The sequence below is a fragment of the Dehalococcoidia bacterium genome (assembly GCA_035310145.1).
Lineage (GTDB): Bacteria > Chloroflexota > Dehalococcoidia > CAUJGQ01 > CAUJGQ01 > CALFMN01.
Genome location: DATGEL010000094.1, coordinates 1 through 56,203, shown reverse-complemented (window position 1 = coordinate 56,203; position 56,203 = coordinate 1). Strand labels below are relative to the sequence as shown.

Below are 56,203 nucleotides of genomic sequence, written 5' to 3'. Positions count from 1 at the left end.
TGTGAACCGTCCGTTAACCGCGAACGCCTGATCGCAGTGGTTCGCGCGGAGTACCAGATTCCGGCCGAGAAGCTGGATTTCGTGCCGGTTGGTTTCGATGCGGCCTGCTACGTGCTGCACTGCGCCGGCGGCCAGCGATACTTCCTCAAGCTCTGGCCGGAACTGCGCCTCGGGCAGGCGGCAGCACATCGCCGGTACGGTTCGCTCACATTGGCACGCGCGCTGTGCGATCGCGGGCTCTTGCGACGAGTGCCCTCTCCCATCCCTGCACAAACGGGTGCGTTGTGGGCCGACCTCTCGGAAGGGCCGTTCGCCCTGTTTCCGCTCCTGCCCGGCACCGCGGCGCCACGCCGGATGCCCGTGGCGTTGCGCGACGAGTTCGCCCGCACGATCGCGGTCATTCATCGCGCCACCCCGGCGTTAGCGGACGTGCTGCCGCCGCGCGAAACGTTCGCCATCCCGGACGAAGCTGGCCTCAATCACCGCCTGGCCGTGGTGGCGCGCATCGGTTCGGAGCGGCGGCCGGGCCTGCGCGCCCTGCGGCGCCTGCTGCTGCCGCGCGAGGCCGAGATCCGCGCGCAGTACGCGCGGCTTCGCGAATTACAGACAACCGTGCGCCGATCGGGCGGCCCGTTCGTGCTCTGCCACTCCGACCTCGGCGGCGACAACATGCTCGTCGACGAAGACGGCAGCCTCAGTGTGCTCGACTGGGATTTCGCGAGCGTTGCGCCGCCCGAGTTCGACCTCTGGTCGCTGCTCCCCCACGGCTTCGCCCAGGCGCTTGCCGTCTACCGCGAGGCCGGCGGCGCCGGGCCGCTGCAGCTCGACCGCTTCGCCTTCTGTATGCTGCGTCGCTACCTGGGCGACATGCTGGCGCGGCTCGAAAGGTTGCTCGATGGAGGCACAGCGGCTGCGAGCGAAGAGAAGGACGAAGAGCTGCTCCGGGGCATGGAAGCCTACGGCTTCGTGCTCTGGGCCACCCTCGACGCCACCCTGTCGGAGATCGCCGCTGCGCTCTGACGCCAAACTCCGCACAACAAAGGCCCCCTCTCCAGGAACTGGAGAGGGGGTTGGGGGTGAGGCCACGCGCCCCTATGCCGCGCCGACGACGAAGGCACAGCTCGTGGTGCCGCTGCCGCCGATGTTGAGCGTGGCGACCTGCTTCGCGCCCTCCACCTGGTAGCCGCCGGCCGTGCCGGTGAGCTGGCGGTAGGCGTCGAGCAACTGGCGCACGCCCGTGCCGCCCACGGGGTGGCCGCAGCCGATCAGGCCGCCGCTGGGGTTGATCGGCAGCCGGCCGTCCAGCTCGATCACGCCTTCTTCGATCGCCTGCCATGACTTGCCCGGCGCCGTCAGGCCGAAGTGGTCGATCGCCATGTACTCGGACGTGGTGAAGCAGTCGTGCGTCTCGATGGCGTCCAGCGCCCAGACCTCGGGCAGCTGCGCCCGCTGGAAGGCGTCGAGGATCGCCTGGCGCGTGTGCGGCAGCACATACTCGTTGCCCTGGCTCTCGGCGATCTTGTCGTCGAAGCCGATCGGCGCCGTGTGATGGCCCCAGCCGAGGATGCGCGGCAGGCTGTTGAGGTCGAGGCCGTGCCGCTTCGCGTACTCCGCCGCGTAGCGCTCGGAGGCGAGGAACATCGTGATCGCGCCGTCCGTGACCTGCGAGCAGTCGGAGACCTTGATGCGGCCGGCGATCGGCATGTTGAACTTGTCGGAGGTCTTCGCCTGGTCCTCGTTCATGAACCAGCCGCGCGTCTGCGCCAGCGGGTTCTTCTTGGCGTTGTCGTAGTTGATCGCCGAGATGCGGGCCAGGTGCTCGTCCTTGAGGCCGTAGCGCTCTTCGTAGACATCGCCCAGGCGGCCGAACAGCTTGGGGAAGGGGTAGCTGACGCCGGCGGCCTCGCGCTCGTACCAGGCGGCGGTGCCGAGGAAGTCGCCGCCGCGGGCGGAATCGACCGTCTTCATCTGCTCGACGCCGAGCACCATCGCCAGGTCGTAGCGGCCGGCCTCGATCTCGGCGGAGGCGGCGAGCACGGCGATCGAGCCGGAGGCGCAGGCGGCCTCGTGCCGCGACGTGGGCAGACCGCGGAAGCCGGGATCGGCCTCCAGCAGGAAGGCGCCCAGATGGCCCTGCATGGCGTACAGCTCGGCCGCGAAGTTGCCGACGTGGCCCACCTGCACCTCTTTGGCCTCGATGCGGGCGGCCTCAAGCCCGCCGTTCACCGCCTCCACAAACATGGCGGCAATGTGCTTGCCTTCTTTGGCCCAGTTGCGGGCGAAGTCCGTCTGATAGCCGCCGAGGATGTACACCGGCTCGGTCATTGCTCTGCTCTCCTGCGCTGCGGCGCCCCCGCTCGTCGTACGGCGAGGCGCCTGCGTCTATTGTAGCCCGCCCGTGGCCCCATCCCCGGCCCCTTCCCCAATTCTAGGGGAAGGGGAGATCTACCGCGGGGGACTGAGGCTGAAGGCGGGGCTGGGTCGGCCACTGGTTGGGTGTACCACCATGCGCCGCTGCGCCGAGGCAACCGCGACGCCAACGGCACGCGGTAGGGGCGCATTCTCGTGGCCGTGGAACGGCCATCTTCAATCACCTGCGCCCGTCGCGGCGCCAGTCGCGAGCCACCCGGCCCGACTAGGGTCTGTCTGATAAACGGTCACGTACTGGTAGCCTGTCAGGAGAGACGCCTTTCTGGTGTGCAGGCATGGTTGGACGTGGGGAACTCACGGAGGCAGCGTGGGCGCAGCGTGGGCCGCAGTTGCCGGGGAAGGGCCGGCGGGGACGGCCCTGGCAGGCCCACCGCCGGGTGATCAACGGGATGCTGTGGAAGCTGCGCACGGGGGCGCCGTGGCGGGATCGGCCCGAGCGGTACGGACCGTGGCAGACGGCGTACGACCGCTTCGTGCGCTGGCGGCGGGACGGGACGTGGGAGCGTTTGCTGCAGCAGGCACAGACCAAGTCCGATGCGGTGGGGGAGATCGTCTGGGAGGTGAGCGTGGACAGCACCAGCCTCCGCGCCCACCAGCATGCCGCGGGCGCCCGCACGCGGCGAGCGGCAGCGGACGAAAAAACGGGGCGCCCGCGCCGAGACCGCAAGAGGGGCTCGGGCGCAGCCGGGGCGGGCTGACGACGAAGGTCCATCTCGCCTGCGACGGGAAGGGGCGGCCGTTGGCGATCGTGGTGCCACCCGGCCAGTGGGGTGACAACCCGCAGCTCGGGCCTGTGCTGGACGGCATCGCGGTGCCGAAGCCCGACGGGAAGGGGCGCACCCGCCGCCGACCGGCACGGCTCCTGGCGGACAAGGGCTACAGTCACCCCAGCACCCGTCGGCTCCTGCGCAAGCGCGGCATCCCGGCGTGCATCCCCGAGCGGCGGGATCAGCGCGAGTGGCGAGCCCACCACCCGGGACGCAACCCGGCCTTCGATCCCGCGGCGTACCGGCGGCACAACGTGGTGGAGCGCTGCTTCAATCGGCTCAAGCAGTTCCGGGCGCTGGCTACCCGCGACGACAAGCGCGCCCTCAATGACCGCGCCTTCGTCGTGCTCGCGAGCCTGCTCCTCTGGCTCCCGCATGATTTACCAGACACTCCCTAACCCGACCCACTCCCGGCACTTCCTCCGCCCGATCGCCCTTCCCCTAGTATTGGGGGAAGGGAAGGGGATGAGGGCCGCCCGCTACTGCCCGCCGAAGTAGCGCCCGGCCGACATGTGCGGCTGGCGGAAGAGCGGCGTGGGCAGCTCGCCGCGCCGGGCCGCGCGCAGCACTTCCGGCACCGCAAGCTGGCAGCGCTCCAGCGCCGCGATCGTGCGGTCGAGGCCGATCAGGTCCACCAGCGCGCTCGGCGGCGCCCAGTTGAAGCCCGTGGCCATGATGCGGTCCACGTCCTGGTAGCCGGCCACGACCTCACCCGGCCCCACGCGGTTCAGCGCGTAGCTCACGTAGCCCAGGATTACCCGCCGCGCCAGCTCGGCCTCGGGCCCCGCGGCGTCCATGAAGCGCTGCATGCCTTCGGCGTAGCGGCCGCGCCGGTGCAGATCGGCGACTTCCTGCGCGAAGGGGATCCTCGGCGGCGGGGCCTCGGGCTGATAGCGCCCCGTGGCCGGCTCCAGCACCTCACGCACGACGCGGCCGTCGTCGTTGACGCTGCGCCGGCGGAAACCGCCCAGCAGCGGCGTCTTGTCGCCCAGATGGCCACGTTGCAGCAGGCGCTCCATGTAGCGCGGCAGGACGAAGGCGGCGGCGGCCTCGTCCTGCACGTTGTCGCGCAGGTTGTCGACGACCGCCTGGTGCACATCCCAACCGACGAGGTCGATGGTGGCCAGCGGCGCCAGCGCGCGGCCGGTGTAGGGGCCGATCAGCGTATCCATGAACTGGACGCCGTGCTCCAGCGCAAGCTGGGCGACTTCGTTCAGCAGCCTGAAGCCGATGCGGTTGCCGGCGAAGGCCGGTGTGTCGCTGCAGAAGACCACCTGCCGGCCGAAGCGCGTGCTGAGTTGCTCGGCGAGCGTGTGCCGCCGCGCGGCGGGCATCGCCGGGTGGGGAATCAGCTCGACGCCGGTCATCATATGCGGCGGGTTGTAGAGATGCACACCGGCGAAGTGCGAGCGGAAGCCGGCGCTGCGGCCTTCGGCCAGGGCGCGGATCGAAAGGCCGGAGGAGACGGTGGCCACCAGCGCATCTGCCGGCCGCGCAGCGTCCACGGCGGCAAGGATCTCGCGCTTGAGCGCCATGTCCTCCGCCAGACATTCGAACACCAGGTCGCAGTCGGCGAGCACCGTGGCCATGCCGTCGGCGTAGGTCATCGCCTCGATCGCGTCGGCGATGCGCTCCGATCGCGCGATGCCCTGAATCGCCGCCAGTGCTCCCTCGACCTTGCCGATGTCGCGGGCCACGAGCGTGACCTCGCAGCCGCCGGCCGCAAACAGCGCGGCCGAACCGGCGCCCATCGCCCCGTTCGCGCCCAGAATCACGACGCGGCGCAGCGCCCGTTCTGGAGTCGTTTGTGTGGCCATCGATCGTCCTCCGCTCGGATCTTCCCGCGATGCCTCGCATTGTACCGGGCCACGCCGATAGATGGGGATATTTTCCATAGGCGAAGTGAATGGCAGGGATTGAAGTTGATCCGCCGAGGGCTGCCCGGCCGCCGCCATCTGCCGCCGGCTGCCGGGCACGGAGCCTTGCTGCAGCGCATCACCTATACTTGAGAGAGGCGGCGGACGAGGCCGCGGCGGTCGCCCGCGCGAGACGACGAACGAAGGCGGCGAGATGCCAGAGCCAAAACCCACGCCCGACGCCAACGAGGAGCAGCGCCCACGCACGCGCCGCCGTCGTGCCGTCGCACCGAGCGCCGCCGCGCTGCAGATCGAGCGCGTGCCGGCGCTGCGTGAGCCGGTGATCGTCTGCGCCTTCGCCGGCTGGAACGACGCGGCCGAGTCGGCCACCGGCGCGGTTAAGCACCTGATCGAGCGCTTTCACGCGCCGCGTTTCGCCGGCATCGACCCGGAGGAGTTCTACGTCTTCACCGAGACCCGCCCGACGATCAAGCTGGTCGAGGGCACGCAGCGCGAGCTCTCCTGGCCGGCGAACGACTTCCACTACTTCCGCAACAGCCGCTCTTCGCGCGACCTGGTGCTGATGGCCGGGCGCGAGCCGGCGCTCAACTGGCACAGCTTCACCGCCGCGATCCTGGAGCTGGCCGGCAAGGTCAATGCCCGCGCGCTCGTGCTGCTGGGCGGGCTTTTGGCCGACGTGCCGCACTCGCGGCCGGTGCGCGTGACGGGCACCACGACCAACCCCGAGATCTTCGCGCAGTGGCCCGACCTCGGCGTGCGCCGCTCGCGCTACGAAGGGCCGACGGGCATCGTCGGCGTGCTCTCGGACGCCTGCCGCGGCGCCGGCATGCCCACGGCCAGCATCTGGGCGAACGTGCCGCACTACATCAACGTCTCGCCCAACCCCAAGACGCTCGTCGCGCTCGTCCGTTACGTGGATCAACTCTTCGACCTCGATCTCGACCTGGTGGAGCTGGACAACGCCAGCGCCCGCTTCGAGCGCCAGGTGGCGGAGGCGGTGGACCAGAATCCCGACGTGCGCCGCTACGTGCGCATGTTGGAAGAGCAGGGCGAACAGGCCGACGACGAGCCGGTCGAGCGCCCGTCCGGCGACCTGCCCAGCGGCGCCGCGATCGTCGAGGAGCTGGAGGAGTTTCTGCGCCAGCGTCACCAGCAGGACGACGACGACGACGAGGACGATGACGACGAGTAGCGCCGGCCGCTTGCCCGGCGGCGCCCTGCTGCTGCTCGTGCGCGACGACGGCGCCGTGCTCCTGCAGCACCGTGACGAGACACCCGGCATCGACTATCCCGGCCTGTGGGCGATCCCCGGCGGTGCGATCGAGCCGGGCGAGGAGCCCCTGTCCGCCGCCGTGCGCGAGATCGAAGAGGAAACCGGCTACCGAATCGTACCCGAAGCCCTGAAACTGATCGTGGCCCGCACCGATGCTAAGAACGGTGTTCCCGTGCCGCGGCACTACTTCTGGGCCGCGTACGACGGCCGGCAGCCGGTGTTCTGCCTGGAGGGCCAGGAGATGCGCTGGGTGACGGAGGCCGAGGCGGCGAGCCTGGCCTTCTGCCCCGGCCACGGCGAAGCGCTGCGCAGCTATTTCGATGGGGAGGCAGCGCGGTAGGACGGGCCTTCATCGGCGCGGCCGCAAGCGGAACACCACGTTGGGCAGCGGGCATGATGCCCCAGTTCACGACGCGGTGCAGCATGGCAGTACGGTTTCCAGGTGAACGCTCTCGGGTGCTCGTGGCCGCGGCGCGGCCGAGCGGCAGCAATCTGCGGCGCATGGCGCTGCTGTTCGGCGTGCTCGTCGTCTGCTGCTGGTTCTCGCTGGCGCGGGTGGCGCACGCCGGCGGCAACGCCACGGTGGCGCCGGACGGCGGCAACATGACGACGCAGTACGTCTTCAGCGTCACCGGCCTCACCCCCGGCCACGGCGTGGACATCGTGCTCTTCGATGACGCCGAGCAGCGCTACACCTATCAGAAGGACGGCGTCGACCAGGCGATCATCGTGGACGACACCGGCGCGGCGGCGATCGTAATGGTGCCGGGCCGCGACCTGCCCGGCTCGAAGCCCGGCCAGTGGCGCGCCGTCTTCTACGAAGAGGAGACGGGCAACACGGTGACGATCCCCTTCGCGGTGGCCGCGTCGGGCGGTTAAGGCCACCCCCCCTGCACAGGAAGCACCGGCCTCCGCACTGCCTGAGGCCGGTGCTTGTGTTTTCCGCGCGGCGACCGCGGCCACGCGGGGCGCAACCGTGGCTCGATGAATAGTCCTCGGCGGCGAAGCTGGCGACACAACCGCCAGGGCTACAGGACCGAGCGCACGGCCCGCACGATGTCCTCGGTGCTGGGATAGGCCAGCTCTTCCAGCTCGCGGCTGTAGGGCGCGGGCACGTCGGCGCCGTTGACGCGCTGCACCGGCGCGTCCAAGAAGTCGAAGGCCCGCTCCTGCACCTGGCAGGAGATCTCGCTGGAGAAGCCGCCGGTCAGCCAGGCGTCCTCGGAAACGACGACGCGGTTGGTGCGCTGCACCGAGGCGATCACTGGCTCCAGGTCGACCGGGCGCAGGCTGCGCAGGTCGATCACCTCGGCCTCGATGCCGTCCTTCGCCAGGATCTCGGCCGCCTCCAGGTTGAGGTGCGCCGAACGCAGGTAGCCGACCAGCGTCACGTCCTTGCCGCGCCGCCGCACGATCGATTTGCCCGCCGGCACGGTGTAGTACGCCTTCGGCACCAGCCCCTTGTTGCGGTAGAGCAGGCTGTGCTCGACGAAGATGTAGGGGTTCGCCTCTTGAATCGCGTTGCGCATCATGCCCAGCGCGTCGTAGGGCGTGGCCGGGCAGACAACTTTGAGGCCGGGCACGCGCGCGTACCAGGCTTCGAGGTTCTGCGAGTGCTGGGCGCCGAGCTGGCTGCCGCCGCCCGTGACCATGCGCAGAACGATCGGCACGTTCACCTGGCCGCCGGACATGTAGAGGATCTTGGCGGCGTGGTTCACGATCTGGTCGAGCGCCAGCAGGCTGAAGTTGATCGTCATCAGTTCGACGATCGGCTTGAGGCCGCCCATCGCCGCGCCGATGGCGGAGCCGACGATCACGGACTCGGCGATCGGCGTGTCGCGCACGCGCTGGTCGCCGAACTCGTCGAAGAAGCCCTTGGTGACGACGTAGGAGCCGCCGTAGGCGCCGATATCCTCGCCCATCAGGAAGACGTGCTCGTCGGCGATCAGTTCCTCGCGCAGGGCGAGCGCGATCGCGTCGCGCACGGTCATCTCAACCGCGTCTTCGGGCGCGAACGGCTCGTCGGCCGCGGCTTCGGCGCCGGCGGGCTCCGCGGCTTCGCGGGTCAGCAGGTTCATGGTCATCGTGCTTGATTCCTGTCGGTGTTCGTGGCGCTAGGCGGTCGCTTCGGCGTGCGTGGTCTCGCCCACGGCGCTGCGCAGATGGCGGGCGACGTGGCTGCGGCTGCTCTCGGCGTAGATGTCGGTGAACAGCTCGCGCGGGTCCGGGTTGGGGCTGTGCTCGGCGAACTCGACCGCGGCCTCGACTTCATCCTCGACGCGCTGCTCGATCTGCTGCGCTTGCTGTTCACTGAGCACGCCGCGGGCGACCAGATCGTCACGCAGGGTCACGATCGGGTCCTTCTGGCGCCACTGCGCGACCTCTTCCTTGGAGCGGTACAGCTCCGGGTCGGCCATCGAGTGGCCGCGGAAGCGATACGTCATCGCCTCCAGGAAGTACGGCCCGGCGCCGGAGCGAACGTGATCGAGCGCGTCGCCCATGGCGCGGTAGCAGTCCTTCACGTCCATGCCGTCGCAGCGGGCGCCGGGGATGTGATAGGCCTCGGCGAACTTGTACAGCTCGCTCGTGGCCGAGGCCGCGGCCAGCGCCGTGCCCATGCCGTAGAGGTTGTTTTCGCAGAGGAAGATCACCGGCAGCTTCCAGAGCGAGGCGAGGTTCAGCGCCTCGTGGAACTCGCCCTCGTTCACGGCGCCGTCGCCGAAGATGCAGAGGCAGATGCGGCCGTTCCGCTCCGCCTGGCAGGCCATGCCCAGGCCGCAGGCGATCGGCAGGTGCCCGGCGACGATCGCGTAGCCGCCGAGGAAATGGCGGTCGGCGTCGTAGAGGTGCATCGAGCCGCCCTTGCCGCGGCTCACGCCGGTGGAGCGGCCGAACAGCTCGGCCATCACCGCGTTCGGGTCGAGGCCGCGGGCCAGGGCGTGGCCGTGGTCGCGGTAGTGCGTGACGATGTAGTCGTCGGGGCGCAGGCGGATGATCGTGCCCGCCGCGACGGCCTCTTCACCGACGTACAGGTGCAGGAAGCCGCCGATGCGCCGCCGCGTATACTGCTCGGCCGCGCGTTCTTCGAAGCGGCGGATGAGCTGCATCTGGTGGAAGAAGTCGACGAGCTGGCTGTCGGACGGCCGCGCCTCGGCCACCGTGCTCTGCGGAAGCGCCGTCATGGTGTTCACCATGTTTGTGGAAGTCGTGGACGCCGGGGGAGTGCTTCCCCTCGCTGCGCCGTTGCCGTTCTGTTCAATGTGTGCGATCGCCGTCATTGCCACCGTCCTTCTGCCGCCCCGATCCACCGTTCAGCGGGAGCGCGTTGCCGCGCCGTGAATCCCTCGTTCGGCCGCGTCTAGCCCTGCCAGGCATGAATCACTTCGCCCCGCGCGGAGAGGGCGGCCTCCTTCACAGCTTCGGACAGCGTGGGGTGCGCGTGCACCGCGTAGCCCAGCGTGGCCGGCGTCGCCTCCAGCGAGCGTGCCAGCGACAGCTCGCCCAACAGCTCGGTGACGCCGGGGCCGATCAGGTGCACGCCCAGCAGGTCGCCGCTGCCCTGCTCGGCCAACAGCTTGACCAGGCCCTCCGGCTCGGCCAGCGCCAGGGCGCGGCCGTTGGCGCGGAAGGGGAAGCGCCCGATAGAGAACTTCAGCCCGCGCTCGCGCGCCTGCGCCTCGGTAAGGCCGATGCTGGCAACTTCGGGCTGGCAGTAGGTCGCACGGGGCATCTGCTCGTAGTCCAGCGCCGGCGGCTGCAGACCGGCGATGATCTCCACGCAGTTGACGCCCTGCGCCGAGGCGACGTGCGCCAAAAGCGGCGGCCCGGTGAGGTCGCCGATCGCGTAGATGCCCGGCACGTTGGTCGCCATCGTCGCATCGACGGGCACGAAGGAGCGCTCGACGCGCACGCCCAGCGCCTCAAGCCCGAGGCCGTCGCTGTTGCCCTGCACGCCGATGCCGACCAGCGCCAGCTCGGCCTGCAGCTTCTGCGGACCCTGCGCCGTCTCGACTTCGACCTCGGCGCCGCCCTCGTTGGCGTGCGCCCGCGCGGAGACGACCTTCGCGCCGGTGAGGATGGTCATGCCCTGCTTCGCGAACTCTTTTTCGGCGATGGCGGAGATCTCCTCGTCTTCCTGGGGCAGCAGGTGCGGCAGCGCCTCGACGATCGTGATCTCCGTGCCGTAGCTGCGCCAGACGTAGGCGAACTCCATGCCCACCGGCCCGGCGCCGATGATCACGGCGGAGGCGGGGAGTTGCTTGCGCGCCAGCGCCTCGCGGCTGGTGATCACGCGCTCGCTGTCGATGGCGATGCCGGGCAGCTCACGGGCACGGGCGCCCGTGGCGAGGATGATCTGCTTCGCCTTGAGGGTCTGCCCGTCGCCGAGCTCGACCTCGCCGGGCGAGCGCAGCGTGCCGGTGCTCTTGAAGGTCTGCACGCCGTGCTTGCGCAGCAGGAACTGCACGCCCTTGACCATGCGATCCACGACGCCGCGGCTGCGGTCGATGGCGGCGCCGAAATCGGCCTGCACGCCGTCGGCGCGAATGCCGTACTCCGTGGCATGATGGACGAGCGAGAGAATCTCGGCGTTGCGCAGCAGCGCCTTTGAGGGGATGCAGCCCCAGTTCAGGCAGATGCCGCCGACCTCGTCGCGCTCGATCAGCGCGGTCTTGAGCTTGAGTTGGGCGGCGCGAATCGCGGCCACGTAGCCGCCGGGGCCGCCGCCGAGGATCGCTACGTCGAACTCGTCCATACCACAATCCGGCGGACACCATAGACCGCTTCAATTCCTAGTATAGCCGTTGCTTATAACACTTCCAAGCCCTTTGGCCGTCACGTTGCCGAAAACTTGCAGATCGCGCGGCCAAAACTGTGATCGGCGTTGCAGAGCCGCACGCCGCGGCGCGCCGCGTCACGCCTTCCCGGCCGCGGGCCATTACCTGCCGCGTAATCGCCGCGCTTCGCCAGCTTCGCGGCCTATGGCGGCTTTCTTTTTGCCTTCAGCTTCTACCTGCAGTCGGGCCTGGGGCAGAGTCCGCCCCTCTCCGGGCTAACCTATGCGCCGCTGGCGATCCCCTTCGCCGTCGCCAGCCTGGGACACTCGCGCCCGCCGGCCCGGCTGCAAAGCTGGCTCGCGCCGGCGGGCCTGGCCTACCTCGCCAGCGGCTACGGCGTCCTCGGCGCCCTTAACCACGCCGGCCGGTGGCACATCGCGCTCTCGGCGCTGCTGCTGTGCATCATCGGCGCCAGCTTCGCGCGGGCTTCAGCCCGGTGATCGCGCTGACGGTTGCCCGCCTCGGCCCGCGCCAGGCGCCGGACGCCAGCGGCCCAGTGAACACCACGATCCAGCTCGGCTACGTCACGGGCGTCGCGGGCCTGGGCAGCGACGTCCTCGGCGTGGCCCGGCCGGGCCATGCCGCCTCTTCCGGCCACGCCTACGCCCGCGGTGAGTGCCGACCTGGTCGTGCTGGCGCTGCTGTCCGGGGCGCCGGCGGCCGGCATCCGCGGCGTGCGAGCCGTCTCGCCGGACGCCGCGAGCAACACGGACACGCTCGCGGCGGCCTCGTGAACGACGGCCCTTCGGCTCTCCCCCCGGTCATCGAAGGTCTCCGACGGTTGCGCTGTGCTCTGGTCCCAGGCCTAGGCGAGGGGCGATCCCGGGTTGGAGCGATCCTGTTGGCGTCGGGGTAGCCGGGTCGCCGTGGCTCGCGGCTTTGGCCGCGACGGGCGGTTCACGAACCACCCCTACCGGAGCCTGGAAGCCGGACGCCTTTTGGAACTTCCTCCCAGGGATCGCCTCTCTCCTTCTCTCCAGGATTGGGAGAAGGAGAGGGGTAGGGGGTGAGGATGAGGGCCGAGCGGCCGCTACAGCAGCCCGACCGCCCGTTTCGCTGCCGCCAGCGTCGGGTTGGCGACGCTGGCGGCGTGCTCGGCCCCCGTCTTGAGCACGCGGTCGAGCAGGCCCGGCTCGTCGGTCAGCTCGCGGAAACGCTTCTGCAGGGGCGAGAGCGCCTCGACCACGACCTCGGCGACCTCCTGCTTGAGCGTGCCGTAGCCCTGGCCGGCGAAGTGCTGTTCGATCTCCTCCTCGGGCTTGCCGGTGATCGCGCGGTAGATCGTCAGCAGGTTGAAGACGCCCGGCCGCTCCGGGTCGAAGCGGATCTCGCGACCGGAGTCGGTCGTCGCCCGCCGGAACTTCTTGACGATCGTGTCCGGCGTGTCGAGCAGATAGATCGCGTGGTTCGGCGCACTGATACTCTTGCTCATCTTCACCGTGGGGTCGTCCAGGCCCATCAGGCGGGCGCCGCGGCTGAAGTCGCGGATCCACGGCTCCGGCACCTTGAACGTCTCGCCGAAGAGCTGGTTGAAGCGCTGAGCGATGTCGCGCATCAGCTCGACGTGCTGGCGCTGGTCGTCGCCCACGGGCACGCCGTCCGCCTGGTAGAGCAGCACGTCGGCGGCCATCAGCACGGGGTAGTCGAGCAGGCCGGTGCTGACGCTCTCGCGCTCGCCGCCCTTGGTCTTGAACTGCGTCATGCGGTAGAGCCAGCCGAGCGGCGTGATGCAGTTCAAGATCCAGGCCAGTTCGGCGTGCGCGGGGACGTGCGACTGTACGAAGATCGTGCAGCGCTCCGGGTCCAGGCCCGCCGCGAGATAGACCGCGGCCAGCTCGCGCGTCTGGCGGCGCAGAACGGCCGGGTCCCAGGGCAGCGTCATCGAGTGCAGATCGACGATGCAGTAGAAGTTGTCGCGCTGGTCCTGCTCTTCAACCCAGGGCAGGATGGCGCCCAGGTAGTTGCCCAGGTGCAGGTTGCCCGAGGGCTGAATGCCGGAGAGGACGCGCTTGCGGGTGGAAACGGCGGTCATGGCGTTGGCTCGCTCCTGCGCGGTTCGGGCATCGGACCGGTTTCAGCATAGGCTCCGGGCACGGTGCGGGCGAATCCTCGCGCCGTGCACGTCGAGCAAGCCGCGCGCCGCGGGCCGTTACGCCCGTTGCGTGCGGCTTCCATGACGCCGGCGAGCGGGGAATCCGCTGGCGAACTGGAGGACCGGGGCCGGGATCAGTCGCCGGCCGGGGCGCCGCTGATCTCCGGCGCCGGCTCTTTGTGCGTAAGCGCGAAGGCGTAGCCGATGCCGGAGGCCGTCTTGATCAGGTTCTGGTCCACGCCGGCCGCCATCAGCTTCTTGCGCACGCGGCTCATCCAGACGCGCAGGTAATCGCTGTCGTGCGCGAACTCCGGCCCCCAGGCGCGGGTGAGCAGCTCCTCGTGCGTGAGCACGCGGCCCGGATTGCGGGCGAGCTGCTCGAGCAGGCGCCACTCGTTGCGCGTGAGCGAAACGGGCTGGTCGTTTACGTCCACGCGCCGGCGCACAAAGTCGATCACCAGGTTGTCGAAGACGAGGCGGCCGAGTCCGTCGCCGGTGTCGGGCTTGCTGCGGCGCAGCACGGCGCGCACGCGCGCGGCCAGCTCGTTCAGGTTGAACGGCTTTTGCAGGTAGTCGTCCGCGCCGGCGTCGAGGCCGGAGATGATGTCGCGGTCGCTGCCCTTGGCGGTGAGGATGATCACCGGCACGGCGGAGAACTGGCGGACACGCCGCAGCACCTCCATGCCGTCCATCTCCGGCATCATCAGGTCGAGCAGCACCAGCGAGGGGCGCCGTTCGCGCACCAGCGGCACGGCCTCGGGGCTGCGCTGCACGCGCAGCACGTCGAAGCCCTCGTCGCCCAGCGCCAGCTCGAGCACGCGCAGAATGTCCGGCTCGTCGTCGACTGCAAGAATCAGCGCTTTCTTGGTCACGTCGTTGTCCTCCTCCCGGCCCGCGAAGGCCGCTCCCCGGAGAGAGGGGCTTCACCGCTGACGATACAGATCCAGTCTAACAATTTTCCTTACTCTTTCGGGCGATCTGACGCAAGATTTGCTAAATGGATGTCGCAGGTGCCGCATCTGCCGTAACGTCCGTCGGGCAGTGTGCGGGAAGCGGTAGCTGCGCCCCGCCTCGGCACGTTGCAGCCGCGCCCGCAATTATCCCGCCACCGTGGCCGCATACTCCTCGGCGTCGAAGCCGGCGACCTGAAGCGCCAGCACGGCCCGCGTCTGCCGGGCGAGGTCTTCGGCAATCTCGTTGGGGAGTTCGCGCATCCGGCGCCGGCAGCGTCAGTCGGCCGCGGCCGGGCTGCCCGCTGCCGGCGCCGGCAGCGGCGCCTGCCAGGCCAGCGGCTCGCCGTCGCGGGCGGCGGACTGGTAGGCGCGGCTGATGTAGGCGGCGACGGCGACCGCCTCGTCCAGCGCTTCGAGGCCGCAGTCCAGCGCGGCGATGTGATCGGCGAAGTCGGCCAGCAGCGGCGCGAACCAGTCGCTGTGCGCCGAGCCCTGCGAGAGGCCGCTGGCGAAGGCGATGCGCCGCTCGCCGCGCGCACCGCGCAGGAGGATCGTGTCGTCGTCGCAGACGATCTCGCCGCGCTCGCCGCGGTAGCGATGTGTCGAGCGGCGGGCGGCCGCCGCCCAGGTCAGGCGCAGGCGCGCCACGCCCCCTGCATAGTGCAGATCGAGCTCGGCGGTGTCGTCCACGCAGTATGCGGGCAGGCGGCACGCCGTGCGGCAGGTGAGGCGCAGCGGCGGGCCGAACAGCGCGTGCAACTGATAGAAGAGATGGGCGCCGTGATCGACCAGGATGCCGCCGCCGGCCAGCTCCTGCCGCGTACGCCAGAGCGGCCGCCAGCCTGCCGCACCGGCGTTGGCGCCGGTGCGCTCCACTACCAGCTCCGCCTCGTGCACGGCGCCGATCTCGCCCGCCGCGATCAGCGCCCGCAGCGTCAGCCACTGCGGGGCGTAATGGTACTGGTGGCAGGGCATCAGCACGACGCCGCGTCCGGCGACGATCGTGCGAATCGCCAGCGCCTCCTCCAGGTCGGTCGCCAGCGGCTTTTCGCAGAGCGTGTGGCAGCCCGCCGCCACGGCCTGGGCGATCAGGTCGCGGTGCGCATAGGGCGGCGTGCAGATGTCCACGAAATCGGGGCGTTCTTCCTGCAAGAGCGTGGCCGTGCTGGCATAGGTGCGCAGGCCGGGCAGCAGCGCGGCCAGCGCGGCGAGATTTTCCGGGCAGACGTCCGTGGCCGCGACGATGCCCAGCCGATCGCGCAGCTCCGGGCACAGGTAGGCGGGTAGGTGGCCGCCTCTGGCGATGTTGCCGGCGCCGATCAGCGCGCCCCTCAGCACGAGCAGGCGTCCGCGAGTTCGCCGGCCAGCTCGGCGAAGGCGTCCTCCAGCAGCTCAACGCCCTCAAGCGCCGTCTCCAGGTCGATCACCAGCGGCGGGTTGATACGGATGCGCGGCCCGTAGCACATGCAGAGCAGGCCGCGGCGCAGCGCCGCGTCGAACAGCTTGCGCGTCAGCGCCGAGGGCATCGGCGTGTGCCCGGCGGCGTCGGTGACGACGTCGATGCCGATCATCAGCCCCTTGCCGCGCACGGCGCCGATGAAGGGATACCGTTCGGCCAGCCGCGCGAGACGATCGAGCATCGCCGCGCCCACGCGCTGCGCGTTTTGCACCAGCCCTTCATCCACGATCGCGCGCAGGGTGGCGCGGGCGGCGGCGGCGGCCAGCGGGTTGCCGCCGTACGACGACGAGCTGCCGGAGGGCAGGCCGAAGGGCGCGGCGCGCATCAGCTCCTCACGCGCGATCAGCCCGGCGATCGGGTAGCCGTTGCCCATGCCTTTGCCGATAGTCATCGCGTCGGGTAGCACGCCGAAGTGCTCGCAGCCGAACATGCGTCCGGTGCGTCCGAAGCCGGTGATCATCTCGTCGGCGATGAACAGGGCGCCGTGCTCGCGTGCGATCTGCGCCACGGCGCTCAGAAAGCCGGCCGGCGGAACGACGTTGCCGGCGGTGCCCTGGATCGGCTCGACGATGATCGCGGCGAGGCTGCCGGCGGTGGAATTTCTTATGTACGCGCGCAGGAACTCCGCGCACTTCCGCCCCAGATCTTCGGGGTCGGCGGCCTCGAACGGCGGCCGCGCCCAGTCGGGATAGGGCACGTTGTGCACCCCCGGGTACAGCGGGCCGAGCCCCTGCTTCACGTCCGGGCCGCAGAGGGCCAGTGTGCTGCCGGTCTTGCCGTGGAAGCCGCCCCAGAACGAGATCGCCTCGAAACGGCCGGTGTACGAGCGCGCCATGCGCAGCGCCGCCTCGACCGCCTCGGCGCCGCCGGAGTAGAACTGCATGCGGTCCAGCCCCGCCGGCAGGTGCGGCATCAGCTCTTCCAGGAATTCCGCGCGTGCCGGCGAGCTGTAGCTGCCCACGGAGAGGCGCTCAAGCTGCTCCGAAAGCGCACGCACGTAGCCGGGATGCGCGTGGCCGAGCGAGGCGACGCCCACGCCGGCGGTGAAATCGATGAAGCTGTTGCCGTCCAGATCGGTGAGCTGGGCGCCGCGGCCGCCGGCGAAGGCGAGGCCGCTGAACAGCCCGATCGACTGCAGGCCGGGGGCGAGGCGACCGCTTTCCCGCTGCACCAGGGCGCGCGAGGCGGGGCCGGGAATCGCGGTGCGGACGCGGCCGGCGAGCGGGGAACCCGCTCGTGAGCTGGCACGGGTTTGCATGGCGCTCCTTGCAGGTGCGGGGCTGTGACCAGGCTTATGAACCGCCGCACCGCAGTATACAAGGTAGCGTTCGTCGGTACATAAGAAAATAGGAGCAGCAGGCATAAGCGGCGTGGCCGCCTGGGAGGCTTCGTTGCGGAGGAGGGAGTGGAACGTCAGACGTGGGCCAGGGCCGAGGCGCGCAGCAGCGCGTCGTAGCGGCCGTCGGCGCGGAGTTCTGCCAGGCCGCGGTTGAACTGCCGAAGCAGCGTGTCCTGCTCACCGCGGCCGACGGCCAGCGTCAGGCCGGCCGGCGCGAAGGTCGGACCGACGGCGCGAAACCGCTCTGGGCCGTGTTCCCGCACCAGCTCGAGACCGGTGGCGGCCGAGGTGATGAAGGCGGCCGCGCGCCCCGCTTCGACCACGGCCAGCAGGCGCTCGGCGTCGTCCACCGGCAGCAGGATCTGGCGTGGAAAACGGCGGCGCAGCCATTCCTCGGCGTAGCTGTTGGACTTGACGGCAAGCGGCGCGGTCACGCGCTCCAGGCCAGGCCAGAGGGGGCCGTCGCGCAGGGCGAAGGCGGCCAGCTCGTCGACGTAGTAGGCGGCGCTGAACTCGAACCACTGGGCGCGGCGCAGGCTGGCGGTCATATCCAGCACCGCGTCGACGTGGCCCGCGGCCAGCCAGATGCTTTGCATCAACGGCCCGTCGGCGGCGACGAACTCCATTTCGTCGCCGCCCTCGGCCAGGCAGGCGCGGCAGAGATCGACGCTGAAGCCGGCCGGCTCGCCCGTCAGGTCATTGAGCGAGGTGAAGGGCGGGTTTTCCCGGTCGATGGCGATGCGCAGCAACTCAGACATCGGCAAGCCAGGCGACAGGTGACAAGTTACTGGTTACAGGTTACAGGGGAGGGGTGGCGGGGACTGTCACTTGTCACCTGTAACCTGCTCCCTGCTCGGCAGTTCGAAGAAAACGCTGCGATCGCGGGCCAGCCGGGCGTTGATGCCGAGCTTCGGCGTTGTCGGGCAGACGGCGAGCAGGTGGTCGCGCTCGATCAGGGCGATGAGCGCCTTGAGCTGCGGATTCTCCAGCCCGATCACGAGATCTACGGCGGCGGGAACGCAGAGGTGAATCATGAGCGTCGCTTCGCCGGGCAGCCACTCGGCGTGCGCCTGCCAGCCCGGCCGCGCGGCCTGTGCCGGCAGCTCCAGCAGCTCCGGGTGATCCTCGACATCCACGAACACGTAGGGCGTCGCCTCGTGCTCGCGGCCGCGCTTCTCGTACCACTCGCCCAGGCCGCCGCCCACGACCTCCAGCCGGATCGGCGCCGGTTCCGTCGCGGCCATCTCAGCGAGTCGTGGCCGGTTCGGCGGGCGTGCCGGGCGGATCGACCCAGCGGCCGTCGGCCTTGATCAGCGCCACCAGCTCGGCAACGCCCTCTTCCTGCGGAATGCTCGTCTTCACCAGCTCGCGGCCGCGGTAGAGGGCGATCTGTCCGCCGGCGCGGCCGACGTAGCCGTAGTCGGCGTCGGCCATCTCGCCGGGGCCGTTGACGATGCAGCCCATCACGGCGATGTTCAGGCCGACGAGATGGCTGGTCGCCCCTTTCACCTGGTTGAAGACGGTGGGCAGGTCGAACTTGGTGCGGCCACAACTCGGGCAGGCGATGAACTCGACCTTCGTGCGGCGCAGGCCGAGCGCCTGCAGGATGTCATAGCAGACGGGTAACTCGTTGATCGGGTCTTCGGCCAGCGAGACGCGGATCGTGTCGCCGATGCCCTCGGCCAGCAGCGTGCCGATGCCGGCGGTCGATTTAACGCGAGCGTACTCGCCGTCGCCAGCCTCGGTTACGCCGAGGTGCAGCGGGTAGTCCATGCCCTGCTCGGCCATGCGCTGCGCCGCGAGCCGGTTCGCCTGGATCATGATCGGTACGCGCGAGGCCTTCAGCGAGATCACGATGTTGCGGAAGTCGTGCGACTCGCAGATGCGTACGTACTCGAGCGCCGATTCGACCATGCCTTCGGGCGTGTCGCCGTAGGTGACGAGCAGCCGCTCGGCCAGCGAGCCGTGGTTGACGCCAATGCGCATCGCCACGCCGCGCGCCTTGCAGATCTCGATCACGGGCAGCAGGCTGCGCTCGATCGCCTCCAGCTCTTCACGGATCTCGCCGGCAGAATACTCCTCGGCGCGCTGGCGCGGCTTGCGGTAGACGAAGAGGCCGGGGTTGACGCGCACCTTGTCCACGTACTTCGCCACTTCCACGGCGATGTCGGTGCCCTGGTGGTGCACGTCGGCCACCAGCGGAATGCGGTAGCCACGCCGATCCAGCTCGGCGCGGATCTCGCCCAGGCACTTCGCGTCGGCCATCGTCGGCGTGGTGACGCGCACCAGCTCGCAGCCGGCCCGGTAGAGGCGAACGATCGACTCCACGCAGGCGGGCACGTTGCGCGTGTCTTCGGTGATCATCGACTGCACGAGGATCGGCGCCGAGCCGCCGATCGCGGCTTCGCCGACGCGCACCTCGCGCGTGGGCCTGCGGGCGGAGACGACGTCCACGACACACTCCGAACACGGATTCACATCGTAGGGAGCAGGGGTTAGGGGCGGGGATCGGATCCCGCTCCGGCAGGCCGATCGTAGCACGGGCTTCGCGGGCGGCAAAGAATGGATCGGCACGATGGCGCGTATCTATAGGTGAAGGAATGGCGGCGGAATCCGGCCGGCCTTGCGGAGTAGCAACGGTCGATCGCCGCGGGATGATGCTCGAAAGCAGGCGCCATGCTACAAGCATCTTGACGGATAATGGATACACACGTAATAGCAGCCGAAGTTGCCGCCGAGCTGGGCTCGCTTCCCGAGCGACGCCTGCCGCTCAGCGATCTGTGCGCGCGCCTGGAGCGGCCGTTGAGCGAAGTCGCCGCCGCGTGCGAAGTGCTCCGCAGCTGCGGCATCGTCGCCTCCTGCGACGGCGGCGTGCCCGCGCTGGCCGCGCGGGGTGAGCGCCGCGGCTCGCGCCTGGTGCTGATCGCCGAGAACAGCGCCGCGGTGGCACACGTGCTCGCCGCGCTGCTGGAAGGCGAGGGCTACGGCGTGCTGATCGCCCGCACGCTGGGCCTTGCCGAGGGCGTGCTGCGCGCCACAAGCGTCGATCTGGTGATCGCCGACAGCTTCGCGGCGACCGCGGCCGCGGCGCTCACGCGGCTGGCCGCGCTGCGCGACCTTGCCCGGCCGGCGCCGGTGCTGCTGTTCACCGGCCACCGCGACGTGCCCGAACTCGCCGCGCGCGCCGCCGGCTACGCGGGTATGCTGCCGAAGCCGTTCGACATCGACGAGCTGCTGGCGCGCGTCGGCGCCGCGATCAACGGCCGCGCCCCGGCCTGAGCCGCGGCGGCTGAGCTACTGCTGCACCAGCGTCAGGCGATTGCCCTCCGGGTCGGCGATGCCGGCGATCGTCGGCCCCTGCGGCAGGTCGAAGGGTTGCGAAAGCACCGAGCCGCCCAGCTCCTCCGCCTTCTTCAAGGACCCGCGCAGGTCGCGCACCTGGACGTAGAGCGAGACGCCGGGGTGGTCGCCCTGGCGGATGTGGCCGGCCGGCCCCGGCTCCGGCCCGCCGACGCCAGCCGGGATGCGCATCACCGGCCCCTCGCCGATCTCCCAGTTGAAGAGCCGGCTGTAGAAGGCGCGCTGTTTCTCCGCGTCGCGCGCCTGGATCTCCCAGTGGACAACGGGCCGTGCCCAATCGTCCGCCATCGTACGCCTCCTGGAAGGTGACAGGTTACTGGTGACAGGTGACAGGGGCGTCATCACCCGATCCGGACCTGACACCGACTGTCCTGCCCGACTGTGGGTTACGCCGTGGCGAGCTGCAGCGTCCCGAGGAAGTTATAGCCGGTGTGCGCCGAGCTGCGCGCCGCCTTCTGCATGAACGCCTCTTCGACCTTGCCCGCCTTGTAGCCGCGCAGCAGTTGCTTGAACGCCATCTTGATCGTGGCCTCGTCGATCATCTCGCCGTTGTCCGGGTCGGCGATCGCGCCAAGCCCCTTCGCGTCGGCCTCCTCGTAGAGCACGACGACCTTCTGCGCGTGTTCGATCTGCGCGTCGCTGGGCGTGTAGACCTCGTTGATGATCGGGATGTGCGAGGGGTGGATCGCCCAGCGGCCGTCGAAACCGTAGCCGGCGGACTCGATCGACATCTCGCGCAGCGCGTCCAGCTCGCGCACCTTGAGATGCACGTTGTCGATCGCGTCGATGCCGGCGGCGCGGGCGGCGTTGACGACGCGCTGCTTGGCGTACAAGAAGCGGATGTTCTGGTTCTCGTAGGCGTCGGCGATGCCCATCTCGGCGGCGTAGTCGGCGATGCCGAAGATGATGCCGGCCATGCGCGGCGAGGCCGTGGCGATGCGATACGCGTTCTCCACGCCCATCGCCGTCTCGATCAGCGCCTCGATCTGGATCGTGCGCGTCCAGCCGGCCTGCTGCTCGTACTTCGTCAGCAGCTCGTCCACGCGCTCGATCTGCGAGGGCTCGAAGCTCTTGGGGATGATCACGCCGTGGAACTTGTCCACCGCGTGCGTCACGACGTATTCGATATCGCCCTCGAAGAAGGGCGACTGCGTGTTGTTGGGGCGGAAGGTGACGAACTTCGTGCCCCAGTCGAGCGTGTTGAACGCCTCGGAGATGACGCGCCGCACCTCCTCGCCCTTCGCCGAGAGCGGGCAGGCGTCCTCGCAGTCCGCCATGATCTCGTCGGCGTCGGACGCGGCGGCCTTCTCCAGCATGCGCCTCTGGTGGCCGGGTAACGTCAGCTCTGAGCGCCGGATGGTGACTCCGCCAGCCATGGTTCGCCTCCGCAGGTTTCAGCGTACTGGTGACAGGTGATCGGTGGGCAAAAACGTCCCGTGCGCCTGGAGCTTATCCAGCCAGCAGGTTCCGCGCGATCACCTTCAGCTCCAAAATCGGCTTCGCGCCTTCGAAGATCGGCAGCACCTGCGCGTCGGCCACGTAGCGCGAGATCGGCGTCTCCTCGGCGTAGCCCCAGCCGCCGTGCAGCAGCTGCCCTTCCTGCGTGAGCCACACGGCCACGTCGCAGGCGAAAAGCTTGGCCATCGCCGCGTCGAGGGCGCCGCGTTCGTTCCCCTGCATCGCCCGCGCGGCGGCGTAGGTCAGTTGCCGGGCGGCCGCGAGCTGCGTGGCCATGCGGCCGAGCTTGTACTGGGTGAGCTGGTACTCGCCGATCGGCTTGCCGAACTGCCTGCGGTCGCTGCAGTAGGTCGCGGTCTGCTCCAGCGCCGCCTGGGCGACACCGCAGGCGCGGCCGCCGGTCTGCAGGCGGCCCATCTCGAAGCCGGCCATCTGCAAATAGAAGCCGCGGTTCAGCCCGGCATCCATGCCCACGAGGTTTTCTGCCGGCACGAAGTAGCCGTCGAAGTTGAGCATGAACGAGTGCATGCCGCGGTAGCCCGGTGTGGCGATCGCCTTGCCGGAGATGGCGCCTCCTCCGGGCTGGCGCTGCTCGAAGGCGTGACCGGACTCGGGCTGCTTCTCGACGATGAACAGCGAGAGGCCGCGGGCGCCGGAGGCCGGGTCGGGGTTCGTGCGCGCCAGCAGCGCCAGCACGTCGGCGCGGCCGGAAAAGGTGCTCCAGGCCTTGTTGCCGTTGATCAGCCAGCCGGCCTTGCCGTCCAGCGTCGCCCGCTCGGCTTTGCATGCGACGCCGGCCACGTCGGAGCCGATGTCCGGCTCGGTGACGGCGATGGCGACGAGCTTCTCGCCGCAGGCGATCCGCGGCAGCCAGGTCTGCCGCTGCTCCTCCGTGCCGCCGGCGAGCAGCGCCTTGATCAGGATCTCCGGGCGCGTGTTGAGGCTGCCCGCGGCGCCCAGCGAGGCAGCCGACAGCTCCTCGGTGGTGATCACCATCACCGGGTAGCCCATCTCGGTGCCGCCGTACTGCTCGGGAATCGAGGCGGCGAAGAGGCCCATCTCCGCGATCTTCTTGATCAGGTCTTCCGGCACGAGCAGGTCTTCACGGTGGATCTGCTCGGCCAGCGGCGCGACCTCGCTTTTGGCGAAGGCGCGCACGTGATCGCGCGTCATCTCGGCCGTCTCGTCGTCCAGCCAGATGCGGTTGCCGCCGCGCGTCGCCAGCACCTGCCGGCCGATGGCGCGGTGCCGCGCTTCAGCCATGCCGGCACGAATGATCGCCAGCAGCTCCGGCGTGCCAAGCTCCGCGCGCAGCGTCGCGTCGTCCACGCCGAAGTCGTCGGGCGCGGTCTCGATCTGCGTGCGCAGCCGCTGCGCCGTCTCCGCGGCGAAGGCGATCGCCATCGACTCCAGCTCGGGGCCGGCTTCGCCCGCGGCCGCCGCGGCCTCGGCGTAGCGCAGCAGCTCGCTTGCGGCGCGCAGCTCGGTGGCGGCGTAGGCGATGCGCTCGGCCTGCACCTGGTGCTCGTCGATCGCCTTGCCCGCGTTGGTCACGGCTCTGGCGTGCGCCAGGGCGCGGTCCAGCACACCCTGCGCCGCGGCCGTGAGGCGCCGCGCGCCGCCGAGCGAGATCCCCTGCTGCACTGTCGTATTCGTGCTCATCGGTTTGCGCTCCAGTATGAGGCGGGATCAGGACACCGGCGTGCGGCGCGGCATCGTCAGCCAGTAGTCGAGGTCGAGCACGACGGCCGGGTTGTAGGTCTCGCGGCCCGTTTTCTCGTCGCTGAGGCGCAGCGGCACGTCCTCGTGCGCCGGGTTGGCGTTCTTCACGGCGACGAGGCGCAGCCGCAGGGCGCCGGCGTGGGCGGCGCCGGGCAGATCGGCCTTCTCCAGCACGTCCGACCAGGCGTAGATCGTGTCGCCGGCGAAGCTCGGATTGGCGTGCGTGCCGCCGTTCCAGGCGAGCATGCCCAGCGCGTTCTCCAGCCCATTGAAGGAGAGCGAGCGGGCGATCGAGATGATGTGCCCGCCGTAGATCAGCCGCCGGCCGAAGCGCGTATCTTTGGTCAAATGCGCGTCGAAGTGGATGCGCGCCGTGTTCTGGTAGAGCCGCGTGGCGAGCTGCGCCTCGGCCTCTTCGATCGTCATGCCGTCGTTGTGGTGAATGCGCTCGCCGGCCTGGTAGTCCTCGAAGAAGAAGCGGCCGCCCGTGGCGCCGGCGTCGAAGCCCTGCGCCCGCAGCGCCGGCATCGCGCGCAGCGAGGCGGCGGGCACGCTGGCCGGCAGCTCGGGCACGGAGTCGGCGCCGGTCGGTGTCTTCGGGTCGCGCTTATTGACCATCACCCAGCGGTAGAACTCGATAACCTTCTGCTGCTTCTGATTGAAGCCGCGCGTCTGCACGTAGACGATGCCCGTCGCGCCGCTCGACGTTTCTTTGAGGCCGAGCACGGTCGACTCGGCACGCAGCGTGTCGCCGGCGTAGACCGGCAGCAGGAAGCGCACGTCGGCGTAGCCCAGGTTGGCGACGGCATTGAGCGAGACGTCCGGCACGGACTTGCCGAAGACGGTGTGAAAGACGAGCAGGTCGTTGATCGGCTCGCGACGGAAGCCGAGGGCGCGGGCGAACTCGGCGTCGCAGTAGAGCGGGCAGCGGTCGCCGAAGAGGGCGATGTACAGCGCGGCGTCACCCTCGCGCAGCGTGCGCGGCGCGGCGTGGCGCAGCGACTCGCCCTGCGCAAAATCCTCGAAGAAGCGGCCGACGTTGGTCTTGCTGGAACGAGCCGTCTGGCTTGCCATGGGCGCTGCGCTCCGGTGCGGCGGAGAGTGGCGCCGCGCTCGACGTAATGCGATCGAGCGCGGTGCGCTGAGTATACGTCCCGCCGCGGACGAGCGATAGTGCACATTTGCACAATCTATAGACAGGATAGGCTCACCGCCGGGATCCTGGAGCGGCCCGCGGTCGATTACGTTGCCGGCAGGCTAGACGCTGCGCTCAGCTTCGCGAGGGTGCTTCGCTCGGCGGGGCCGCGGAGCGAGGGACTCAGCCCGCGCATCGGTAGGCTGCCGACCAGGCTTCTGCAAATGCTCGGGCAGCCGGTTCGTCGGGAGCACGTGCACCGGCAGTTCGTCGATGTGCATGTCAACGAGTCGATCAAGGACCAAATCGTGCACGTCACTCGGATCATCGAGATCAACCGCGACCCACAGCCATGTTTCGCTCGGGTCATCCCAGCCATGCGTCACGGCAAACTCCGCGTCGGGATAGGCGTGTCGGATCGTATCTTCAAGTTCCTGCACGGCGTGCTGGATGCGCTGCTTGCGCGTTGTTACAGCGGTCATTGTCTCGATCCCCGTCGCTGTACCGCCTCGACGAAGCGGATTGCGGCCCGCACCGCCGACTCGGCACGACTCTTGCTCACGCTTCGGCTGGCATAATCGGCGATGTGGCGGTTGTGGATGAGGTCGCTCAGTACGCCGCGCAACTCGCGGTCGTACAAATGCCGCTGGCCGATCAGCACTCCGACAAATCGGCTTGCGACGAAGTCGTGCCTCCAACCGCTCGTTGCCCGCAAGTCTGCGCGAATCAGCGCCACGATCGCGGCGAGAAAGCAGGCATAGTAGGCGCGGCTCGCACAGGTATTGTAGCGCCCCGCCGTCTGATCGCTTTGCGCCGCCGCCAGGTTTTCGAGTGCCTTGGCGAGGTAGTCTTCGGCGTCGCTGATCGTGCACCTCCACTCGCCCCATTCTGCGACGACTTCCACACTCAGCGCTGTTCGATGCCAGCCCAGCGCAGTGAGAGCGCCATGATCTCCGGCGTGAGCTGGTGGCCGCCCTCGAACTCGTGGTAGGTCAGGTCGTAGCCGTTGAACTGCAACTGCGGCGCCAGCATGCGGCTGGTGGCGTTGATCGGCAGCACCTGGTCCTGCGTGCCGTGCGTAATCAGGATCCGCGGCAGGCCCACCAGGCTCGGTGGCCAGCAGAAGCCGGGCGAGTTCGCCAGGATGTGCGTAAACAGGTCGCCGTTGGCGAGCCCGAGACCCAGCGCATACGAGGCGCCATCGGAGAAGCCCTCGATAAGGCAGTGCGCCGGGTCGACGTTCACACGGGCGAACAGCTCGCGCAGCGCCGTGTCGATGCGGGCCACATCGCTGCCGTAGCCGCCGATCAGCACGTCCCAGGTGCGCGTCTCCGAGCTGGGACAGAGCACGACCATGCCGAACGCCTCGGCCGTCTCGCGCCAGCGGCCAAGCATCCGCTCGCCGGTACCCGTGGCTCCATGCAGCGCCAGCATGAAGGGGGCCGGCCGCGCATGGACGTACGAGGCCGGCACGAGCAGCACACCGTCCCAGCCGGCACTCGGTGGCGCAACGTGCTCGCCGGGCGGATACGGCTGCGCGTTCGCGGCGGAGCGGCGCGGCCTCGCGGTAAAGCGCCCCGCCCCGTAGCCTTCGGGCAGCCGTTCGCTCGCCTGCGCCATCACGCACACTCCCGGCCAATCGCGGCGGCGCCAGCGTACCATTTTGCCGTGGCCCGCTTCGGTGGTTGGCTGGGTTGGTTAACAGCCGTCTGATTTGTGATTTGCAAGGACAGGCGATGGATAGCATCCAGCTTGCTGAGCGCGGCTTCGGCAATTGGCACGGTTTTGCTCCGAATCATGAGGACGCGTTGGTGTCGATGCTGCCATCTCAGCCAGGCGTGTACGCCATCCGGCGCAGGACACCGATCTGTCGCTTCATCGGTTCCTCAGATCTCGCCTACATCGGCTCCGCGTCCAATCTGCGGGGGCTCAAGGGCCGGATCAGGCAGTACTTCCACCCTGGGCCGACGCAATACACAAACCAGCGGATACGGGCGCTGATCGCCGCATCGCCGGACTACGAAATTGGCTACGTCAGGACAGATACGGCGATGGCCGCCGTGATGTTGGAGTCCACCCTGCTCGAACGTTACGAGGCTGAGCACGGCGAACTGCCGCCCCTGAACCACCGCCACTAAGCTGCGGGCAATCCTTAGCTCGCGTGCTTTGACGGGCTGCCGGCGCGCTCCTACGATGAAGCGGAGCGAGCGCCGGGCGGCGCTTTGCGCTGGCGCGATGGCCCTCCCGACCTGGGTGTGGGCGCGGACCGGCGCTGCACGAAGGAGAGAACGCCATGCGTGAGGCCGTGATCTGCACCCCGCTGCGAACTCCGGTAGGCCGCTTCGGCGGCGCCCTGCGCGACGTGCAAGCAGAGGACCTGGCGGCGCTGGTGGTCGAGAAGGTGCTGGAGCGCTCCGGCCTCAAGGGCGAGCAGGTGGACGACGTGATCTTCGGCCACTGCTACCCCAACGGCGAGACGCCGGCGATGGGCCGCCTGGCGCCGCTGCACGCCGGCCTGCCGGTCGAAGTCCCCGGATTCCAGCTCGACCGCCGCTGCGGCTCCGGCCTGCAGGCGATCTGCCTCGCGGCGATGGAGGTGCAGACCGGCGTGGCCGACGTGGTGCTGGCCGGCGGTGTGGAGAGCATGAGCAACGCCGAGTTCTACAGCACGCAGACGCGCTGGGGGCCGAACCGCGGTGAGATCAAGCTGATGGACCGGCTCGACCGTGGCCGCGTCACCGCCGGCACCTACCGCTATCCGGTGGATGGCGGCATGCTGGAGACGGCCGAGAACCTGCGCAAGCAGTACAACATCCCGCGGCAGGAACAGGACGAGTACGCGCTGCGCAGCCACCAGCGCGCCGTCGCCGCGATCGAGAACGGCAAGTTCGACAACGAGATCGTGGCCGTGCCGGTGCCGGCGAAGAAGGGCGAGGGCACGCTCTTCGGCCGCGACGAGCATCCCCGCGCCGACACCACGCTGGAGAAGCTCGCCGCGCTGCGCCCCGTGCGGCTGCGCCAGGATCCCGACGCGACCGTGACCGCCGGCAACGCCAGCGGCGAGAACGACGCCGCGGCCTGCTGCATCGTCACCTCGCCTGAGAAGGCCGCCGAGCTGGGCCTCCAGCCGCTGGGCAAGCTGCGCTCCTGGGGCGTGGCCGGCGTGCATCCGGCCTACATGGGCATCGGCCCCGTGCCGGCGACGAAGAAGGCGCTGGAACGGGCCGGCCTCTCGCTGGCCGATATGGAGCTGATCGAGCTGAACGAGGCGTTCGCCGCGCAGGTACTCGCGGTCACGCGCGAATGGAACTTCGGCGAGCGTGACTTCGACCGCACCAACGTCAACGGCTCCGGCATCTCGATCGGCCATCCCGTGGGCTGCACCGGCGTGCGCGTCATGGCGACGCTGCTGAACGAGATGGAGCGGCGCAACGCGCAGTTCGCGCTGGAGACGATGTGCATCGGCGGCGGCCAGGGGATCGCCGCCGTCATCGAGCGCGTCGCGTAGGGAACAGGTGACGGGTTACAGGTGACAGTGAGGGGCGGCTCGCGGGCCGCCTCTTCACATTCCTGCATGGGGAGCACAGGTATGAGCGAGGGAGCGGCGCACCCGATCTGGAACCTGATGGGGCTGCTGTTCAAGGCGCACCCGTGGCACGGCGTGGCGATCGGCTCGGAGGCGCCGCGCCGCGTCACGGCCTACATCGAGATCGTGCCGGCCGACACGGTGAAGTTCGAGATCGACAAGGTCAACGGCTACCTGCGCATCGACCGGCCGCAGCAGTTCTCCAACATCTGCCCCTCGCTCTACGGCCTGATTCCGCAGACGCTCTGCGCCGAGCGCGTGGCCGAGCTGTGCATGGCGAAGACCGGCCGTGAAGGGATCGTCGGCGACGGCGACCCGCTCGACATCTGCGTGCTCACGGAGAAGACGCTCAGCCACGGCGATGTGCTGGTCGAGGCGATCCCGATCGGCGGCCTGCGCCTGATCGACGGCGACGAGGCCGACGACAAGGTCGTGGCGGTGCTCAAGGGCGATGCCGTTTACGGCCGCGCACAGGACATCTCCGAGTGCCCGGAGAGCGTGCTGGAGCGGCTGAAGCACTACTTTTTGACCTACAAGCAGGACCCGGAGTCGCCGCAGCGCAAAGTCGAGATCGACGGCGTCTACGGCGCGGCCGAGGCGCACGAGGTCATCGTCCGCAGCCAGCAGGACTACCAGGCGCGCTTCGCCGGCATCTATTCATTGCTCAAAGGCTGAAGGGCTGAAGGGCCGAGCGTCGGCCCTCGGCCCTCACCCCCGTCCCCCTCTCCCAATCCTGGGCGAGGGGCGATCGTGCGCAGCACGACTCGACCGGCGTCGGGTTAACCGTGTTGATCATGGAACGCTCCGGGCTGGATCGTCTCCTTCCCCCAGGATTGGGAGAAGGAGAGACGAGAGGATGAGGGCCGACCGCCGCGCATCGATCGCTGCGATCCCCTGTGCTAGAGTGCGCAACGGGACCGCCGTCAACCACTCAAGCGCGCGGACCGTTCGGAGTCTTCAAGCCTCAGCGTTCGATCCCTCTCGCCGTGAAATCTACACGGCAGTCACCATGCTGGGGGTGAGCGCCATGGGCGAGTAAGCGCCCATCCAATACCAAAGCTTGCCCCATACGACCATCGGAGATCTCTCATGAAGATCCACGAGTACCAGGCGAAGTCGATTCTCGACGAGTTCGGCGTGCCGATCCCGAAGGGGCGCGTCGCCACCACGGCGGCCGAGGCCCGCGCCGTCGCCGAGGAGCTGGGCGGCAAGGTCGTGGTCAAGGCGCAGATCCACGCCGGCGGGCGCGGCAAGGGCGGCGGCGTCAAGCTCGCCAACAGCGCCGACGAGGCCGAGCGCGTCGCCGGCCAGATCCTCGGCATGCAGCTCGTCACGCACCAGACCGGGCCGGAGGGCCAGATGGTCAAGAGCGTGCTGGTCGAGGAGCAGATGCAGGTGCAGCGCGAGCTGTACGTCGCCGTGTTGGTGGACGGCGCGATCGGCGAGCCGGTGATGATGGCCAGCGCCGCCGGCGGCATGGAGATCGAAGAAGTCGCCGCGGCGACACCGGAAAAGATCTTCCGCGTCGCCATCGACCCGGCCACCGGCTTTCAGCCCTACATGGCGCGCGAGCTGGCCTTCAACATCGGCCTCACCGGCGATGCCCTGCGCCCGGCCACCCAGCTCATGACGGGCCTCTACAACGCCTTCGCCGCCAAAGACGCCTCGCTGGCCGAGATCAACCCGCTCGTCGTCACGGCGGATGGCCGCGTGCTGGCGCTGGACGCCAAGTTCAACATCGACGACAACGCGCTCTTCCGCCACAAGGAGATCGCCGAGCTGCGCGACGTGGACGAGGAAGACCCGCTGGAAGTGCAGGCCAAGGCGCACGGCATCGACAACTACATCAAGCTCGACGGCAACATCGGTTGTATCGTCAACGGCGCCGGCCTGGCGATGGCGACGATGGACACGATCAAGCTGGCGGGCGGCGAGCCGGCCAACTTTTTGGACATCGGCACGGTGAACAACCCGGAGCGCGTGGCCAGCGCCCTGCAGGTGATCATCGAAGACCCCTCGGTGAAGGCGATCCTGGTCAACATCTTCGGCGGCATGGCGCGCGTGGACGTGATCGCGCAGGGCGTGATCGAGGGCTTCCACCGGCTCGATCTGAAGATCCCCGTCGTCGCGCGCCTGGAGGGCACGAACCTCGAAGAAGGCGAGCGGCTGCTGAACGAATCCGGCCTGCCCGTGATCCGCGGCAAGGACCTGGGTGAGGCGGCGAAACTGGCCGTGCAGGCGGCGGGCAAAGCCTGAGGTCGCGGCGTAGCGCACGCGAAGGCGTAGTCCGCGCGGCCGCGTCCGTCGCGGGTAGAGGGAGAGATCGGCGTGAGCGTTCTGGTCGACGAGAACACGCGGCTGCTGGTGCAGGGCATCACCGGCGGCGAGGGCAGCCAGCACGCCCGGCGCAGCATCGCCTACGGCACGAAGGTCGTCGCGGGCGTGACGCCGGGGCGCGGCGGGCAGAAGTTCGACGAGACGGTGCCCGTCTTCAACACCGTGCGCGAGGCCGTGGCGGAGACCGGCGCCAACGTCAGCATCATTTACGTGCCGGCGCCCTTCGCCGCCGACGCAATCCTCGAGTCCGCCGAGGCCGGCATGCCGCTCGTCGTCTGCATCACCGAGGGCATCCCGGTGATGGACATGGTGATGGTGCGCCGGGCACTGCAGGGCGGCAAGACGACGCTGATCGGCCCCAACTGCCCCGGCGTGATCACGCCCGGCGCCCAGTGCCGCGTCGGCATCATGCCGGGCCAGGTCTTTGCGCCGGGCAGCGTGGGCGTGATCTCGCGCTCCGGCACGCTCGTCTACGAGGCGGTAGCGCAGCTCACCAACCTGGGCATCGGCCAGTCGAGCTGCGTGGGCGTGGGCGGCGACCCGGTGATCGGCACGCGGCAACGCGAGGTGCTGGAGCTGTTCAACGACGACTCGGAGACGGCGGCGCTGGTGCTGATCGGCGAGATCGGCGGCAGCGCCGAGCAGGAGGCGGCCGAGTACATCAAGGCGAACGTGAAGAAGCCGGTCGTCGCCTTCATCGCTGGCGCCACGGCGCCGCCCGGCCGGCGCATGGGCCACGCCGGCGCGATCATCTCCGGCAACTCCGGCACCGCCGAGGCGAAGAAGCAAGCGCTGCGCGAGGCCGGCGCCGTGATCGTGGACAGCCCCGCCGAGATCGGCGCCACCACGCGGCGCGTGCTGAAGGAGCACGGGCTGGCGTAGCCATCGGCCCTCACCCTCACCTCATCTGTGTGGCCCCTCTCCCTCTCCCAATCCTGGGAGAGGGAGAGGGGCGATCCTGGGGAGGAAGTTCCGCTGCGGCGTCGTGGTAGCGATCTGCTGTAGGGGCGCACGGCGTGCGCCCGTCGCGGCAGCGACGCGACGGTCAACCTGACAACGCTCCGGCTTGATCTGCGCGCCATCGCCCCTGCTCTCCCATGCGCGCTTGTACAGCCGCGGATCTCCTGCAGCCGTGCGCGTGGGGAGCGGGGACGGGGGTGTGAGGGCCGCCCCCTCACGCCGGCATGGGCAGCAGGCCAAGCACCGCGGCCCGCGCCTCGGCGGCGACGAACAGGCTGCCCGTGGCCAGCACCAGGTCGCCGCCGCCGGCTTCGCTCAGCGCGGCGTCCATCGCCGCCGGCACGTCCGGGGCGAGGCGCACCATCATGCCGGCATCCTGAAACGCCTGGCCGACGTTCGCGGCCGCCGCCGCGCGCGGGTGCTGCGCCGCCGTGGCGATCACCGTCGGGTCGAGCGGCGTGAAGGCGGCGGCGATCGTGGCGAGATCCTTGTCGCTCGAGGCGCCGACGACCAGGTAGAAGCCGCGGTGCGGCAGGTCCTCGCGGACCGTTTGCGCCAGGCGGCGGGCCGAATCCGGGCTGTGGGCGCCGTCGACCACGACGAGCGGGCTGCGCTTCAGCACCTCGACCCGCGCCGGCCAGCGCACCTCCGCCAGACCCGCCGCCGCGCTCTGCGGCGCGAACGGCACACCGGCGTCGATCAGCTGCTCCATGCCGAGGATCGCCGTGGCCGCGTTCTCCGCCTGGAAGCGGCCGACCAGCGGCAATTTGAGCCGGTATTCGTCGCGCGGCGTGCGCAGGCGCAGCTCCTGCCCATCGAGGCTTGAGCGCCCGCGCGAAAGCTGGCAGGCGGATGCGACTTCGAACAGCGTGGCGCCGCGTTCGGCGCAGGCCGCGCGCAGCACCTCGGCGGCGCTCTCGCGTTGCAGGCCCATCACCGCGCGCACGCCGGGCCGCAGGATGCCGGCCTTGTCCGCGGCGATCTGCTGCACCGTGTCGCCAAGAATCTCGGTGTGCTCCAGGCCGATCGGCGTGAAGACGCAGAGTTGCTTCTCGTCCAGCACGTTGGTCGCATCCAGCGTGCCGCCCAGCCCGACCTCGACCACCTGCCAGGCGGCGTCCTGTTCGCGAAAGTGCAGGAAGCCGAGCGCGGTGAGCAGCTCGAACGTCGTCAGCTTCGCGCCGGCGCCGGTCAGCTCTTCGACGTGCGGCCGCATCAGGTCGCAGAGCCGTGCGAAATCGGGCTCGGCGATCGGCTCGCCGTCCACCTGCATGCGCTCGCGGATCGTGTGCAGGTGCGGGCTGGTGAAGAGGCCCGTGCGCAGGCCGCAGGCGCGCAGCAGCACCGCGATCATCGCCGCCACGCTGCCCTTGCCCTTGCTGCCGGTGATGTGCACCGTGCCGCGCCCGCGCTGCGGCTCGCCAAGGCGCGTCAGCAGCTCCCGCAGCGGCCGCAGCTCGCGCCGCGCGGCCGTGGCTCGGTCAAGCGGCGTCATCTCGTAGTTGGCGAAGGAGAGCAGCCAGTCCGCCGCCTCGACAAACTCCATGGTGCGCCCCATGCCCGTCTCGCCGTTCATTGTACGGCTGTACGGCTGTACGGCTGTACGGACGCGCCGGCTTCAAAAGTGCTCCATGCCTTCCGGGTCTTTCCAGGCCGAGGCGAGCCAGTCGTCTTTGGCCGCGGGCGGGGGGATCCAGGGCGGCAGCGGCATCAGCAGCCGATCGGACAGCGCGAACACGTACGGCTCATAGGAGCGGCGCAGGCGGGTGAGCTTTTTGGCGCCGTCGCTGTCCGGCGTGAGCGGCACGCCGGCGGCGGTCAGCGCCGAGCAGACGTTGGCGAGCTGTTCGGAGGGCAGGCGCTCCGGGTGATCCAGCCGCGGCTCCAGCACCATCACCTGGCAGAGATCCACCGCCGCGTGGCGGGCGATGGCGAACGTCAGGCGGGCCGGCCGCGCGGGAACGCCTTCGATGCCGGAGAGCACCAGCGCGCAGGCGTCGAGCACGGCCGTGATCGCGGCCAGCCACGACTGGTTGTCGTGCTGGGAGCGGAAGAAGGTGAGCAGCGGATAGGAGAGATGGCTCTCAAGCAGCTCCGCCGCCCAGCGCTCCCAGTCGGCCAGCAGCCTTGCCAGGCCGTCGATGTCGTTTTCGCGGGCGTAGCGCACGATCAGCTCAAGGCCGCCGGGCGGCGAGCCGGCGCGTGCGTCCAACAGGGTGATCGCCGTCTCGCGGCGCGAGAGCGACTGGTAGAAGGCGGGAAGATAGCCGACGACGAGACCGAGCAGGCCGAAGCCGGTGCCGGCCTCGATCACGGTCACAATGCGTCCGGCCTCGCCCAGCGGCGCCACGTCGCCGAGGCCGAGCGTGAAGAACGTCGTGCCGCTGAAATAGAGATAAGCGATCAGGCCGCTCGTTCCCTTCGGCGCCACCAGCTGGGTTTCGACGCCGCGCTGCAGCAGCGCGTAGCCGACGATCAGCGCGATCGCCCAGCTCACCAGCAGCAGCAGCAACGAGAGCGGGCCGAAATAGCTGAGAAAGCTCTCGCGCCGGCCGCCGCGCAGGCGCCGGGCGATCAGGGTCCACACCGCCCAGATGCTCAGGTAGAACAGCCGCGTCAGCCGGAAGCGGCGCGAGACGCGGCGCGGCAGCACGATCGTCTCGAACACGTCCCAGAGCACGATCGCCACGAGCGCCACGCCGCCGGCCACCGCGAGCGCATCGAGCCACACCATCGAGCCGCATCGCCTCCCACGTCCGCTGACAGGTTACTGGTTACAGGCAACAAGGCGGCCCGGGGCAAACCCGCCGGTCATCCGTCACCTCGCCGGCCCGGCCGGTTCGGCCGTCTCAAAGCTCTCGGCAGCCCTCGGAAAGGCCTGCGCCGCCGTGATCGTGTCCAGCCGGCCGCGCTTCGCCGCCTGGTCGTCGGTGACCAGCACCAGTAAGGGAATTTGCCTCTGGCCTCGGCCGTCCACGGCGCCCGCGCCTGACTGAAGCAGCCGGCCGGCAGGCGCGGCGAGCAGCGGGTCGCCGTGTTTGAGCAGCACGTACTGTTCGACGACCTCGGCGCCCATCAGGATCAGCGTGCCGATCAGGTAGGCATAGAACAAGAAGGCGATCACGGCGCCGAGCGTGCCGTAGACCTTGTCGAAGTGGCCGAAGTAGCGGGCGTAGAGGCTGAAGCCGAAGCTGAGCACGACGAAGCCGGCCGCGGCGAACAGGGCCCCCGGCCAGACGTCACGCCAGTGCATGTGCGGCGGCGAGGCCCAGGCGTAGAGCACGCCGAACGCCAGGAAGACGATGCCCAGCGGCGCCACGATCAGCAGCAGGCCGAGCGGGTAGGCCACGATGCCGCCGGCGTCTTTGCCGAGCACCTGCTCGGTGATCTTCGTCACCACCGTCAGCAACGCGGTGGCGGCGATCGAGAGGCTCAGCATGATCGCCAGGCCGAAGACCGCGCTCAGATCCTTGATCTTCTGCACCACCCACGGCGACTTCTGCTGCCGCTGCCAGATCACGTTGAGTCCCGTACGGATGGCGGTGAACACGGCGCTGCCCGACCACAGCGCGCCGACCAGCGCGATGATGCCCAGGCTCGCGCGGCCGCTCGTGGCCGCCATCACCTGCTCGCGCACGTTGGCGGTCGAGCCGCCGCCGAGGGCGCTGGTGAGCTTGTCCACCAGCGAGTTGCGCTGCGAATCACTCATGAAGTAGCCGGCGAAGGCGACGAGGAAGACCGCCATGGGAAAGATCGAGAACAGCGTGGAGTAGGCGATCGCCGCCGCGAAACTGGCGCCCCGCGCCTCGCCGTAGCCTTTTCCCGTCTGCTGCACGAAGCGGAACAGCGCCTTCATCGCAATCACCTGTCTCGTCGCCGTCGCGCGCTCGGCGCCCGCGGCCGCGGCGTTCGCTCGCGGGTGCAGCGGGCCGCCGTGCCAGCGATGATAGCGCCGCGGACGTGCCGGCGTCAGTCACCCGCGCTGCCCCTACCTCGATGCCGGCCGCGTCCTGTACCGTGGGCGCTGTGATGCCCCGCCGGAGGTCCGATCGTGACCGCTCCTGCTGCTCGTACCGTGATCCGCGCGGGCTGGATCATCGCGCACGACGGCCGCGGCCACCGGTTGCTGCGCGACGGCGTCGTTGTGATCGAGGGCGACACGATCGCGCACGTCGGCACGAGCTTCGAAGGCAGCGCCGATCGCGAGATCGACGCCCGTGACCGGGTGCTCACGCCCGGCCTGATCAGCACGCACGCGCACATCGCCGGCTCGCCGCTCGATCGCTCCTTCATCGAAGACGTGGGCAATCCGCAGTTCTATAACTCCGGCCTCTTCGAGATGCTGCCGGTGCGCGGCGCCGCGCAGGACGCCGAGGGCACGCGCGCCTGCGTCGAGTTCTCGATCGTGGAAATGCTGCGCGGCGGCTGCACCACGGTGGCGGAGATGGGCGGCGCGGGCGAGATCGTGGCGGAGATGGCCGGGCGCTACGGTATGCGCGTGTATATCGCGCAGGGCTACCGTTCGGGCCGCTGGCTGACGCGTGACGGCAGGCAGGTGAGCTGGGAGTGGGACGAAGAGGGCGGGCGGCAGGGTCTGCAGCGTGCCCTCGACTTCATCGACCGGAACGACGGCGCCCACGGTGGCCTGGTGCGCGGTTTTCTCTCGCCGTCGCAGGTCGATACCTGCACGGCGGAGCTGCTGTGCGAGTCGTACCGCATCGCCGAGCAGCGCCGCCTCCCCATGCAGGTGCACACCTCGCAGTCGGTGAACGAGTTCCAGGAGATGCTGCGCCGCCACGGCCGGACGCCGATCGCCTGGCTCAACGCGATCGGCGCGCTCGGCCCGCGCACGATCCTCGGCCACGCGATCATCATCGGCGGCAGCTCCTGGGCGAACTACCCGCCCGGCGACCTGCAGACGATGGCCGAGAGCGGCTGCTCGGTGGCGCACGCGCCCTGGGTCTTCGCCCGGCGCGGCATCGCCATGGAGTCCTTCGCCCGCTACAACGAGGCCGGCATCAACATGTCGCTGGGCACGGATACCAACCCGCAGAACATGATCGAGGCGATGCGCTGGGCCGCGGTGATCTCCAAGATCGTGGACCGGCGCACACTCGTCGCCAGGGCCGCCGACGTGTTCGACGCGGCCACGCTGGGCGGAGCGCGGGCGCTGGGTCGCGACGACCTGGGGCGCATCGCGCCGGGCGCGAAGGCAGACCTGGTGCTCTGGCGGGCGCAAAGCTGGAACATGACGCCGCTGCGAGACCCGGTGAAGAACATCGTCTTCAACGCCGGCACGGAGGACGTGGCTGAGGTCTTCGTCAACGGGCGGCAGGTGGTGCGCGACGGCCGCGTCGAGGGCGCGGACGAGCAGCGCATCCTTGCCGCCTTGCAGGCGGGCGGCGAGCGCATGTGGCCGCGCATGGCCGAGTTCGACTGGGCGGGCCGCGGCGCCGACGCGCTCTCGCCGCAAACGTACGGCGAGGGCACAGGGAACAGGGAAGAGAGGGCGTAGGGCGGAGGGCGGAGAACGTTCTCCCCTCTCCCAGGATTGGGAGAGGGGTCGGGGGTGAGGCGACCGATCATGCGTGCACTGGACGATGTTCGCGTGCTCGACCTTTCCACGTCGATCGCCGGCGACTACTGTACGAAGCTGCTGGCCGACCTCGGCGCGGACGTGATCAAGGTCGAGCCGCCGGGCGGCGATCCGGTGCGGCAGCTTGGTCCTTTCCGCGGCGGCAAGGCGGACGCGGAGACGGGTGGCCTGCACCTCTACCTCAACGCCAATAAGCGCTCGATCGTCGCCGACCTGGAGAAAGACGCCGGCCGTGAGCGCGTGCGCGAGCTGAGCCGCGATGCCGACATGCTGGTCGAGACGTTGGCGCCAGGCCGCCTGCCGGCGCTCGGCCTCGGCTACGAGGCGCTGGCGCGGGCGAATCCCCGGCTGATCGTCGCCTCGCTCACGCCCTTCGGCCAGAGCGGGCCGTGGAAGGACTGGCTGAGCGACGAGATCGTCGAATTCGCCCTCGGCGGCTACATGTACTTCGCCGGCGACGCGCGGAAACCGCCGCTGCTGGTGCCCGGCTTCCAGGGCGGCTTCCAGCTCGGCACACAGGCGGCGGTGCATCTGCTGGCGGCGCTCTTTCACCAGCGCGAGACGGGCGCCGGCCAGCAGATCGATGCCTCGGGCATGGAGGCGTTTCTCTCCGCACACTCCTGGCTGACCACGGCCTGGTCGCACGCGGGCACGGTGCTGCGCCGCACCGCCTCCGACCTGACCCGCTGCAAGGACGGGTGGGTCTTCTATTTCCAGGGTCCGTTCAGCACCAACATCCTGCTGTTGCTCGAGCGGCCCGATCTGCTCGAAGATCCGCGCTTCGCCGACCACGCCTCCTGGATTGCCAACGGCGCGGTCATCAAAGAGCTGTGGGAGGCGTGGTGCACCGACCGCACGAAGGCCGAGATCTACCACGCTGCCCAGGAGCTGCGCATCCCCGTAGCGCCGGTCAACACGGTGGCCGATCTGTTCGTCTCGCCGCAACTCGCGGCGCGCGACTGGTTTGTCGAGGTCGAGCAGCCGCGCGCGGGACGGGTGCGCCAGCCCGGCTTCCCCTACAAGCTCAGCGCCACACCGCCGGCGATCGCGCGGCCGGCGCCGCTGCTCGGCGAGCACGAGGCGGCAGCGGGCAAGGCGCAGTGGGCAGGCGGGGATGCGTCTGAACCGCGCCGGCCGGCAGCGGATCCGGCCGCGGGTGGCTCGGCGCGCCGGCTGGCGCTGGACGGCGTGCGCGTGCTTGAGCTGACGGCCAACTGGGCCGGGCCGCTGGCCGGGCGGCTGCTCGCCGACCTGGGCGCCGAGGTGATCAAGATCGAGCTGGCCTCGAAGCCGGCCACCCGGGCGCTGTTTTACCCCGGCAACGACCCGATGAAGTACCACTACAATCGCGCCGCCTACTTCAACCTGCTCAACCGCAACAAGTACGGCATCTCCCTGAACCTGGCCAAGCCGGCGGGCAAGGAGGTCTTCTGGCAACTGCTGCGCCGCGCCGACCTGGTGATCGAGAACAACAGCGCCCGCGTGATGCACAACCTCGGCCTCGACTACAAGCACCTGCGCGCCGTCAACCCGCGCGTCACGCTGGTTTCGATGTCCGGCTACGGCGGCAGCGGCCCCGAGCGGGACTACGTCGCCTACGGCTCGACCATCGAAGCCACCTCCGGCCTCGCCGCGCTCACCGGCTACGGGCCGGACGAGCCGTTCCGCACCGGCAGCTACTACGCCGACCCGATCACCGGCGCCCACGGCGCGATCGCGGCGCTGGCGGCGCTGCACGCGCGCCGGCAACGCGGCGAGGGCCAGTTCGTGGACATGGCCCTGAACGAGGTCGCCGCCGCCTTCTTCGGCGAGGCGCTGATGGACTACGCGCTCAACGGCACGGTGCGCGAGCCGCGGGGCAATCGCTCGCCCCGCTGCGCGCCGCAAGGCGCCTACGCCTGCACCGGCGCCGACGCCTGGGTGGCGCTCGCCGTGCGCGACGACGGCGAGTTTGAGAAGCTCTGCCGTGCGATCGGCCGCGAGGAGCTGGCCGGCGAGGCGCGCTTCGCCACGCAGGCGGCGCGGCAGGCACAGCACGACGCACTCGACGAGATCCTCTCCGCCTGGGCGAAGACGGTCGATCACAACGAGGCGGCGCGGCTGCTGCAGGCGGCGGGCGTGCCGGCGGCGCCGGTGCTCGCCAACTGGGAGGCGCTCTCCAATCCGCACCTGTTCGCGCGCGGCTTCTACGTGCCGATCGTGCATCCGGAGGCGGGGGTCTTCCCCTTCCCCGGCGCACCGTGCAAGCTGAGTGAAACGCCGGTGACGGTGCGGTTGCCCGCGCCGCGCTTCGCCGAGCACAACGAGTACGTCTACCGCGAGCTGCTGGGGCTGCCCGCCGCCTCGGTCGTGGAGTTGCGCGAGCAGGGCGTGATCGACGACACGCCCGTCACGCCGATGCTCGGCAAGCTTTGAGCCTCGGCAATCGCCGGCTCGCGCGGAGCACGGCCCGGAAGACGCTGCAGGGGACCGCGGACGGCGGATCCCGGCGTCGGGGATAGCAGCGCTTGCCACGAGCAACGGTTCTGACCGCCTTCGCGCGCGGACTCGTCGCGTCGGCGGTGCTGTGCCTGCTGCTGCACGGCGCGGCGCCGCGGCCGGCAACGGCGCAGGGCCTTGCCCCCGGCCTGTCCGAGCAGGATCTGCTGGTGCTGCTGCCCTACCGCCTGGCGAGCGACGAGTTGCCTGCCGGCTTCGAGGTCTACGAGGAGACCGCGACGCCGAACGCCGCCCTCGCCTTCGGCGCTCCGCCCGCTGTCCGCGAGGCGACGCTTGCCGCACTGCAGGGCGCCGGCCGGATCACCGGCCTGCAGCAGACCTTCGTGCCGACGGCGCGCGGTAATGGCACGGTCGCCAGGTTCTTGCTTTCGCTGTATTCGGATGAAAACGCCGCCGCCGCCGCGGTCGGCCAGACGGAGCCGCCGGGCGACAGCCCTGCCGAGGCGCTCGACGCCTCTGCGCTGGGCGATGGGGCGCGCCTGCTGCACCAGGCGGCCTCACCCTCGACACCGGAGCTGTTCGTGGCCGTCTGGGGTGTGGGGCCGCTGCAGATGGCCGTCACCGTCCAGGGCCCCGACGCCGGCGTGGACCTGGTCACGAGCTTCGCGCTCACGGTGCAGCAACACGCCGCGGAGGACGGCGGCATCGCCGGTTCGCTCCCGATCGCGCCGCGCAACGACGGACCGGCGCTGCACGCCGGCGAGGACCTGGAGCAGGCGCAACTGCCGGACGCCGCGGCTCCGGCCGGTTTCGATCGCGGCGGAAGCTACCTCTGGAGCAATGAGCAACTCGTGCTCGACGCGCGCCAGCCCGAGGCGATCGCCCACCTGATCGTCGCCGAGTGGGGAAGGGTGGCGGCGTCCGCGCAGTATTTCACCAGCAGCGACGCCAGCCGCACGCTGCTGACCACGGCGCTTGCCGTTTTTGTCGATCCCTTCGGCGCGCAGCGGGCCGTCGAAGACGTGTCGCTCACCGCGGCCACCCGCCAGGCCGTGCTGCCGCTCAATCCGCCGGTGCAGCTGGGCGAAGAGACGATCGCCTACCGCGCCACCGTGCGCTGGCCGCGGGCCGAGCTGCGCGAAAGCTACACGATCCAGTGGCGGCACGGCGCCGTCGCGCTCAGCATCACGGTGAACGTGCCCGCGGGCAGCCCACAGCCGGCCTATCTCGCCGCCGTGGCCGCCGCGCTCGACGCGGCCTATCTGGACGCCGGCCAGCCCGACGGCGGCGGTGCGCCGATGAGCGGCGGCGCAGCGGCCTACACGACGCCGGCCTCGTGCAGCGCCGCGATCTCGGCGTCGGTGTAGCCGGCCTCGCGCAGGATCTCGCCGGCGTGCTCGCCCAGCTTCGGCGCCAGCCGGCGCAACGCCCACGGTGTCTCCGAGAGCTTGACCGGATTGCCGATCGTGCGCAGCGGCCCGAAGGCGGGGTGGTCGGTCTCGATCACCATCCGCCGCGCCCGCGCCTGCGGGTCGTCCAGCATCTGCGCCACGTCGTTGATCGGCCCGGCGGGGATGCCGGCTTGCTCCAGGGCGCAGAGCAACTGTTCAGAGGGCTTCAGGCGGGTGCGCTCGCTCAGCAGCGCGGCTAGCGCTTGATAAGCGCGCATGCGCTTCGGCTGCGTGTCGAAGCGCGGGTCGGAAGCCAGCGCTTCCACGCCCAGCACCGTGCAGAGCCGCCGGAACAATGTCTGGCTGCCGGCGCCGATCACGATGTAGCCGTCGGCAGTGGGGAAGGCCTGGTAAGGCGCGCTGAGCGGATGCGCGGAACCCATGCGCCCCGGCGCCTCGCCCGTGTCCAGGTACTTCGCCGTCTGCCAAACCGACCAGGCCACGCCCGTCTCAAACAGCGAGCAGTCCATGCGCTGGCCGCGGCCGGTGAGATGCCGCGCCTGCAGGGCGCAGAGCACGCCGTAGGCGCCGAACATGCCCGTGCCCAGGTCGGTGACGGGAAAACCGGCCTTGTTCGGGGCGCCGGTTTCCTCGCCGGTCACGCTCATCAGGCCGCTCATCGCCTGCGCTACGAGATCGAGGCCGCCGCGCTCGTGGTACGGCCCGGTCTGGCCGAAGCCGGAGATCTGCGCGTAGATCAGCCGCGGGTTCAGGGCGCTCAGCGCCTCGTAGCCCAGCCCGATCGAGTCCATGTAGCCGGGGCGGTGGTTCTCCAGCAGGATATCGGCGCCCGCGGCCAGCCGCCGCACGATCTCGCGGCCGCGCTCGTCCTTGAGGTTCACCACCAGGCTGCGCTTGTTGCGGTTGACCATGCTGAAGGCGCGGCTGACCGTCTCGCGCGGCTCGCCCCAGCCGCGCGTCGTGTCGCCGGAGCCGGGCCGCTCGATCTTGATCGTCTCGACGCCCATGTCGGAGAGCAGCATCGAGCAGTACGGCCCCGCGAGGTTCTCCGTCACATCGACCATGCGCAGACCTTCCAGCGGCAGCGGCATAGTCTGTTCCTCCCGGCCGGCGCGGCGGCCCGTCGCGCTGCATGGTACCGCCCGCGCGGGCGTTTCGGCCAACCGGGCGGGTGCGTATACTGGCCGGTGCCCGGCGCCACGCCCGCGCCGGAGAGTCTCCCGCGGCGGAACGTCGTGACGCAGCGCCATTCGGGCATGCCCGCCGGCCTCTCCGAGGACCGGCTGGACCGCATCAAGCGTGTCTTTAAAGACGTGCGCCGCACGCTGGGCGTCTGCTGGGTGGGCGAGCTGTTTGAGCTGCTCGCGGTCTACGATCTTTACCTGCAGGCAGCCTGGCTGCAGCTCAAGCCGTCGGTCGCCTCGGCCTACTTCGAACGCACGGCGCACGAGCTGCAGAGCCGCGCCGGGCGCGCCGTGTACGAGGCGGGCTTCCCCTTCTCCGACCACCGACGGCTGGTCGGCGGCGTCGAAAGCGAAAGCGGCAGCCGTCCGCTGGCCGGCGGCGAGAAGCTGGCGCTGGCCACAACGCTGGATCTGCTGGAACGGATCAACGCCGTCTCGCTGCTGATCGCGACCGCGGCGCGCGATGCGCTGTTGGGCCGCGAGGTGGGCGCCTCACCGCCGCGCACGGGACCGGATGCGGCGCTGCGGCCGGAGCCGGCGCCGATCAGCGTGCGGCTGCGCTGGGCGGAAGGGCTGGCGGCCGACGTCTCCGGCCCGCCCGACGGCGGCTTCGCCAGCCGCGAGTACCTGCTGCTGGCCGCCTGGGGAGACTACTTCGAGACGGTGCGACGCGAGTTGCGGCCGCTGCTGCGCGCCCAGGCCTACGCCCAGGCCGCGGCGCAGCTCGACGTGTACGCGACGGCTGCGGTGCGGGCGCTGCCGTATCCCTTCCGCGCCAGCGGCGAGCTGGCCCGCAGCCTGGGCTACGCGGCCGCGGACGTGAACGACCTGCTGGCGGGCGTGACCGAGGCGCAGAAACGGCTGTGCGAGCTGGCGTTGCAGACGGCCGCGCTGCGCCTGGGCTGGACGGGCGGCAACATGGGCTGAGGCGTGCTACGGCAGCGCCCGCTCCCAGATCGGCTCGCCCATTCCTTCGGCTTCCACGCCGGCGATCTCGGGCACATGTTCGCGCAGCGTGCGCTCGATTCCCAGCTTGAGCGTGAGGGCGCTGAGCGGGCAACCGCCGCAGGAGCCGACGAAGTTGAGCCGCACGGTCATGTCCGCGGTGATTTCGATCAGCTCGACCGTGCCGCCGTCCATCTCGAGGGCGGGGCGGATCACGTCGAGCGCGGCTTCGACCCGGTCGACGAGCAGCGGATTCAGGATCATCGGGGCCGGCCCTCGGCCGCCGTGCGGCCAAACAATTGCTTACATAGCTTAGCGTGTTGGCTGGGCACGGTCAAACTGCCGGCCCGCCCGCTGCCCCTGTTATACTGCGGCTGCTGTGACGCCGCTTAACGTCATTCTCGGCAACCAGGCCTCGGCCATCCTCGTGCTCTCGGTCGTCGGCGTGCTGCTGCTCGCCTGCACCGCCGCCGTGCTCGACTATCTCGGCGGCACCAGCCGCGCGCTGGCGCCGTTCACACTCGTGCGGCCGCGCATGGCCGCCTTCGTCTGGGTGGGGCTGCCGGCGGCGCTGCTGCTCGTCTTTGCGGGCGGTCTGCTGGGCGCGATCAGCTCCGGCAGCGCGGAGACGGGCCGCGGGCTCGACCTGCTGCTCTGGATCGCCAATCTGTCCTTTACGGTCGCGGTGCTGGTCTGCGGCCTCTGTTCGCCGCTGGCGCGGCACTGGGGTCTGGCGCTGGCCGGGTTCGCACTGGGTATGGGCGGGCTGATGGTCTTCCTCGCGCTGATCTCGGCGCTGGGCCTCGGCGACGCCGCCGGACTGATCACCGCCACACCGGACCGCGCCGCTTTCGGCGTGGCGGTCGGCGGCGTGTTTCTCTGCGTCGCGCTGGGCGCCGCCGCCTTGCTGGCGCTCGGCACATACTGCGGGGAGCGTATTTACCTGCTGGCCGCGCACCACCAGCACGCCGGCCAGGCCGGCCACGCCGCCGGCTGAGCCGGCGCAGCCATGCCCATCCGCCGCGGTCCGGAGGAGCCGTGTTCCTGCGCCGGCGCCGTGCCGACCCCGTGGATGCAGTCTTCAAGGATCTGCGCCGCGCTTTTGCCGATCGCATCGCCTGGACTGCCAGTCTGCCCGAGACGCCACCCACCTTCGCTGAGCCGGCACAGCCGCTGCCGCCGGCGCTGCAGGAGCTGCTGCGCGAATGCGGTATCCGCGGCCTCTACCCGCAGCAGGCGCAGGCCTTCGATGCGCTGCACGCCGGCGGCGACGTCGCCATCGCCACGCCGACCGCCAGTGGCAAGACGCTCGCCTTCGCCCTGCCGATCTTCGCCCGCCTGCTGGCCGAGCCGCGGGCCAGAGCGCTGCTGATTGCGCCCACCAATGCGCTCGTCAACGACCAGGCGCGTACGCTCACGGCCTGGGCGCGGGCGTTGCCGCGGGCGCCGGCGGTTGCGGTGCTCACCGGCGCCACATCGGAAGAGGCGCGCCGCGCCCTGCGCGCCGATCCGCCGCGGCTGCTGATCACCAATCCCGAGATGCTGCACCTGAGCCTCTGCGGGCAGCACGTGCTCTGGCGGCGCTTCTGGCCGGGCGTGCAGTTCGTCGTGCTGGACGAGATGCACCTGTATCGCGGCGTCTTCGGCGCGCACCTGGCGATGCTGATGCGGCGGGTGCTGCGTGTCGCGGCGCTGCACGGCGCGCGGCCGCAGATCGCCGGTTGCTCCGCCACGGTCGGTAACCCGGAGCAGCTCGGCGAACGGCTGACGGGCCGCCGCTTGCCGGTGATTCGTGCGGACGGCGCCGGGCGCGGGCCGCGCACGCTGCTGGCGCTGCAGCCGTCGCTGGCTGTCACCGGCGATCGTGGCCAGGCGACGGCGGTCGAGCTGTTCTGCGGCCTGATCGAGCGTGAGATCGGCACGATCCTGTTCGCGCAGACGCGGCGCGGCGTGGAGACGATGTGGCTGCAGGCGCGGGAACGGCTGGGTGCGGAGCTTGGTGGGCGCGTGGCGCCGTACCGCGGCGGCCTGGCGCCGCGCGAGCGGGAACGGATCGAGCGGGACTTGAAGCAGGGAAGGCTGCGCGGCGTGATCGCCACCAACGCGCTCGAACTGGGCATCGACATCGGCGGGCTGGACGCGGCAGTGATCGCGGGCTTTCCCGGATCGCGCGCCTCGTTCTGGCAGCAGGCCGGCCGTGCCGGGCGCGGGCGGCGGCCGTCGCTTGTCGTCTTCGTGCCGTTTCCGCGCGCCCTCGATGCCTACTACGCGGCGCACGATCGGGCGCTGCTTTCATCCGTGCTGGAAGACGTGGCCGTCGACCGGGAGAACGAGGCGATCATCGCGCAGCACCTCGGCTGTGCCGCCGCGGAAGCGCCGCTGGATCCCGAGACGTTGTCCGCTCTGGCGCCGGCCGGCGACGCCGTACCGCGTGCGGCGGCGGCCAGCGGCCTGCTCACGCGCGACGGCGGGCAGTGGCGGGCCGGACCCGGTGCCTCGCACGCCGCGGTCAGCCTGCGCGGCTCCGGCGCCGAGACCTGGACGGTGCAGGCGCCGGAGGGCGAGATCGGCACGCTGGACGACAGCCAGCGCACGCTCGAGGCGCACCTGGGCGCCGTCTACCTGCACGGCGGGCGCCCCTACCGGGTTCAAGCCGTCGATCACGTCTCGCACCGGATCAGCGTCGCCGCCGAGCCCGAGGATGCCGTCAGCGAGCCGCTGGTCGTCACGGTGGCGGCGCCGCTCGCGCGGTCTGGGGCCCGGCGTTCAGGCAATGGCGTGCCTGCCGGAGATCGCCCGAGCGAGGCGGTGGCCGGCGTCGCCACAGCCGCCCGGTTCAGCTCTGACGCGGGCCGCCTGCTGGTGACGTGGACGACGATCGGCTACCGCGAGGGCAAGCGCCTGGCGCGTGTGCGGCGTACGGTGACGCTCGACCCGCCGGAGCGCCGCGAGATGGAGACGGCCGGCCTCTGGTTCGTGTTTCCCGACGAGCTGCGGCGCCGGCTCGACGAAGGCGGCCGGCGGCGGTTCGCGCCCGCCTTGCACGCGCTGGAACATCTCCTGCCGGCGGCGGCGGCGCTGCGCGTGCTCTGCGACCCGCGCGACGTGGTGGCGAGTTACGAGGAGCGGCACGAGCTGCTGGGCGGCGCGGCGCTCTTCCTCTACGACGCGATCGCCGGCGGCTGCGGGATCGCCGAGCGCCTGTCCGCCGATCCGGGCGCTCTGCTCGCGCTTTGCCGCGAGATCGTCGCGGGCTGCCGCTGCCGCGAGGGCTGCCCGGCCTGCGTGCTCTCGGCCGCCTGCTGGCGCCCCGCCGACCCGCCGGAGAAGGCGGCGGCGCTGGCCCTGCTGACGGCGCTCGGCCCTCTATCCCCCGTCCCCTTTCCCCCAGGATTGGGGGAAAGGGGCGATCCGGTGTAGAGCGATCCAGACGGGCGTCGGGTTACCCGCCGCGCCGCGTGTCGCGTCCGCCGGCGCGAACAGCGCACGCCGTGCGCCCCCAGCAACCGGCTAACCCGACCCCACGCTGAAACTTCCTCCCCAGGATCGCCCCTCTCCCTCTCTCCAGCATTGGGAGAGGGAGAGTGGGTAGGGGGTGAGGGAGAGGGCCAACCCGCCGCCCGCTCTACCGCTGCGGCGCCAGCGTCAGCGCCTCGCGCAGGCCGGCCACGCGGCGCAGGGCACCGACCAGGTAGGCCTCGAACTTCTCGTCGGCCAGGCGGCCGGTGGCGTCGTCGAAGGCCGTCTTCACGTTGCGCACCGGCACGAAGGGGCCGACCAGCGCCGCGCCGAGCACGCCGAGGATGTCGCGCAAATGGCTGAGCACGATCGACCCGCCCAGCGCCGACGAAACGGAGACAAGCCCCACCGGCTTGCCGCTGAACTGCGCCGCGCCCAGGTAGTCGAGCATGTTCTTCAGCGTGCCCGGCACGCCGGCGTGCCACTCCGGGCAGACGAAGACGAAGCCGCTTGCATCGAGGCAACGCTGCGCCAGCTCATCGGAGGCTGCCGTCGTGGTGACGCCGTCATAGGGCGGCAGCAGGTAGTCGCGCGGGTCGATCAGCTCGACGCCGGAGGTGATCTCGGCGAGACGCTCGCGCACGTATTCGGCCACCTGGAAGGAGCGGCGCTCCACGCGGATGCTGCCCGCGATCACCAGCAGCGGTCCCATGCCAGCCTCCGTGGGCAATACCCGCCCATTGGATGTTGTACGCCGGTCAGATCGTCGCGCCTTTGAGGCCGACGAGTCCACGGGCGTACTCTATTTCGCCCAGGTGCCGGTAGCCGTGGGTGAGGCACATACCGCCGAGCGCCTGCATCAGCGACATCTCCCCCACCGGCTTGATCGTGACGCGCTGGTCGGCCGCGGCCGGGTCCAGGCCGGCGAGATAGTCATCCGTCGCCGCCCAGACCTGCGTCATATAGGCGCGGAAGTCGGGCAGCGAGCGCAGGCGGAAGGCGGAGGCGTCCTCGTCCGACATGCCGGTGCCCTGCGCCCGCGAGTCGAGGCCGAGGCGCACGTCCCAGCCACTCTCCATCCACACGGTTGGGCGGTGCTGGATCACGAAGCGGATGATGTTGTCTTCCGTGCGCACGTAGTGCCAGAGACAGAAGGCGATCGGCTGCACGCCGGGCCGCGCGACGTAGTGCAGTTGCTCGTCGCTCAGGTCTTCGGTCACGCGGTCGAGCAGCGTGTGCAGGCCGCGCATCTGGCCGCGGATGAACTCGATCGTGTCCATCGCTCTCACTTCGCCCGGCAGCGCCGGGGCTTCAGCATATGGCGTCGCGCTCGACTAGTAGATCGGCTGGGTGCTGTTCTGACCCGTATTTCATACTAACCCGTCGGGTCAGTACGCCGCGGCGCAACCCTACCACCTTCGGCGCCGCAAGACCGCACGGAGGGTGAGCGGGGCAGCGCATCGAACGTATGTGACGATCGATACGGATCCACTGTCAACATACTCACAACCAGAGTGTGGACCAGTATGCGGAGCCGGCTCGTTACTATCATCAGAGTTATGGTCGTGGGCTGAGACAACGGCCCCTGCGGCAGAGGAAGCGAACACCATGCGGGGCAGCGAGCGACAACGGCGAATCACGCGGCCGGCGCTGCCGGCGGCGCTGCTCTGCCTCGCGCTCGCCGTCTTCGCCCTGGCGCCCCACGTGCAAGCCGCCACGAACGCCGGCACGATCGTCTTCACCCGCGGCGACGGCATCTACACCCTGCCAGGCGGCGGCGGCACGCCGAGCCGCATCTGGACGGCGCCGGCCGGGCGCAGCGCCGCCGAGCCGCGCTGGTCGCCCGACGGCAAGCAGATCACCTTCATCGGCCCGGACGGCAACGCCTGGGTGATGAACGCCGACGGCACGAACGCCCACGCGATCACGACACAGGCCGTAGCGCCCAGCGGTTGCGGCGAGGACGGCTGCACCGCGCCGGGCGTGGTGGCCGACACGCCGCGCTGGTCGCCGGACGGCTCCCAGGTCTCCTACCGTCTGGTCACGAACCTCAGCGCCGCCGCGATCTGGGCGGCGGCCGCCGATGGCAGCACCGCGCCGCGTCAACTTGGCTCGGCGGGCAACCTCTGCCTGTTCAACGAGGGCTGGTCGCCGGCGGGCACGGCGCTGTTCAGCCGCTGCGCCGGCAGCGCGGGGGCGAGCAATGCGACATACGCCGCGGCCACGGGCGGCGGCGCGGCGCAGCCCTTCGTGGCCGGCTCGCAGCTTGCCTTCTCCGCCGATGGCTCGCACGTCGCCTTCTCCAGCCAGGCGTTGCAGAGCGGCTCGATCAGCGTCGTCCTGTACATCGCCGGTGCCGACGGCAGCGCCGCTCAGCTCGTCGCCGCCGACGGGCAAAACCCGCTGTGGTCGGCCGGCGGCCTGCTCGCCTACCGCGTGGGCGGAAGCGACGGCTGGTCGATCCACGTCTACGACCCGGCGACGGGCAAAGACAGCGACCTCGGCAGCGGCGTCGTGGAAGCGTGGTCTCCCGACGGCTCCCAGTTGCTCTACAGCGACACGGGCGACAGCGGCGGCACGCTCTGGCGCATGCAGGCCGACGGCAGCGGCCGCCAGCAGATGGCGGCGGGCAGCGCGGCCGACTGGTCGCACACGGGCTGAGCCGGCGCATCAGGCGGCGGCGCGGCGGCCCTGCCAGCCCGCGATCGCCAGGCCGGCGGCGACACTGGTGAAGGCGTGCTGCTCCGCCAGCCGCGCGTTGGGAAAGCGCCCGCGCAGGCCGCGCTGAAACAGGGGAATGCGCGAGGAGCCGCCCGTCGTCACCAGCGCGCCCACGGCCTCCGGCGCGACGCCTGCTTCGCGTACGACGGCGTCGACCAGCGCCAGCGCGGCGTCGTACTGGGCGCGGATGATGCCTTCGAACCCCTCGCGCGTCAGCACGTCGCGCACGTCGATGCCTTCGCGCTCCAGGGCGATCGGCGCGTGGCCGGCCTCGGAGAGCCGCTGCTTCGCCTCTTCGACCGCGCGGTAGAGCGCCGCGCCGTAGCCGCGCGTCACCAGCGTATGCAGGTTCGCCAGCTCGCGCGGCTGCGAGGAGGAGCGCTGGATCTCCTCGATCTGCGCCAGCGGCTGGGGGCGGTTGAGCAGGTAGAGCGTCTGCCAGTCGAGCAGGCGGGCGAGGATGTGGCGCGGCACTGGCAGCCGGCGCGGGCCGTATGTCGCGCTCTCGCCGAACTGGCGCAGCAGCCGCGCTTCGACGATGCGGCGGTCCAGCAGATCGCCGCCGATCGGCGTGCCGCCGGTGGCCAGCACCTCCGCCCGTTCGCCGGCCCCACGCAGCACCGTCACGTCCAGCGTGCCGCCGCCGAAGTCGAAGACGAGGAAGGGACGCCCGTCGGCCGGCGCCGCGCCCTGCTGCGCGAAGCCGATGCCGGCGGCGACCGGCTCTTCCAGGAAATCCAGGTGCGGTACGCCGAGCCGCGCCACGGCCGCACGCAGCCGCTCGCGGGCGAGCGCGTCGTCGGCGGCCTTCGCGGAGAAGTGCACGGGCCGGCCGACGGTCAGCCGCTCGATCGGGCGCCCGAGGAAGCGCTCGGCCCGCTGCACGATCTCGCCGGCCAGCAGCACGACCAGGTCTTCTGCGGTGAGATCGACGCCGTAGACCGAGGTCCTGGCGAAGACGCGGTCGGGCAGCAGCGACTTAATCGACTGGAAGAGGCGCCCCGGCTCGTTCACGTCGATCAGCGCGTTCGCCTCGATCGTAATCGTGCCTACTCCGGAGAAGGTCATCGTCACATCGCCGACGTAGTGTCGCTCCAGCTTCACCGCGCGGCCGACGTTGTCGCGCTGGTGCCGGTCGAACGCTTCCTGGCCGACGAAGCGCTCACCCTGCTTCGTGAGGTAGAGCAGCGAGCGCATCACGGACGGATCGCGTCCGGCGGCGTCGAGCGGCGCCAGGGTCACGCGCTGCCCGTCGTAGACGGCGACGGAGGAGTTTGAGGTGCCGAAGTCGAGGCCGACGCTGAGCGTCATCGCATTCCCTCTCTGCCCGCCCGCGTCGCGGGCAACAAAAAACCCGCCTCGCTCAACGCGAGACGGGCGCTCTACATAGTTCCCGCCCCTCCTCACGGGAGAGGCGTGGCAGCGATCTCGGCGGGCCTAGCCACACGGCGCAAACCTGCTTCGGGCCGCCGAATGCGTGCATCCGGCCCGGCCAACAATCCGTATGCTAGAGGAGCGGCGCCGGGCGCGTCAAGGCCTATCCCTGCCTCGCTTGGGCTCGGACAACCCTTTCCTGCGAGGAAGGGGTTGTCCGAGAGCGACCGTTTGTCCTCATCCAACCCTTCCGCCTGAGCCATGATGAGACATGAGGGGAAGGGAGACGGGCGTTCTTCCGATCGCGGCGGAGCGGCGAGGTTGAATCAACGCGGGGTTAGGCGCGGGGAGGGGCAGGTGACGGTGGAGCAGCGCCTGGTCACGGCACGGCCGCGGGGCCGGCGCCGCCTGCTCAGCGCCGCGCGCGTGATCCATCCCTTTCCCGTGTTCGCCAACGTCGTCGCCGTGGCGCTGTTCGCGCTCGTCGCGGCGCGCGGGGCGCCGGACGGCGGGCGGCTCTTGCGGATGCTGGTCGTGATGTTCTGCCTGCAGAGCGCGATCGGCGCCGCCAACGACGCCGCCGATGTCGAACTCGACCGCCTCGCCAAGCCGTGGAAGCCGATCGTGGCCGGCGCGCTCAGCCGGCGCGCGGCCTGGCTCGTGGCCGCGGGTGCGGCGGCAGCCGGCGGCGCCCTGGCGCTGACGCTGGGCGTGGGCGGCTGGGCGCTGGCGATGGCCGGCCTCGCCTGCGGCCTGGCCTACGATCTCGGGCTCAAGCGCACGCCGTGGAGCATCGTCACCTACATCGTGGCGCTGCCGCTGCTGCCGCTCTGGGTCTGGACCGCGCTCGGCCGCTTCTCGGCGGCGCTGCTGTGGGCGTATCCGCTGGGCGCCCTGCTCGGCGTCTCGCTCTATCTCGGCAACACCGCGCCCGACATCGAGAGCGACGCACGGGCCGGCGTGCGTGGCCTGGCGCACCGGCTGGGCGAGCGCGGCGCGGTGCTCGGCTCACGGCTGGCGCTGGCGCTGGCTGTGGCCGCCGGGCTGGTGCTGGCGCCGCTCGCCGGCTACCGCACGGGGGTGGTGGCCGCCGGCGCAGGGGCGGCGCTGCTGGCGCTGGCCGCGGCGATCGGCGTGTCGCGGCGGGGTGGCGAGGCGGGCCTCGGGCGGGCCTGGGGCCTGCTGATCGCGGGCAGCCTGGCCTTCGGCATCGGCTGGCTGGCGGCGGCGCCGTAACAGCATTCGCGTTTCTGTGTAAGAGAATTGATCTTCTACAATGGGGCGATGGGGGGCGCGTGAGCAGCGGCGACGCGCGCGGCCTGAGGACGCGATGAACCGACAGCAGCAGCGCCAGAACGAACGCGATCAGAAGCGGCTGGAGCAGCGCCAGCGCGCCCGCAAGCAGGGCGGACGCTCCGCGCCGCCGTCGCTGAGCAAGCGACCCGCGGCGGCAAGCGCCCGTGGGGCCGCGGCGCTGCCGCCGGACGCGCAGCGCCGCCGGCTGCCCTCGTGGCTGCCGTGGGCCATTGCCGGCGTGATCGTCCTCGCGATCGTTGCGCTGTTCTTCCTGCTGGACCCGCTGGGTCTGCGGGCGCCGCTGCCGGGCACCAGGGTGGCGTCGCAGGGCAACGCGCACGTGAATCCAGGCGACTTCCACGTCGCCTACAGCACCGACCCACCGACCTCCGGCCCGCACTTCCCCACCGTGCCGCAGCCGCAGATCTACAAGGATCCGCTGGCCACGGAGTTCCTGCCGCACTTCATGGAGCACGCCGGCGTCGAAGTTCTCTACAACAAGGACGCGCCGGCCGACGTGGTGGCGAAGCTGAAGGAGATCTACCGGCAGGAAGTGGACAAGACGAACGTCGGCGTGGGACCGCACCTGCTGCTGGCGCCGCGGCCCGAGATGCCCTGCGAGGTGACGGTTACGTCGTGGCAGCGGATCACGGCCTGGGGCAGCACCTGCAACCAGCCCGGCGCCGTGGGCCACGACTTCAGCCTCAAGGGTTCGGCGGACATCGACAAGCTGAAGACGTTCATCGAGCGCAACTACTGCCAGTACGACCCGGAGAACACCTGCGGCAACGGCGCCAAGGGCGGTCCGATCAATAACGCGCCGGTGACGCCGCAGCCCGGTCAGGCGACGGTGCAGGCCGTGCTCGGTACGGCGACGCCGGCGCCGGGCGCCACGCCGGCGGCCACGCAACCCGTCGGTCCGCTGGCGCCGGCCACGCCCGCCGCCGGTTCGACGCAGCCGCCGGGGCCGCTCGCCCCCGCCACGCCGGCCCCCTGACGTCCCACGCCCGAGCACGGGCGTCAGGAGGAAGTCGGCATGGCGCAGCGGCCGGTGCTTCTGGTGCGGGCGCGGATCGATCCGGCGGCCCTGCCGGAGTTTCGCGGCTGGTATCACCGCGTGCACCTGCCGCACGTGCTGGCCATTCCCGGCGTGGTCGGTTACCGTGGCCTGGCCTACGGGCCCGGCGCGCCGGCGGGCGCGCCGAACGTCGTTTCGATCTACCTGTTCGCGGACGAGAGCGTGGTGCAGAAGGCGCTGGGCAGCTCCGAAGCGCAGCGGGCGCGGCAGGACTGGGCGGAGTGGTCGGGCAAGGTGCGCGACCTCTCGATCCAGATCTACGCCGCCGTGAACGCCCGCGCGACGCTGCGGCACCTCAACTGACCGGAGCGCCGCGGGCGGCGCTGTCGAGGCGATCTCGACGGGCAAGCAGCGGTAGGCGAGGAGGAACTGCGCCGTGACCACCACTCAGGCAACCATGCAAGAGCTGAAGGGCCGCGCCTGCGCCCGCATCGACGCCCAGCGCGAGGCGATCGTGGAGCTGGTACAGCAGATCTACCGCGAGCCGGAGATCGGCTTCCACGAGCAGCAGACGGCGGCGCTGGTGCAGCAGACCTTCGACCGGCTCGGCGTGCCCTATCGCAAGGGGCTCGCGCTCACGGGCGTGAAGGGCGAGCTGCGCGGCGGCGCCGGCGCCGGCCCGGCCGTGGCGATCATGGGCGAGCTGGACGCGCTGATCGTGCCCGACCACTTCGACGCGCATCCGCAGCGGCAAACGGCGCACGCCTGCGGCCACAACGGCCAGATCGGCTCGATGATCGGCGCGGTGATCGGCCTGCAGGCGGAGGGTGTGCGCGAATCGCTCAGCGGCCGTGTTGTGCCGATGGCCGTGCCGGCCGAGGAGTGCATCGACATCGAGGGCCGGTTGGAGCTGAAGCGCGCCGGCCAGATCGAGTTCATCCTCGGCAAGCCGGAGCTGATCCGGCTGGGCGAGTTCGACGACGTGGACCTGGCGATGATCGTGCATACGTCCAGCGTCGCCGAGGACGGCCGCTTCGCCGTCTCGCGCAGCAACAACGGCGCGATCATCAAGCACGTGCGCTACACGGGCCGCGCGGCGCACGCGGGCGGGGCGCCGCAGCGGGGCATCAACGCCCTGGCCGCGGCCACGCTGGCCCTGGCCGGTATCGACGCGCAGCGTCCCACGTTTCGTGATGAGGACACGGTGCGCGTGCACCCGATCATCACCGCCGGCGGGCGCTCGGCCAGCATCGTACCGGCCGATGTGCGCATCGAGACCTTCGTGCGGGCAAAGACGCTGGAGGCGATCGCAGACGCGAACACGAAAGTGGACCGCGCCCTGCGCGCCGGCGCCCTGGCGCTGGGCGCGAAAGTGCAGATCACGACGATCCCCGGCTATATGCCGCTCACGCACGATGAGCACCTGGTGGAGCTGATCAGCGCCAACGCAGCCCAGCTCGTGGGCAAGGAGCAGGTGGGCCGCACCGGCCACCGCACCGGCTCGACCGACGTGGGCGACATGAGCCTGATCATGCCGGTGGTGCATCCGCACGCCCTCGGCGCGGTGGGCACGGGCCACGGTGCGGACTACCACATCGTCGATTTCGACAACGCTGTGATCAACGCGGCCAAGGCGATGGCGATGACGACGATCGACCTGCTGGCGGACGGCGGCGCGCAGGCGAAGCGTGTGAGCGGCGCCTTTCAGCCGCGCTTCAGCAAAGATGCCTATCTCACCTTCGTGCGCGGCCTCGCCTACGAGCGCGAGTTCGCCGAGAGTTAGGCGACAGGTGACAACCCTCGCTATCCCTCATCTGTCACCGGTCACCTGTCACCTAGACAGAGATATCGATCGTGCCGCTGAAACAGTTGCCGGAGTCGTCGCAGAAAACGACGGTCCAGGTGCCCGCATAGGCGCCGGCGAAGTCGGTGGCGGGGGTGACGGTCACACTCCAATTGCCGCCGTCGTCGGCCACGATCACGGTTGGCGTGGTGGTGCCGGCTACATAGAAGGTGTACTGCTGGCCGGTGGGATCCTGATAGAGCTCAGCCAGCACCGCGCCCGGCGCGAAGCCGGCGCCGGTGAAGGTGAAGACGTCGTTCTGGTTGCCGCTGGCCGGGTCGACCGTGACAGTGGGGCCGGTCTGCGCGTGCACGCGGGCCGCGCTGCTGCGCATGCCCCCGAACGCCAGCAGGGCGACGATCGCGAACAGCACGCCCGCACGCCGGGCGAGGCCTGCAGGGCTGCCCCCAGGGACGGTGGGAACGGCGAGGCTCATATCGATCGCTCCTTCTTCATTCGCGCCCGGGAGAATCTGCCGCGCTGCGGGCCGGGACGCGCGGCAAGTATCGCATGGCGCGTCTGCGAAGCCGGCGGTGTTATGGCCAAAAGCCCGCGAAATTTCGCAAGCTTGCGCGGGGTCGGAGCGGCGGCGTGGCAGTCTTCGCCGCGCCGCCGTCCGGCGTCTTCAAGCGGCGTTCGCAGACGCTCTGCGCCTGGCTGCCGCCGGTGCTATACTCGCTCAGCCCGCTTGAGACCCGGCTGCACAACCGGCTCGCGTTCCGGAACCCGGGTGCCGAGCCGCACCCGATCGCCGGATGTGAAACGATCCAGACGCATGCCCGTGAGGTGAGCGATGCCGCTGTTCTGTGCCCTGGGCAAAACCACCCCGGTTGGTGCGGCCGACCTGCGCGGCACGGCGGAGCGCTACGGCGAAAACCAGCGCGCGATGGATGCCGTAGGCGCGAAGATCGTGGCCGGCTACGCCTGCCTCGGAGCGTACGACTTCCTGTTCATCATCGACGCGCCCGACAACGAGACGGCGATGCGCCTCTCAGCGCTGACGGCCTCGCGCGGCACCTCGCAGTACGAAACGATGCCGATCATCCCGATCGAGCGCTTCTTCGAGATGGTCGCGGACATCGGCGGCCCGCCCGACACACGCTGAGACATGGTTTCAAAATCGGCTCGGGTTCCCGCTTGCAGGTGTGCGATCGCACCTGAACGCCGGTTTTGAAACTAACTGTAAGGGCGCCGCGCCGGCCGGGCACAGCGTGCCCGGCCCTGGACTTTGGCACATCGACCGTGCTCGCCGCGTGGTCCAGGCGAGCGGGAGCCGGGAGTGCAGGTCCGGATCAGGCTCAGGCGCGCAGGACACCGCTCGCGGCGTTGAGCA

51 protein-coding genes and 1 pseudogene (1 of these 52 cut by a window edge) are annotated in these 56,203 nt (G+C 70.3%); 24 read left to right on the top strand and 28 right to left on the bottom strand.

Annotation, left to right across the window (positions count from 1 at the left end):
* On the top strand, positions 1 to 1,020 hold the 3' portion of the coding sequence (locus tag VKV26_17800) for a phosphotransferase (GenBank protein HLZ71760.1). 6 nt of this gene lie to the left of the window's left edge; only the last 1,020 of its 1,026 coding nucleotides appear in the window; its start codon lies off the left edge, out of view; it ends in the stop codon at positions 1,018 to 1,020.
* 72 nt (positions 1,021 to 1,092) lie between these two features.
* On the opposite strand, the gene VKV26_17795 is transcribed toward VKV26_17800, so the two are convergent.
* Complete coding sequence (locus VKV26_17795; protein HLZ71759.1) at positions 1,093 to 2,325, bottom strand: acetyl-CoA acetyltransferase; 1,233 nt, start codon at positions 2,323 to 2,325, stop codon at positions 1,093 to 1,095.
* Positions 2,326 to 2,705: 380 nt separating this feature from the next.
* Here VKV26_17795 and VKV26_17790 point away from each other — a divergent pair.
* A pseudogene (locus VKV26_17790) lies at positions 2,706 to 3,595 on the top strand (IS5 family transposase).
* Between the two features lie 81 nt (positions 3,596 to 3,676).
* On the opposite strand, the gene VKV26_17785 reads toward VKV26_17790, so the two are convergent.
* Positions 3,677 to 5,014: a 3-hydroxyacyl-CoA dehydrogenase family protein gene (locus tag VKV26_17785; protein HLZ71758.1), complete on the bottom strand. Its 1,338-nt coding sequence runs from the start codon at positions 5,012 to 5,014 to the stop codon at positions 3,677 to 3,679.
* A gap of 253 nt (positions 5,015 to 5,267) precedes the next feature.
* Here VKV26_17785 and VKV26_17780 point away from each other — a divergent pair, with 253 nt between their 5' ends.
* From VKV26_17780 to VKV26_17770, 3 genes are all read left to right on the top strand, one after another.
* Complete coding sequence (locus VKV26_17780; protein ID HLZ71757.1) at positions 5,268 to 6,266, top strand: PAC2 family protein; 999 nt, start codon at positions 5,268 to 5,270, stop codon at positions 6,264 to 6,266.
* Positions 6,253 to 6,687: an NUDIX domain-containing protein gene (locus VKV26_17775; protein ID HLZ71756.1), complete on the top strand. Its 435-nt coding sequence runs from the start codon at positions 6,253 to 6,255 to the stop codon at positions 6,685 to 6,687. Before VKV26_17780 ends, VKV26_17775 begins: the two co-directional genes overlap by 14 nt.
* A gap of 83 nt (positions 6,688 to 6,770) precedes the next feature.
* Positions 6,771 to 7,226: a hypothetical protein gene (locus VKV26_17770; protein ID HLZ71755.1), complete on the top strand. Its 456-nt coding sequence runs from the start codon at positions 6,771 to 6,773 to the stop codon at positions 7,224 to 7,226.
* Between the two features lie 149 nt (positions 7,227 to 7,375).
* On the opposite strand, the gene VKV26_17765 is transcribed toward VKV26_17770, so the two are convergent.
* The 3 genes from VKV26_17765 to lpdA all read right to left on the bottom strand — a co-directional run bounded on the left by VKV26_17765 (position 7,376) and on the right by lpdA (position 11,100).
* On the bottom strand, positions 7,376 to 8,431 hold the full coding sequence (locus VKV26_17765) for an alpha-ketoacid dehydrogenase subunit beta (GenBank protein HLZ71754.1): 1,056 nt from the start codon (positions 8,429 to 8,431) through the stop codon (positions 7,376 to 7,378).
* Positions 8,432 to 8,461: 30 nt separating this feature from the next.
* Positions 8,462 to 9,529, bottom strand: coding sequence for a pyruvate dehydrogenase (acetyl-transferring) E1 component subunit alpha (gene pdhA, locus VKV26_17760; GenBank protein ID HLZ71753.1), 1,068 nt, complete (start codon positions 9,527 to 9,529; stop codon positions 8,462 to 8,464).
* 176 nt (positions 9,530 to 9,705) lie between these two features.
* Positions 9,706 to 11,100: a dihydrolipoyl dehydrogenase gene (lpdA, locus tag VKV26_17755; protein HLZ71752.1), complete on the bottom strand. Its 1,395-nt coding sequence runs from the start codon at positions 11,098 to 11,100 to the stop codon at positions 9,706 to 9,708.
* 660 nt (positions 11,101 to 11,760) lie between these two features.
* Here lpdA and VKV26_17750 point away from each other — a divergent pair.
* Positions 11,761 to 11,916, top strand: coding sequence for a hypothetical protein (locus VKV26_17750; protein HLZ71751.1), 156 nt, complete (start codon positions 11,761 to 11,763; stop codon positions 11,914 to 11,916).
* Positions 11,917 to 12,212: 296 nt separating this feature from the next.
* Here VKV26_17750 and trpS read toward each other — a convergent pair whose 3' ends face one another.
* The 7 genes from trpS to ispG all read right to left on the bottom strand — a co-directional run bounded on the left by trpS (position 12,213) and on the right by ispG (position 19,503).
* Positions 12,213 to 13,214: a tryptophan--tRNA ligase gene (gene trpS, locus VKV26_17745; protein HLZ71750.1), complete on the bottom strand. Its 1,002-nt coding sequence runs from the start codon at positions 13,212 to 13,214 to the stop codon at positions 12,213 to 12,215.
* Between the two features lie 194 nt (positions 13,215 to 13,408).
* On the bottom strand, positions 13,409 to 14,146 hold the full coding sequence (locus VKV26_17740; GenBank protein HLZ71749.1) for a response regulator transcription factor: 738 nt from the start codon (positions 14,144 to 14,146) through the stop codon (positions 13,409 to 13,411).
* Between the two features lie 357 nt (positions 14,147 to 14,503).
* Positions 14,504 to 15,565, bottom strand: coding sequence for a Gfo/Idh/MocA family oxidoreductase (locus VKV26_17735; protein HLZ71748.1), 1,062 nt, complete (start codon positions 15,563 to 15,565; stop codon positions 14,504 to 14,506).
* Positions 15,559 to 16,944: an aspartate aminotransferase family protein gene (locus tag VKV26_17730; GenBank protein ID HLZ71747.1), complete on the bottom strand. Its 1,386-nt coding sequence runs from the start codon at positions 16,942 to 16,944 to the stop codon at positions 15,559 to 15,561. Before VKV26_17730 ends, VKV26_17735 begins: the two co-directional genes overlap by 7 nt.
* Before the next feature lie 155 nt (positions 16,945 to 17,099).
* A complete protein-coding gene (locus tag VKV26_17725) occupies positions 17,100 to 17,783 on the bottom strand; it encodes a transporter substrate-binding domain-containing protein (GenBank protein HLZ71746.1) in 684 nt (227 codons plus the stop codon).
* A 66-nt stretch (positions 17,784 to 17,849) separates the two neighbouring features.
* Positions 17,850 to 18,269, bottom strand: a complete 420-nt coding sequence (locus VKV26_17720; protein HLZ71745.1) for a hypothetical protein — start codon at positions 18,267 to 18,269, stop codon at positions 17,850 to 17,852.
* A 1-nt stretch (position 18,270) separates the two neighbouring features.
* Positions 18,271 to 19,503 (bottom strand): (E)-4-hydroxy-3-methylbut-2-enyl-diphosphate synthase, encoded by a 1,233-nt coding sequence (gene ispG, locus VKV26_17715; GenBank protein ID HLZ71744.1) that lies wholly within the window; start codon positions 19,501 to 19,503, stop codon positions 18,271 to 18,273.
* A 222-nt stretch (positions 19,504 to 19,725) separates the two neighbouring features.
* Between ispG and VKV26_17710 the strand changes: the two genes are divergently transcribed.
* Positions 19,726 to 20,304 (top strand): response regulator, encoded by a 579-nt coding sequence (locus tag VKV26_17710; GenBank protein HLZ71743.1) that lies wholly within the window; start codon positions 19,726 to 19,728, stop codon positions 20,302 to 20,304.
* Positions 20,305 to 20,319: 15 nt separating this feature from the next.
* Here the strand turns inward: VKV26_17710 and VKV26_17705 are convergent, their stop codons facing one another.
* The 7 genes from VKV26_17705 to VKV26_17675 form a co-directional block, all read right to left on the bottom strand.
* The gene (locus VKV26_17705; protein ID HLZ71742.1) at positions 20,320 to 20,673 is read right to left on the bottom strand and encodes a VOC family protein; all 354 of its coding nucleotides are present in this window, start codon (positions 20,671 to 20,673) and stop codon (positions 20,320 to 20,322) included.
* Positions 20,674 to 20,771: 98 nt separating this feature from the next.
* Positions 20,772 to 21,761, bottom strand: coding sequence for a CoA ester lyase (locus tag VKV26_17700; protein HLZ71741.1), 990 nt, complete (start codon positions 21,759 to 21,761; stop codon positions 20,772 to 20,774).
* A 73-nt stretch (positions 21,762 to 21,834) separates the two neighbouring features.
* Entirely contained in the window at positions 21,835 to 23,505 is a 1,671-nt protein-coding gene (locus tag VKV26_17695) for an acyl-CoA dehydrogenase (GenBank protein HLZ71740.1), read from the bottom strand.
* A gap of 27 nt (positions 23,506 to 23,532) precedes the next feature.
* Positions 23,533 to 24,639: a MaoC family dehydratase gene (locus tag VKV26_17690; GenBank protein ID HLZ71739.1), complete on the bottom strand. Its 1,107-nt coding sequence runs from the start codon at positions 24,637 to 24,639 to the stop codon at positions 23,533 to 23,535.
* A 183-nt stretch (positions 24,640 to 24,822) separates the two neighbouring features.
* Positions 24,823 to 25,182: a hypothetical protein gene (locus VKV26_17685; GenBank protein ID HLZ71738.1), complete on the bottom strand. Its 360-nt coding sequence runs from the start codon at positions 25,180 to 25,182 to the stop codon at positions 24,823 to 24,825.
* The gene (locus tag VKV26_17680; protein HLZ71737.1) at positions 25,179 to 25,604 is read right to left on the bottom strand and encodes a HEPN domain-containing protein; all 426 of its coding nucleotides are present in this window, start codon (positions 25,602 to 25,604) and stop codon (positions 25,179 to 25,181) included. Before VKV26_17680 ends, VKV26_17685 begins: the two co-directional genes overlap by 4 nt.
* Before the next feature lie 2 nt (positions 25,605 to 25,606).
* A complete protein-coding gene (locus tag VKV26_17675) occupies positions 25,607 to 26,320 on the bottom strand; it encodes a hypothetical protein (protein HLZ71736.1) in 714 nt (237 codons plus the stop codon).
* A 116-nt stretch (positions 26,321 to 26,436) separates the two neighbouring features.
* On the opposite strand from VKV26_17675, the gene VKV26_17670 reads away from it, so the two are divergent.
* The 5 genes from VKV26_17670 (at position 26,437) to sucD (ending at position 31,505) form a co-directional block, all read left to right on the top strand.
* Positions 26,437 to 26,838: a hypothetical protein gene (locus tag VKV26_17670; protein HLZ71735.1), complete on the top strand. Its 402-nt coding sequence runs from the start codon at positions 26,437 to 26,439 to the stop codon at positions 26,836 to 26,838.
* A 155-nt stretch (positions 26,839 to 26,993) separates the two neighbouring features.
* Entirely contained in the window at positions 26,994 to 28,208 is a 1,215-nt protein-coding gene (locus VKV26_17665) for an acetyl-CoA C-acetyltransferase (GenBank protein ID HLZ71734.1), read from the top strand.
* An 81-nt stretch (positions 28,209 to 28,289) separates the two neighbouring features.
* Positions 28,290 to 28,961, top strand: a complete 672-nt coding sequence (locus VKV26_17660; protein ID HLZ71733.1) for an inorganic pyrophosphatase — start codon at positions 28,290 to 28,292, stop codon at positions 28,959 to 28,961.
* A gap of 414 nt (positions 28,962 to 29,375) precedes the next feature.
* Complete coding sequence (gene sucC, locus VKV26_17655) at positions 29,376 to 30,542, top strand: ADP-forming succinate--CoA ligase subunit beta (protein ID HLZ71732.1); 1,167 nt, start codon at positions 29,376 to 29,378, stop codon at positions 30,540 to 30,542.
* A gap of 72 nt (positions 30,543 to 30,614) precedes the next feature.
* Entirely contained in the window at positions 30,615 to 31,505 is an 891-nt protein-coding gene (sucD, locus tag VKV26_17650) for a succinate--CoA ligase subunit alpha (GenBank protein ID HLZ71731.1), read from the top strand.
* A gap of 292 nt (positions 31,506 to 31,797) precedes the next feature.
* Here sucD and VKV26_17645 read toward each other — a convergent pair whose 3' ends face one another.
* The 3 genes from VKV26_17645 to VKV26_17635 all read right to left on the bottom strand — a co-directional run bounded on the left by VKV26_17645 (position 31,798) and on the right by VKV26_17635 (position 35,439).
* Positions 31,798 to 33,159 carry a folylpolyglutamate synthase/dihydrofolate synthase family protein gene (locus VKV26_17645; protein HLZ71730.1) on the bottom strand — a complete coding sequence of 454 codons (1,362 nt, stop codon included), beginning with the start codon at positions 33,157 to 33,159 and terminating at the stop codon, positions 31,798 to 31,800.
* 42 nt (positions 33,160 to 33,201) lie between these two features.
* Positions 33,202 to 34,317, bottom strand: coding sequence for a potassium channel family protein (locus VKV26_17640; GenBank protein HLZ71729.1), 1,116 nt, complete (start codon positions 34,315 to 34,317; stop codon positions 33,202 to 33,204).
* 84 nt (positions 34,318 to 34,401) lie between these two features.
* Positions 34,402 to 35,439, bottom strand: coding sequence for a YihY/virulence factor BrkB family protein (locus VKV26_17635; GenBank protein ID HLZ71728.1), 1,038 nt, complete (start codon positions 35,437 to 35,439; stop codon positions 34,402 to 34,404).
* 195 nt (positions 35,440 to 35,634) lie between these two features.
* On the opposite strand from VKV26_17635, the gene VKV26_17630 reads away from it, so the two are divergent.
* From VKV26_17630 to VKV26_17620, 3 genes are all read left to right on the top strand, one after another.
* Positions 35,635 to 37,098, top strand: a complete 1,464-nt coding sequence (locus tag VKV26_17630) for a chlorohydrolase family protein (protein ID HLZ71727.1) — start codon at positions 35,635 to 35,637, stop codon at positions 37,096 to 37,098.
* 69 nt (positions 37,099 to 37,167) lie between these two features.
* Entirely contained in the window at positions 37,168 to 39,594 is a 2,427-nt protein-coding gene (locus VKV26_17625) for a CoA transferase (protein ID HLZ71726.1), read from the top strand.
* Between the two features lie 92 nt (positions 39,595 to 39,686).
* Positions 39,687 to 40,985: a hypothetical protein gene (locus tag VKV26_17620; GenBank protein ID HLZ71725.1), complete on the top strand. Its 1,299-nt coding sequence runs from the start codon at positions 39,687 to 39,689 to the stop codon at positions 40,983 to 40,985.
* Here VKV26_17620 and VKV26_17615 read toward each other — a convergent pair.
* A complete protein-coding gene (locus tag VKV26_17615) occupies positions 40,937 to 42,121 on the bottom strand; it encodes a CoA transferase (GenBank protein ID HLZ71724.1) in 1,185 nt (394 codons plus the stop codon). The two genes, VKV26_17620 and VKV26_17615, sit on opposite strands and share 49 nt — an antisense overlap.
* Before the next feature lie 144 nt (positions 42,122 to 42,265).
* Here VKV26_17615 and VKV26_17610 point away from each other — a divergent pair, with 144 nt between their 5' ends.
* On the top strand, positions 42,266 to 43,141 hold the full coding sequence (locus tag VKV26_17610; protein HLZ71723.1) for a hypothetical protein: 876 nt from the start codon (positions 42,266 to 42,268) through the stop codon (positions 43,139 to 43,141).
* Between the two features lie 6 nt (positions 43,142 to 43,147).
* Here the strand turns inward: VKV26_17610 and VKV26_17605 are convergent, their stop codons facing one another.
* Entirely contained in the window at positions 43,148 to 43,423 is a 276-nt protein-coding gene (locus VKV26_17605) for a NifU family protein (GenBank protein ID HLZ71722.1), read from the bottom strand.
* 115 nt (positions 43,424 to 43,538) lie between these two features.
* Here VKV26_17605 and VKV26_17600 point away from each other — a divergent pair, with 115 nt between their 5' ends.
* Together VKV26_17600 and VKV26_17595 are read left to right on the top strand one after the other, a co-directional pair.
* Complete coding sequence (locus VKV26_17600) at positions 43,539 to 44,156, top strand: hypothetical protein (GenBank protein ID HLZ71721.1); 618 nt, start codon at positions 43,539 to 43,541, stop codon at positions 44,154 to 44,156.
* A 41-nt stretch (positions 44,157 to 44,197) separates the two neighbouring features.
* Positions 44,198 to 46,579 (top strand): DEAD/DEAH box helicase, encoded by a 2,382-nt coding sequence (locus tag VKV26_17595; protein HLZ71720.1) that lies wholly within the window; start codon positions 44,198 to 44,200, stop codon positions 46,577 to 46,579.
* Positions 46,580 to 46,784: 205 nt separating this feature from the next.
* Here VKV26_17595 and VKV26_17590 read toward each other — a convergent pair whose 3' ends face one another.
* Both VKV26_17590 and VKV26_17585 read right to left on the bottom strand, forming a co-directional pair.
* Positions 46,785 to 47,330 carry an NAD(P)H-dependent oxidoreductase gene (locus VKV26_17590; GenBank protein ID HLZ71719.1) on the bottom strand — a complete coding sequence of 182 codons (546 nt, stop codon included), beginning with the start codon at positions 47,328 to 47,330 and terminating at the stop codon, positions 46,785 to 46,787.
* Between the two features lie 46 nt (positions 47,331 to 47,376).
* On the bottom strand, positions 47,377 to 47,898 hold the full coding sequence (locus VKV26_17585) for a DinB family protein (GenBank protein ID HLZ71718.1): 522 nt from the start codon (positions 47,896 to 47,898) through the stop codon (positions 47,377 to 47,379).
* Between the two features lie 328 nt (positions 47,899 to 48,226).
* Between VKV26_17585 and VKV26_17580 the strand changes: the two genes are divergently transcribed.
* On the top strand, positions 48,227 to 49,279 hold the full coding sequence (locus tag VKV26_17580) for a hypothetical protein (GenBank protein HLZ71717.1): 1,053 nt from the start codon (positions 48,227 to 48,229) through the stop codon (positions 49,277 to 49,279).
* Positions 49,280 to 49,288: 9 nt separating this feature from the next.
* Here the strand turns inward: VKV26_17580 and VKV26_17575 are convergent, their stop codons facing one another.
* Positions 49,289 to 50,650, bottom strand: coding sequence for an Hsp70 family protein (locus tag VKV26_17575; GenBank protein ID HLZ71716.1), 1,362 nt, complete (start codon positions 50,648 to 50,650; stop codon positions 49,289 to 49,291).
* A gap of 420 nt (positions 50,651 to 51,070) precedes the next feature.
* On the opposite strand from VKV26_17575, the gene VKV26_17570 reads away from it, so the two are divergent.
* The 4 genes from VKV26_17570 (at position 51,071) to VKV26_17555 (ending at position 54,810) form a co-directional block, all read left to right on the top strand.
* Positions 51,071 to 51,949, top strand: coding sequence for a UbiA family prenyltransferase (locus tag VKV26_17570; protein ID HLZ71715.1), 879 nt, complete (start codon positions 51,071 to 51,073; stop codon positions 51,947 to 51,949).
* Positions 51,950 to 52,043: 94 nt separating this feature from the next.
* On the top strand, positions 52,044 to 53,006 hold the full coding sequence (locus VKV26_17565) for a DUF3105 domain-containing protein (protein HLZ71714.1): 963 nt from the start codon (positions 52,044 to 52,046) through the stop codon (positions 53,004 to 53,006).
* A 39-nt stretch (positions 53,007 to 53,045) separates the two neighbouring features.
* Positions 53,046 to 53,390 carry a hypothetical protein gene (locus VKV26_17560; GenBank protein HLZ71713.1) on the top strand — a complete coding sequence of 115 codons (345 nt, stop codon included), beginning with the start codon at positions 53,046 to 53,048 and terminating at the stop codon, positions 53,388 to 53,390.
* Between the two features lie 73 nt (positions 53,391 to 53,463).
* Positions 53,464 to 54,810, top strand: coding sequence for an amidohydrolase (locus tag VKV26_17555; protein ID HLZ71712.1), 1,347 nt, complete (start codon positions 53,464 to 53,466; stop codon positions 54,808 to 54,810).
* 52 nt (positions 54,811 to 54,862) lie between these two features.
* Here the strand turns inward: VKV26_17555 and VKV26_17550 are convergent, their stop codons facing one another.
* Positions 54,863 to 55,306 carry a hypothetical protein gene (locus VKV26_17550; protein ID HLZ71711.1) on the bottom strand — a complete coding sequence of 148 codons (444 nt, stop codon included), beginning with the start codon at positions 55,304 to 55,306 and terminating at the stop codon, positions 54,863 to 54,865.
* Between the two features lie 357 nt (positions 55,307 to 55,663).
* Here VKV26_17550 and VKV26_17545 point away from each other — a divergent pair, with 357 nt between their 5' ends.
* Entirely contained in the window at positions 55,664 to 55,975 is a 312-nt protein-coding gene (locus tag VKV26_17545) for a GYD domain-containing protein (GenBank protein HLZ71710.1), read from the top strand.
* Positions 55,976 to 56,203 lie beyond the last annotated feature (228 nt).

Excerpts from the sequence above, each read along its gene's own strand:
- VKV26_17795 (HLZ71759.1), bottom strand. The coding sequence starts at position 2,325 with ATGACCGAGCCGGTGTACATCCTCGGCGGCTATCAGACGGACTTCGCC.
- VKV26_17785 (HLZ71758.1), bottom strand. The coding sequence starts at position 5,014 with ATGGCCACACAAACGACTCCAGAACGGGCGCTGCGCCGCGTCGTGATT.
- VKV26_17780 (HLZ71757.1), top strand. The coding sequence starts at position 5,268 with ATGCCAGAGCCAAAACCCACGCCCGACGCCAACGAGGAGCAGCGCCCA.
- VKV26_17775 (HLZ71756.1), top strand. The coding sequence starts at position 6,253 with ATGACGACGAGTAGCGCCGGCCGCTTGCCCGGCGGCGCCCTGCTGCTG.
- VKV26_17770 (HLZ71755.1), top strand. The coding sequence starts at position 6,771 with ATGGCAGTACGGTTTCCAGGTGAACGCTCTCGGGTGCTCGTGGCCGCG.
- VKV26_17765 (HLZ71754.1), bottom strand. The coding sequence starts at position 8,431 with ATGACCATGAACCTGCTGACCCGCGAAGCCGCGGAGCCCGCCGGCGCC.
- pdhA (HLZ71753.1), bottom strand. The coding sequence starts at position 9,529 with ATGACGGCGCTTCCGCAGAGCACGGTGGCCGAGGCGCGGCCGTCCGAC.
- lpdA (HLZ71752.1), bottom strand. The coding sequence starts at position 11,100 with ATGGACGAGTTCGACGTAGCGATCCTCGGCGGCGGCCCCGGCGGCTAC.
- VKV26_17750 (HLZ71751.1), top strand. The coding sequence starts at position 11,761 with ATGCCGCCTCTTCCGGCCACGCCTACGCCCGCGGTGAGTGCCGACCTG.
- trpS (HLZ71750.1), bottom strand. The coding sequence starts at position 13,214 with ATGACCGCCGTTTCCACCCGCAAGCGCGTCCTCTCCGGCATTCAGCCC.
- VKV26_17730 (HLZ71747.1), bottom strand. The coding sequence starts at position 16,944 with ATGCAAACCCGTGCCAGCTCACGAGCGGGTTCCCCGCTCGCCGGCCGC.
- VKV26_17725 (HLZ71746.1), bottom strand. The coding sequence starts at position 17,783 with ATGTCTGAGTTGCTGCGCATCGCCATCGACCGGGAAAACCCGCCCTTC.
- VKV26_17720 (HLZ71745.1), bottom strand. The coding sequence starts at position 18,269 with ATGGCCGCGACGGAACCGGCGCCGATCCGGCTGGAGGTCGTGGGCGGC.
- VKV26_17710 (HLZ71743.1), top strand. The coding sequence starts at position 19,726 with ATGGATACACACGTAATAGCAGCCGAAGTTGCCGCCGAGCTGGGCTCG.
- VKV26_17705 (HLZ71742.1), bottom strand. The coding sequence starts at position 20,673 with ATGGCGGACGATTGGGCACGGCCCGTTGTCCACTGGGAGATCCAGGCG.
- VKV26_17700 (HLZ71741.1), bottom strand. The coding sequence starts at position 21,761 with ATGGCTGGCGGAGTCACCATCCGGCGCTCAGAGCTGACGTTACCCGGC.
- VKV26_17695 (HLZ71740.1), bottom strand. The coding sequence starts at position 23,505 with ATGAGCACGAATACGACAGTGCAGCAGGGGATCTCGCTCGGCGGCGCG.
- VKV26_17690 (HLZ71739.1), bottom strand. The coding sequence starts at position 24,639 with ATGGCAAGCCAGACGGCTCGTTCCAGCAAGACCAACGTCGGCCGCTTC.
- VKV26_17685 (HLZ71738.1), bottom strand. The coding sequence starts at position 25,182 with ATGACCGCTGTAACAACGCGCAAGCAGCGCATCCAGCACGCCGTGCAG.
- VKV26_17675 (HLZ71736.1), bottom strand. The coding sequence starts at position 26,320 with ATGGCGCAGGCGAGCGAACGGCTGCCCGAAGGCTACGGGGCGGGGCGC.
- VKV26_17670 (HLZ71735.1), top strand. The coding sequence starts at position 26,437 with ATGGATAGCATCCAGCTTGCTGAGCGCGGCTTCGGCAATTGGCACGGT.
- VKV26_17665 (HLZ71734.1), top strand. The coding sequence starts at position 26,994 with ATGCGTGAGGCCGTGATCTGCACCCCGCTGCGAACTCCGGTAGGCCGC.
- VKV26_17660 (HLZ71733.1), top strand. The coding sequence starts at position 28,290 with ATGAGCGAGGGAGCGGCGCACCCGATCTGGAACCTGATGGGGCTGCTG.
- sucC (HLZ71732.1), top strand. The coding sequence starts at position 29,376 with ATGAAGATCCACGAGTACCAGGCGAAGTCGATTCTCGACGAGTTCGGC.
- VKV26_17645 (HLZ71730.1), bottom strand. The coding sequence starts at position 33,159 with ATGAACGGCGAGACGGGCATGGGGCGCACCATGGAGTTTGTCGAGGCG.
- VKV26_17640 (HLZ71729.1), bottom strand. The coding sequence starts at position 34,317 with ATGGTGTGGCTCGATGCGCTCGCGGTGGCCGGCGGCGTGGCGCTCGTG.
- VKV26_17635 (HLZ71728.1), bottom strand. The coding sequence starts at position 35,439 with ATGAAGGCGCTGTTCCGCTTCGTGCAGCAGACGGGAAAAGGCTACGGC.
- VKV26_17625 (HLZ71726.1), top strand. The coding sequence starts at position 37,168 with ATGCGTGCACTGGACGATGTTCGCGTGCTCGACCTTTCCACGTCGATC.
- VKV26_17615 (HLZ71724.1), bottom strand. The coding sequence starts at position 42,121 with ATGCCGCTGCCGCTGGAAGGTCTGCGCATGGTCGATGTGACGGAGAAC.
- VKV26_17605 (HLZ71722.1), bottom strand. The coding sequence starts at position 43,423 with ATGATCCTGAATCCGCTGCTCGTCGACCGGGTCGAAGCCGCGCTCGAC.
- VKV26_17590 (HLZ71719.1), bottom strand. The coding sequence starts at position 47,330 with ATGGGACCGCTGCTGGTGATCGCGGGCAGCATCCGCGTGGAGCGCCGC.
- VKV26_17585 (HLZ71718.1), bottom strand. The coding sequence starts at position 47,898 with ATGGACACGATCGAGTTCATCCGCGGCCAGATGCGCGGCCTGCACACG.
- VKV26_17580 (HLZ71717.1), top strand. The coding sequence starts at position 48,227 with ATGCGGGGCAGCGAGCGACAACGGCGAATCACGCGGCCGGCGCTGCCG.
- VKV26_17575 (HLZ71716.1), bottom strand. The coding sequence starts at position 50,650 with ATGACGCTCAGCGTCGGCCTCGACTTCGGCACCTCAAACTCCTCCGTC.
- VKV26_17565 (HLZ71714.1), top strand. The coding sequence starts at position 52,044 with ATGAACCGACAGCAGCAGCGCCAGAACGAACGCGATCAGAAGCGGCTG.
- VKV26_17560 (HLZ71713.1), top strand. The coding sequence starts at position 53,046 with ATGGCGCAGCGGCCGGTGCTTCTGGTGCGGGCGCGGATCGATCCGGCG.
- VKV26_17550 (HLZ71711.1), bottom strand. The coding sequence starts at position 55,306 with ATGAGCCTCGCCGTTCCCACCGTCCCTGGGGGCAGCCCTGCAGGCCTC.
- VKV26_17545 (HLZ71710.1), top strand. The coding sequence starts at position 55,664 with ATGCCGCTGTTCTGTGCCCTGGGCAAAACCACCCCGGTTGGTGCGGCC.